The organism is Pyramidobacter sp. CG50-2 (assembly GCF_003612005.1).
Taxonomy (GTDB): domain Bacteria; phylum Synergistota; class Synergistia; order Synergistales; family Dethiosulfovibrionaceae; genus Pyramidobacter.
Genome location: NZ_RAWT01000002.1, coordinates 1 through 57,671, shown reverse-complemented (window position 1 = coordinate 57,671; position 57,671 = coordinate 1). Strand labels below are relative to the sequence as shown.

The window sequence follows — 57,671 nt, the reverse complement described above, 5'->3', positions numbered from 1 at the left end:
GCTAGCTTCTCACCAGACCGGCGCCGGCTTTGGCGCCGCTGTGAAAGCGCTCCACCAGACGGCGGTACACATAGGGCGGCACGAGGTTGCGCACTTCGCCGCCGAGCTGGAACACGTCCTTGATGGTATGGCTGGAAAGAAACGAATATTTGGCGTCGGTGACGATGAACAGCGTTTCGATCTCCGGCGCCAGCTGACGGTTCATCAGCGCCATCTGAAACTCGTACTCGAAGTCGGACAGCGCCCGCAGACCGCGGATGACGATACTGCTTTTGCGCTGGCGCAGAAAATCCACCAGCAGCCCGGAGAAGGAATTCACCGTGACGTTGGAAAGGTGTTTGAGAGCCTCGCGAGCCATGTCGACCCGTTCGTCGATCGCGAAGGCTCCTTTTTTGTCGGGATTGATCAACACGGAGACCTCGACCTCGTCGAATAGCGCCGCCGCGCGTTCGGCGATGAACACGTGGCCGTTCGTGATCGGATCGAAGGAACCGGGATAGACCGCCTTATGCCTGTACATCGGAGACCTCCTTCAGTTTGAGGAAATCGAGCACCGAAACGCCGTAGCGCCGCTCGTCCGCCAGCTCCCAGGGCGAATCATCCAGGTCGAGCGGCTCGCGCCCGGCGCGCTCGAGGATCACCGTGCCGCCGGGCTTCAACAGTCCGGCATGAGCGCCGAGGAGCCGCGGCAGCTCGCTCATCCACTTCATCTCATAGGGCGGATCGGCGAAGATCACGTCGAAGCTCAGCCCGCGCTTTTCCAGCCAATTCAGCGCCCTGCGCACGTCCATGCAGAGGGCGGTATGATTTTCCGCGCCCAGCGCGCGGCGGATCTCCGCCGCCCGGTCGCGCAGCAGCTCCACCGTGACGATCGACGCGCCGCGGGCGCGCGCCTCCTTCGCCACCCGCCCGGTGCCGGAGAACAGATCGAGAAAGCTCATGCCCGACAGCGGCCCGAGGATACTGAACAGCGCCCCCAGCGTCTTGCCGGCGGTCGGCCTGACCTCTTTCACTGTTCCCGGATCCTCCGCGCCGCATCCGCGACGGCGAAGCGCACCGCCGGCGTCAGAAACGGGGCGAAGACGCCGTCCAGCTTGACCAGCGTACACTCCGGCTTACTGACGATTTTGACGTAGAACTTCTGCTCGTAGCCGGAGTCGGTGCAGATCGTCTCCTCCAGCAGCGTGCCGTCGGCGGCGCAAAAACCGCCGCGGAAAGCCCAGTGCGAATCCTCGCCATGGCGCCCCTGCGCGCTGCCCGTCCGGCCGGTCACCGTCCGGTCGAGAAGTTCAAGATCGACCGGCACCGCCGGCGCGATTCTTACGTGCATGTCCTCCACGCTCCCTTCCACCATTCGCGGCACGCTCCAGGGCGCCGTTTTCTCGATGTAAAGATGATGAATGTCCTTGCCCATGTCCAGCCATTTGCGCTCGTACTTGGTGGTGATGCCGCGCCGGAAATTGAGGCGGCGCTCGGCCAGCTTCAGCGCCGCGTGCGAGCCGAGGATCCGTTCGACCTCGTCGGCGTACCAGCCTTCGTCGGTGGCCATCTCAAAGACGCCGCCGATCTTCAGCACCGAGGCCAACAGAGCGGAAAAACCTTCCGAGGTGACGCGGCGGCGCGCATGGCGCTCCTTCGGCCAGGGGCAGGGAAAACTCATGTAGATGCGCTCCACCGAGTTATCGGCGAAACACTCGCGCACGAGGAAGCGCGCGTCGCCGCACAGCAGGCGCACGTTCCCCAGCTTCAGGCGCGCGACGCGCGACAGCGCTTTTTCGAGGCACATGTGGGAAACTTCCACGCCGTAAACCAGCGCTTCCGGGCGTTTCTGCGCGAGGTCGACGAGAAAATCGCCGTTGCCGAAGCCGATCTCGATCAGCCGCGGCGCGCCCTCGCGCTCGGCCGGCAGGCGGCATTCCGGCGTCGGTCTGAGGACCACGTCTCCACGATTCAAAATTCTTCCCTCCAATGCCTTTTTCACGCAGGGGCAAAATCCATGACTCTCCCTGCGTTTTGCAGGCGCGGAATTCTCGTTTTTTTCTGAAAGACGGCCCATTATAACAAAAAAATCCGCGCCGCGTGAACGGTCCGTCCGCCGCCGTTTTCGAGGGCGAAAAGACGTTCCACGTGGAACATTTCCTATTTTTTCTTGGCGCCGCCGCGTTCGCGGCGATATCTTTCAGGAAATACGACGATCGCGCGCGAAACCGCGCGGGCAAAAAAGGCCGGGCTTCTTTTTCATCGACAAAAAAAGAAGTCCGGCCTCCCCGTTCAAAAATCGGTCACACGCGGCCCTTCACGCCGACGGCTGCGGCGGTCAGAGCCTGCATGAGCTCGTCGTTTTCGTATTCCTCGAGACGTCCCGCGTCGCCGAGCTCGGTCAGCTTCTGATCGACGGGAATGCGCGCCAACGTCTTGAGGCTGAAAAGCTTCTCGATCTCCTCGCGGTGCGACGAGCCGAAAAGGTCCCAGCGCTCGCCGCAGTGCGGGCACACCGCGTAGGACATGTTCTCCACCAGGCCGAGCAGCGGCACGTTCATCATCTTGCCGAGATTGATCTGCTTCTGCACGATCATCGTCGACAGCCCCTGCGGCATGGTCACGGCCAGGATGCCGTCGACCTGGATGCTTTGCATGACCGTCAGCGGCGCGTCGGCGGTCCCCGGCGGCAGATCGATGACGGCGAAGTCGAGCCCGCCCCAAGCGCCGTCTTCCCAGAACTGCTTGATGGTGCCGCTGATCAGCGGACCGCGCCAGACGACGGGCGCGCCGTCGTCCTTGAGCAGCAGATTGACGGAAAGCACTTTGATGCCATTGGCCGTGGCAGGCATTTGGATCTTGTTGTTCTCCACGTACGGCGGCCGATCGATGCCCAGCAGTTTCGGGATCGAAGGACCGGTGACGTCGGCGTCGAGCACGCCGACGCGGTAGCCGGCGCGGTTCAGCGCCACCGCCAGCAGCGCCGACACGGTGCTTTTGCCGACGCCGCCCTTGCCGCTGCCGACGGCGATGATGCGACCGACGCCCTGCCGCGTCGGGCCGGGGATCTTATTGCAGTTTCCGGCCGACGAGCAGCTGCTGCACGAACCATTACACGTCTCGTTCATAACACAAGCCTCCCCAAATAAAAACTCAACGGCCCCATCATACCACTTTTACGCCGTTTTATCCGAGAATCAGCTCGCCAGCCGTGGAAACGAGCGTCGTTTTGACCAGCGTCACCGCCGGACGCACGCCGCTGCCGCGGATCGCGTTGGTCAGCACGCGCGCCGCCAGCACGCCCAGTTCTCTGACCGGCACGCGCAGGCAGTTGGCGCGCAGCAGACGCGCCAGCCGTTCGTCGCCGCAGAGCAGGTCGGGGCGTTCGCCGTCGGGCGAATTCTTCGCCCCGTCCCAGATCACGAACGGTTCGCCGTCGCCCATTTCCGTTTCCAGTTCCGCCAGGAACTCCATCACGGCCGCCGGGCCGCCGCGATAGCGCACGGGATGACGCCCCGCCAGCGCGCGGACCCGCGCCGAGACGCTCTCGCGCTCCAGCGCCACGCTGAATTGGCCTGCGCACGCCGACGGTCCGATGCAGACCACGGGGATTTCCAACGCGCCGAGCTCCCGCGCCTGCGCGCCGAACCAGATTAATCCGTCGGCCTTGCGCCCTTCGACGCGACGCAGCACGTTGGCGGCCAGCGAGGCGCTGCCGCCCTCAAAAAGGAGCAGCTCCATCTTGCAGCGCGACAGCACGCCGGATACCGCGCTCAGGAACTCGCCCGTCCACGGCGCGTCCATGCGTTCCAGCACCACGCCGATGACGCCGGTGCGTTTGCTGGAAAGTCCGCTGGCCACCGCGTCCAGTTCGTAGCCCAGTTTTTTTGCCGCTTTCCAGACGCGACCGCGCGTCTCCGCGGAAATGCGCCGGTCGCCCCTCAGCGCGCGGCTGACGGTGCCTTTGTTGACGCCCGCCTCGAGCGCCACGTCGGCCATCGTGACCCGAGCCATGACGGGCGCCTCAGATCTCGATGATGCTGCCGCCGATGAACTCGCGCAGCAGCGAATTGCTGGGCACCAGACGGGGATCCATGGCCGGAACGAAGCGCAGCATGCGCAGCAGCCGCATCGCCTCGCCGCGCTGGGGCGATTCCTCGCCGACGGAGCGCAGCAAGTTTTCGGCATAAGGTTTCATCACCGGCAGCTCGTAGATCAGCGACGAGTTGAACATCACGTCGGCGTTCTTCTGATAGGGGAAGATATATCTTGCCGCGCCGCGTACCACCGAGGGCCAGCGGTTCAGCGTCGCCTCGGGCGAGTTGCCGCGGGTGCGGTTGTCGCGGATCAAGCGCCGCAGCAGGCGCAGGTCGGTCGTACTGGTGCGGGAATGCTGGTCGAGGCAGAGGCTGGTCAGCGGCGAGAGGAACACGCCGTAGCGCGCCTGCGGAGGGATCGCCGCCAGCACTTTGTCGTTGAGCCCGTGGAGTCCCTCGAGGATCAGCACGTCGTCCTTTTCCAGTTTCAGTTCGGCTCCGGCCATGCGACGCCCCTCGTAAAAGTCGAAGCGCGGCAGCCGTACCGTTTTTCCCGTCAGCAGCGCATGGATGTGCTCGTTCAACAGCTCGGTGTCCACCGCCTCGACCGCCTCGAAGTCGCGCTTGCCGTCCTCGTCGAGCGGGCACTCGTCGCGGTCCACGAAGTAGTCGTCCAGCGAGATCGCCACGGGGCGCCGGCCGGCCACTTCCAGCTGGATGCGCAGCTTGTGCGACGTGGTCGTCTTGCCGGAGCCCGACGGGCCGGCGATGGTGATGACGCGGCGCTCGGGGACGCTCAAAAAATCCTGCGTCACCTCGGCGACCTTCTGGGCGTGAAGCGCTTCGGACATGAGGATCAGTTCCTTGCCGCCGTCGCGCGCCACCGCTTCGCAGATCTCCACGAGATTGACGACGTGGAGTTTGCGCATCCAGTCGGCGTAGTCGAGAAATACCGTGGAAAGCTTGTGCGAAGGCCGGTATTCGGGCAGCCCGCCGCGGCTCAGCGCGACCGGGAAGCGCAGCACGACGCCCGGCGTCAGTTTCGAAAGCTTGTAAGGACGAAGATAGCCGGTGGAAGGAACCATCGGCGAATAGAAGTGGTCGCGCTCGCCGTCGCAGCAGGCCATCTCCACGGGCAGATCGGACCACATATGAGCCAGCAGTTTCGCCTTGTCGGGGCGCTCGTGTTCTTCGAAAAAACGCCGCGCTTCGTCGATCGGCGTCATCTCGGCGCGGATGGGCAAATCGGCGGCGATGATCCGTTCCATCTCCGCGGCGATGGCGCTGACCTTGTCCGCGGGGATTTCCTCGTCTTCGCCGTTAAGCCGTTCCCCCGGACGGGGCATAAGCTCCCAGAACGTGCCTTCGGAAATGGAATGGGTGACGCGCAGCCCGCGCCCCAGCACGCGACGGGCGGCAATGGTCAGCACGAAGCTCAGCGAGCTCTGAAAGACGCTCACGCCCTCCGCCGAGGCCAAGTCGACCCAGCTGATCCGGGCGTCCTTGTCCACGATCCAGTTCAGCGGACGCAGATAATGATTGACGTGCCACGCCACCACCGGCACGCCGCTTTGCGAGCCGCCCAAGCGGCGCAACAGTTCCTCGCCGCTTGTCGGCGCGTCGCACGGCACGCTCTTTCCGTCGGGGAAAAACACGTTAAACATCTCCCAGCCTCCTCACAGACAGGTCTGCGCGGCGAAATCGTACCGCGCGCATTTTGCCTTTTATTATACCGTGTCATACAATAATCGGCGCAGCGCGAGTGAGAAATCTTCGTGCAAAGGAGGCGAACACCCATGGCCGACGGTTTCGAAAGCGACCGCAGCGAAGCCTATTTCAACGGCGGCATGAAGCCGCGCCCGGCGCCGCGACGCATCGGGGCGGCCGAGAAAAAACGCGGCGGGAAAACGGCCGCGGCGAAACGAAAGGATCCCCGCTCCGGAGGATAAAAATTTCCTCCGGAGCGGGGATCCTTTTTCGATCCGCGGCTCAGCAGTTGATGATGAAGTGTTCGGGTTCGTAAAAGGTCTGGAAGTCGGTGAGGTTGTTCTCGCGGGCGATGTTTTCCACCTCGTCCTCGCTCTCCACGCTGAAAACGTCCACGCCCTCGTCGGTGTAATTGACGAGCAGGCAGCCGTAGCCTTCCTTGACGCCGTCCTTGAAAGCCTGGAGGTACAGTTCCAGCTCGATCAGGTCCTCGAAGAAGATCTCGCTGGACAGTTCGCCCTCGCTCTCCGCGCCTTCCTCGTCCTCCGTCAGCGCCTGAAGATAGGAAGCGATGCGTTCGTTCATCGTCTGTTCGAACTCGGGGGCGATGTCGAGCTGCATCTCGTTCTCGTTCAGCTCCCTGAAACTGCCGGCCGGCTTCCCTTCAAGCCACAGCTCGCCGGAATACAGAAGGCTCTCGTCGTTGTCCCGCTCGGCCAGATTGTGGATTTCCACCCCGTTGATCGACGCGTGCTCGATGTCTTTCATTTTAGAAGGTCTCCTTCCCGGAACTTTCATTCCTCGGAATGCTGTCACTCATTTTACCCGAATCGGAGCGTAACCGCCAGCCTCCTTTTCGCGGAGCCACCTTTTTTTAGACTCATAACAGGAAACGGATCACCAGCGGCAGCGTCAGCACCGACAGCATCGTGCTGACCATGACGGCGCGGGCCGTATAATCGCCGTCCATGCCCATGGCTTCGGCCATTGGAAACGTGTTCATGGCCACCGGCATGGCCATGACGAGGATGCAGGTTTTCACCATCTCGGGCTGAGACGGGAAAAATCTAAAACCCAGCGCGAGGATCAGCGGCGAAATGATCAGACGTACGATCATGTCGGGCCAGACCTGAAGCAGATCGCGCCGCAGCTCGCCGGGCTTGAGCTTCATGCCCAGCGTTATCAGCGCCAGCCCGGTGCCGAGGTCGCCGAGAATCTTCAGCGACAGGTCGAGCCAGCGCGGCAGAGGCAGGCCGACGCCCACATTCCAAAGCGCTCCCAACACGATGCTGAGCACCACGGGATTACGGCTCAGCGAGCGGAAAACGCGCCGCAGGGAATCCTTTCTCAGCCCGCCGTGAAGCACGATCAGACCGCTGACGGCAGAAAAAATTTCAAAACCCGCCACGGAAAGCGCCATGAAGCGCCCGTAATATTCGAGCGCGCCTTCGCCCCAGAGCATGACCACAGCCGGCATGCCCATAAACATGTTGTTCGAGCGGATCGCCATCATCACCGAGGCAGCTTTGCGCCGCGCGTCGCCGCGCCGAAAACGCTCGCTCAGCCAGGCGCAGAAGATCATGCCCAAGTAGCCGCCGTACAGCGCAAGGACGAAATTGACGTCGCCAAGATCGCGGGCGCTGACCGACAGCGTGATGCGGAAAACCAGGCAGGGCGCGGCCACATAAAAAACAACGCGCCCCATCTGCGAGCCGCCCTCGTCGTTCAAGATCCCCACGCGCTTCAACCCCCACCCCGTCATGATGCAGCACATGATGGGCAGGATCAACAGAAAACCGCCAAGCATGACCTCAGCACCTCCGCCGGAAAATGTTTTTCGTTATAAATTTTCCGGCGGAAAAAGGGAACCCCGCTTCGATCCGATTGTCGAAGCTTCCCCGAGACGATATAATGGACTTGAAATATGAGACGGCATTCCCGATCAGACCATCCAGAAAGAAGGAAAAATCCATCATGATCCCGGTTCCTTCCCGCATTTTTCGCGAGTACGACATCCGCGGCGAAGCCGAGAGCGAACTGACCGACGAAAACGTGCGGGCGGTCGCGCGCGCCTACGGCACGTATTTGAAACGCGCCGGTATCCTCAAAGCCACCGTAGGCGGCGACGTACGCCTGTCCACCGAGCGGATCCGCGCCGCCGCCATCGAAGGCCTGCGCTCCTGCGGCGTCGACGTCGTCGACCTCGGCACGGTGACCACGCCCATGCTCTACTGGAGCTTCTTCCGCTTCGGCGTCGACGGCGGCGTCATGATCACCGGCAGCCACAATCCGAAGGACATGAACGGCCTCAAGCTGGGGTTCAAAAAAGCCACGCTGTTCGGCGAAGAAATTCAGAAGATCCGCCGCATGGCGCAGACGGGCGACTTCGACCTCGCCGCCGCGCCGGGAGCGCTGGAAAAAGCCGACATCGCCGACGAATACGTCGCCATGCTGACGGAGAAAGTGCGTCTGCCGCGGCCGATGAAGATCGTCATCGACCCCGCCAACGGCACGGCGGCGCTGTTCGCCGGCAGATTCTTCAAAGCCCTCGGCTGCGACGTCACCGCCCTGTACGACACGCCCGACGGCACCTTTCCCAACCACCATCCCGACCCTCAGAAGAAGGAGAACATGCGGGACTTGGCGCGCACAGTCGTGGAGGTCGGCGCCGAGGCCGGCTTCGGCTTCGACGGCGACGCCGACCGCATCGGCGTCGTCGACAACGAAGGCAGGATCGTCGGCGGCGACATTCTCATGGCCCTGTTCTGGCGCGAGATCCTGCCCAAACATCCCGGCGCCACCGCCATCATCGAAGTGAAATGCTCCAAAGCGCTCGAAGAAGAAGTGCGCCGCCTCGGCGGCAAACCCTATTATTACAAAGCCGGCCATTCGCTGATCAAGGCCGAGATGAAGCGCATCGGCGCGCCCTTCGCCGGCGAATATTCGGGACACATGTTCTTCGCCGACGAATATTACGGCTACGACGATTCCTTCTACGCCGCCGCCCGGCTGCTGCGCCTCGTCGCCGCCGGCCGCGAGACGCTGGCGCAGATGCGCGCCTCGATCCCCGCCTACTGCCACACCGAGGAGATGCGCATCGACTGTCCCGACGAGCGCAAGTTCGAGGTGATGAAGCAGATCACCGCGCAGGCGCTCAAAGACCACGACGCCATCACCGTCGACGGCGTGCGCATCCTCTACGACGGCGGCTGGGGGCTGATCCGCGCCTCCAACACCCAGCCCGTGCTGGCCGTCAGGTGCGAAGGCACGACGCCCGAGAAGCGCGACCAGATCGCCGCCGACATCCGCGCCCGCATCCTTCGCGCCGGACTGCCCGACTTCCAATGGAAAATGTAAGGAGACTGTCATGACCGATCCCGTTGAAAAAGTGCAAAAGGCTCTCGACGAACTTCACTACGAAGGGAGCATCATCCACAGCGACGCCACCATCTTCACCGTCGAAGACGCTTCCAAAGCGATCGGCGTCACGCCGGGCGAGATCCTCAAGAGCCTGATCTTCATGGTCGACGGACAGCCCTGGCTCGTGCTCATGTCCGGTCCGAACAAAGTCCATTCGGGCAAGATCAAGCGGCTCAGCCAGGGACATCGCGTCACTATGGCTTCGCCCGACTACGTTTTCGAGAACTTCGGTTTCAGAATCGGCGGCGTGCCGCCCCTCGGCTATCCGCGGACGCTGCCCGCGCTGCTGGACGAGGATTTGTGGAATTTTTCCATTGTCTGGGCTGCGGCCGGCACCGACCACGCTTTCTTTCCCATCGCCCCGGAAACGCTGCGAGAATACACCCAGGGACAGAAAGCGGCCGTCAAGAAAGAGCCCCCTCAGCCGTGATCTTCCGCCCCTTCTTCCATCCTGACGATGAAAGAACAGAAAGGAGCTTCCCATGAAAACTCCGGCACTCAAGATCTATCGCGAACGTCCCATTATGGGCTGCGGCTGAAGCACCGCCATCTACACCGAGAACGAGCTGAAACATTTTCCCGGTGCAGCCAACCGCGTCGCGGTTGGGCAGCTTTACATGAAGCTCAAAGAAGAGTATGGTCCCCGCCTCGACATCAACTTCTACGACCCGCGCTGTTTCGTATTTCTCTTCGACACGCTGCGCTATCGCCTGCGCGGCGACGAAGTCACCTGGGTGCTGAACGGCAAGGTGATCTTCCGCGGCATTCCCGAGTGGGAAAACCTGAAAGACGCTATCGACGGCGTCCTTCCAGCCTCGTAGATACAAGACGAGACCGTCCCGGCCTGCAGCGGGCCGAGACGGTCTCTTTTTTCGTATCCGCGTGAAAACGAACTCGATGCCGATTTTACTTAAAAAATTTAATTGGGACTCACCATCAGTCGTGATAGCGCAGATCGATGCGCAGGATCCGCCGCGGACGGCCTGCCGCGGCCTGCGGCTCCTTTCCCAGCACGGTCAGATAGCGAAACTCCTCCAGCTTCTGCAGCAGCCTGTTCATGCTGCGCAGCGACAGCGAGCAGTAACGCGCCAGTTCGGACGAAGTGACCGTGTCGGTCCGGTATTGCAGAAGGGCCTGCTCGATCTTGCTCAGCGATCTGATCCCGATCCCGGTCTGCACGGAGATCTGGCGCAGATTTTCGTTGAACAGCCCTTTCGCGTCGGGATCGCCCGACAGCGAGATCGGGCCGAAAAAATGCCCTCTCTCGTCAAGACCGTAACAGCAAGATGCCGGGCTTCTTCGGCTTCTCTGCTGCGCCTTGTCGGCCGCGTAACGGGCCTCCCGGACCGTATACCCGATGCCGATGCCCGCCGAAATCTTCTCCAGACAGGGATTTTGAAAGGGCATGTGCAGCAGACTGAGACCGGTGAAGTTCCCCGTCTCGGCCATCAGCGTCCTCAGATCGCACGCCACGTAATAGTCAGCCATGTCCGTCTGAAACACGGCGCCGCCGAGATGCTGCGCAAAATAGCAGACGGACTCGCCGATCTGCGCCTGCAGTCTCAGCGTCTGCAGCTCGCTGTACATGTGCATCTCGCGGCTCAGCTGGAATTCCGGCCGGATCACGACCACCGCGGGAAGGTTTCTTTCGGCAACGGTGATCTGATGTCTCAGCAGCAAAAACTGGAGCTTCTGCTGCAGAAGAGAAAAATTCGGACCGGTCTTGATCGAAGGGATCCCCATCGCCCGAAGTTTTTCGTAGATCTTCTCCAGTCCCGTCACGCACAGATCCGCCCTGCCGGTGCGGTAATTTTCCGCGTGATATTGAACGACCTGCTGAAAATAATCTTCGGCCATGATGTCAAAGCGGGTATTGTAAAGCCGCACGCTTTCTTCGGTCCCCTTCAGCTCTTCGCGTATCTCTTCGATGATCTCATCGTCAAAACCGTCCATGCTGACGTTCTGGATCCTGTTTTTGTATTTCAGTCCCGCCTTGACGAGCGCGCACATGGTCGACAGCATGTTGCGCGGCATAAAATCCCACGGGACCGCGGGTTGGAGCAGAGACGTCGCGTACAGATAAGGCGTCTGTCCCGTGAAAAGCAGAGCGTCGCATTTCCTCTCGTTTTCTTCGATCAGTTTTATCGCCTCGTGAAAATCCCGATACGCCAGAGGCATCAGCTGTACGGAAAACCGAGCCGATCTTTTCTGCAGGATTCTCAGACTTGTCTCGGGGCCAATCACGCCAATGATCATCATCGTTCCCTCGCGATAGAGAAATCTTGCCCGTTCCGCATGGTTCGGACATGCCGCTTCATTGTACGCGGCCATTGCATTAAGGTCAAATTAAGGTCGTTTTATAGCATCCAAGACGCCCATATAATGAAATAAACAGTGAATTTATTTTTACAAACGGATTCATTGCGCTTCATTCCCGAAAAGGAGGTTCTCTTCATGTATTGGGCTCTTCTCGTCGTGTTCGGCATCTTCGCGCTGGGAGATTACCTTGGCGTCGTCTCGAAGGCTCGCCTCTCCTCCGTGTTCGTCGCCCTGATGTGCTTTCTGGTGCTGTTTCTGAGCGGCGTTCTGCCTCAGGATCTAATCAAGATCGCCGGACTCACCGATTTGGCTAAAATGGCAACGCCGTTTCTCGTTTTCTCCATGGGCTCGTCCATCAACCTGTCGCAGATGCGCAGGGAATGGAAAGTCGTCGTCATGTCGCTGGCGGCGATGCTGGTCGCCGTCGTCTCCGTACTTGCCGTCGCGCCGCTGATCGGCATGCAGAGCGCTCTGGTGTGCATTCCTATCGTCAACGGCGGCATCGTCGCCACGCAGATCATGACCGCCGCCGCTCTCGAAAAAGGATTCGGCCTGGCCGCCGCGCTCGGCACGCTGGTATTCGCCGTGCAGAAATTCGTCGGCACCATCCCCGCCTCGCACTTCGGCCTCAAGGAAGCGAAGCTGCTGGTCAGCGACTACCGCGAGAAAAAGGCCCAGGGCATCGATCTTTTAAAGGCCGCTCAGCCGCAGACCCGCGAGGAAACGGACGCTCAACCGAAGAAAGTTCCGTTCTGCGTCCAGTACGACAAATATTACACCGTCTACATGACGCTCGGCATCGCAGCCGCAGTCGCCTACGTCAGCAGCCTGATCGCCAGGGTCACGGGCATCGCCGCTTCGATCTGGTGCCTGCTTTTCGGCATGCTGCTCAATCAGCTGCATCTGATCCCTTCGCGTATCCTCGACCGGGGAAAGTCGAGCGGGCTGTTCATGACGGCGACGTTTTGCAGTTTGATCCCCGCCCTGGCGAAGATCAAGCTCTCCGACATGGGCAGCATGGCCGTCAGTCTGGCGCTGGTATTCGGTGCGGTGCTGATCGGTACTTTCCTGCTGCTCTACGTCCTGCCGCTGTGGAAGTTCATCGGCTCGCGCAACATGGTGGTCGGCATCGCCATGTCGCAGCTGCTGGGATTCCCCGCCACGTTCCTGATCGTCAACGAAGTGGCGACGGCCGTCGCGCGGAACGACGACGAGAAAAACTACGTCGTCGAGAAGCTGACGCCGGCCTTCGTCGTGTCGGGCTTCGTCTCCGTGACGACGTTCTCGATCATCATGGCGGGGATTTTCGCCTCTTTCCTGCATCTGTTCCCGGCGCCGTAAATCCGGCCACGAAAAACACGAACGAAACCGACGGATCTGTTTTATAATAGCGGCGGCCTCGAAAAAACGCTCTGCACCGTCAGGCGCCGTGCGAGTCCGCCCACAACTCAAGGAAAGCCGGAGGGAAAAATCATGAAATTCGACATGCTGAATTATCGTTATCCGTCTCGCCGCAGCGTCATTTACGGGCGCAAAGGCATGGTCTGCACCTCTCAGCCGCTGGCCGCCCAGGCCGGACTGGACATTCTGAAAAAGGGAGGCAACGCCGTCGACGCCATGATCGCCACGGCGATCTGCATGACCGTATTGGAGCCCACGGGAAACGGGCTCGGTTCGGACGCGTTCGACCTCGTCTGGTTCGGCGGCAGACTTTACGGGCTCAACGGCAGCGGCGGCGCCGCGAAGCTTCAGACCCTCGAGAAGATGAAGGCCAAAGGCTACGATTCCATGCCGCAGCGCGGCTGGGACTCCGTCACGGTGCCCGGCGCCGTATCGGCCTGGAGCGAACTGCACCAACGTTTCGGACGCTTGCCCTTCAAAGACCTGTTCGCCGCCGCCATCGACTACGCCGAAAACGGCTATCCCGTCCACCCCATCGTCGGCCGTCTTTGGAACGATGCGGCCAAAGTCTTCATGCCGTTCAAGGACAAGCCGGAATTCCGTCCGTTCTTCGAAACGTTCCTCAAAAACGGCGCCCCGGCCATCGGCAGCCTGGTCAAGCTCCCCGATCACGCCAGGACCCTGCGCGAACTTGCCGAGACGAACTGCGAGAGCTTTTACCGCGGCCGGATCGCCGCGGCGTTCGACGCGTTCTCGAAAGAGACGGGCGGCCTCCTGCGCGCCGAGGACCTGGCGGCGTACCGGGCCGAATGGGTCGAACCGATCACGACCAACTACAAAGGCTACGAAGTCTGCGAAATTCCGCCCAACGGTCACGGCATCGTCGCGCTGATGACGCTGAACATACTGCAGAAGCTGGACACTTCTCTGGGGCGCGACGCCGAGCCGACGGTCCACAAACAGCTGGAAGCGATGAAGCTGGCTTTCACCGACGGACAGACTTATATCGCCGATCCGCGCTTCATGAAGATGAAGACGGATTTTCTGCTCAGCGACGCCTATGCCGCGGGACGCAGCGGCGAAATCGGCGCAGAGGCGCTGCTGCCGAAACCCATCGATCCGCAGTGCGGCGGCACGGTTTACATGTGCGCCGCCGACAGCGAGGGCAACATGATCTCGCACATCCAGAGCAACTTCCGCGGCTTCGGCAGCGGCATCGTCATCCCCGGCTACGGCATCGCGCTGAACGACCGCGGCAACGGCTTCAAGCTCGACCCGCGGTCCGACGACTGCATTGCCCCGGGCAAGAAGCCCTATCACACCATCATTCCCGGATTCCTGATGAAGGACGGCCGGGCCGTCGGTCCCTTCGGCGTCATGGGCGGCTTCATGCAACCCCAGGGCCATGTGCAGGTGCTGATGAACATGATCGATTACGGCCTCAATCCCCAGGAAGCTCTCGACGCGCCGCGCTGGCAGTGGATCGGCGGCAGGAAGGTGGAACTGGAAGCCGGCTTTGACCCCGCCGTGGCCGAAGGGCTGAGCAAACGCGGTCACGAAGTGACCGTCACCAGCGACTTTCTCAGCTTCGGACGCGGTCAGATGATCCTGCGCGGCGACGACGGCGTGCTCATCGGCGCCACCGAGCCGCGCACCGACGGCTGCGTCGCCGCCTGGTAAAACGGGTCGCCCTTCTCCGCTCAGAAACACACAAACGCCAAGCGGCCGGGAACTGATGCATTCATTTGAATCATCAGATCCCGGCCGCTTGGTTTGTCCTGCGGAGAATACCGTCGGTCACGCAACCGACCCTTTTCGTTTTGTGAGTTTTCAGCGTTTGTTTTTGATCGTCTTGGGATTGCCCTTGCCGTTCCGCCACAGGATCACGGACCAGTAGAAGCGGCTCATTTCGCGGAAATCGCGCGGCTTGACGCCGAGGATGCTCTCCAGCTTTTCAAGGCGGTAATCCACCGTGGTGCGATGCACGTGCAGCAGCTCGGCGGCGCGCACGACGCTGAAGCCGCTTTCGCACCAGGCCGCGATCGTCTCCTGCAGTTCCTCGCCGTCAGTCCGCACGAAAAGCGGCGCCAGTTCGCGCTCCACCATGCTGTCGAGCAGGCGGGGCTCGGAACAGAGCAGCAGTTCCTCGACGCGAAAATCGGTGATGATGTGGACTTTGTCGCGCGGGAGCAGTTTGCTGCCGACGCCCAAGGCGACCTGCGCCTCGCGATACGACGAGACTAGGCCGGGAATGCCGTCCTGCACGCTGCCGATGCCGACCGCGGCGGAAAAACCGCGGCGCTTGAGCTGGTCGGTCAGCTGCAGGCACTGCTCGCGCACCGCCACGTAGAACTTGTCGCGATTGAACTCGCGCCCGCGCATGGCGCTGCGGAAGACCACGTAGCGGTGCGGGCCGACGCTGCCGGAAACGTCGCCGGGAGCGTTGAAGATCTGGCGGATGTCCATCAGCGTGCGGTCGCGTTCGGGATAGTCGCCGTCCTCGCTGCTCTGCGACGACGTGTCGATCTCGATCACCGAATAGGCCAGCGTCTTGTCGTAGCCCATCAGCGCCGCCTTGGTCTCGATCACCTGCGGATCGTTGATGCCGGGGCGGAACAGGGCGATGTCGGCCACCAACGCCTGCAGGTTGCGCTCGCGTTCCAGCAGTTCGCGCGTGATCATGCGCTCTTTCAGGTACAGCTCAGCCTGGCTTTTGACGAGCTGAGCGAACGGCTTGACCTTTTCGGGATCGCCCGTGATAGCGATCGTGCCGATCACATGCTGCTCAGTATCGAGGATCGGATAGGTGACGCCGGGCTTGACGCCTTTCAGACGGCGGGCGTCCTCTTCCGTTTCCCAGCGGGACTGCCCCGTGCGCCCGACAATGGCGCACGCCTCGTTCAGCGTGCCGATACCGCGGTCGAGGTCGCTGCAGCCGATCGTGATTCCGTCGGTATCGGTGATGACGACGTCGTATCCGATGACGCGGGAAATGTTTTCCGCAAGTTCCTGAGCAATAGGTCTAAGCATGTGTCTCCTCCCGGACATTGTGTAATTGCGGCGTATCTGCCTGATTTTGACGGGAATTAAGGCAAGTTTTTTTCGCCGACAAGTTTATCAGAGATCTTTCGTAACGAAATTTTATTTCGTTACGAAAAAACTTTTAAGTCATATAGACGCATTCCAACATGTATTATAATACCACTTTCGGCATTTTTGTGGAGCTCATTTTCATTTATTCGTCTCAAGATTTTGAGATTTTTATGAACAAAAATGTAGGGCGATCCGCGTCGTCCCGTCATATTTTCGGCAACTTGCCTGATTTCATCGGATGAATCACGCCCAAACAGCAGAAACGGCTCGCCACAAATCATCGAAAAAGATACTACAGCACAAACGGATCTTCCATTAAAACACGCTCAATATGACGACAACGGCCGGTTTTACGCCCCTCTTCACAGGTACAACAGCGATGCTCCACGTCCACGGCAAATTCTTCGCCGTTTTCCTCCACGAGCCATACCTTTGCTCCGACCCGCCGAAGTTCGGGGCCGCCGGCCTTTCCCGCCGACAGCCCTCGGGCTGCGGCGAAATTATCAGCCTGCTTTTCAAGAATCGGCTCGCCGGGATCCAAAGGCACGCTCTCGATGAATTCGCCCTTGTCCAGCGCCACGTTGGACAGGCGGTCAGCTTCGGCGTTCCGGGCCCTCGGCACCCAGCGGCAGCGCGCTTGCAGAGCGCGCATACGCTCGATGATCGGCTCGGCCAGCGCTTTCAGGCGGGGTTCTTTGATCTTCCACTGCCCCGTTACCTGCGATATCACCAGTTTGCTGTCGCCGCAGATTTCCGCGTTCTTCAGACCGCGGCGTTCAAGCTCGTCAAGCAGCAGACTCAGCGCCATATACTCCGCCTCGTTGTTGGTCTTCATGCCCAACGGCAGCGCACGGCGCCAGATCACCCGTTCGCCGTCGTAAATCACCATGCCGGCACCGGCGTCGCCAGGATTGCCCCGCGAGGCGCCGTCAAAATGGCCTCGAATCATCAGGCTCTCGCCTCCTTGTTCGTTTGTGCGCGTAGCGGCGGATGACGCCACAGCGTCGCGTAGATCACGGGAAAAGTTCCTATCGCGAAACAACCGATAGCCGCCAGCACTCCATCCAGTCCCATACGTTCCGAAAGAGCGCCAATCAGCAACGGCAGCAGAATCGGCGGCAGATCATTCGCCAGGAGGTACAACGACGATCCCTTGGGAAGCAGCCGCGGCGGAAACACGTCCGGTACCAGCGCGCTGATGGCGGGATAATCGACGCCGTGGCTCAGTCCGAAAAGCATGCCCGCCGCCACGAACCAAGGGATCTGTTTCGACGAGGCGGCCAGCAAAAGCGAAAGCGCCTCACCCACAGCCCAGAAACAGAAGGAGGTTCGTCGATCGAAAGACGTCAGCAGCCAGGCGCAGAGAGTCACGCGCACGAGTACGCTGACCGGCGTCAACGCCCACGTGAACCATGTTCCCCTGAAGCCGAGCCCGCGCATCAGGTTCGGTACGTACTGAATCGCCGCCGTAGCCGTCAGCGAAACCGTAAAAATCGAAGCGAGCAGCGCCCACGTCTCCCGGCGCCTTATCAGTTCGCCCCAGCTTCCCCACGCCACGCCCATGACCGCCTGCCCCGTGGCCCCTTTTCCGGCGCGAGGCATGCGTAGGGCATAAAGCGCCAGCGCTGTCAAAATAGCGGAGGAAAGCATCATGAACAGACGGATGAAACCGCGGTCAATCAGGAATTCGGACAACGGCACTACGACAAACTGCGGAAGAATGGAGCCAAGGCAGAGATAACCGAAAATCCGGCCGCGTTCCGCCGCGGGGATAACCAGCCCCTGATACGCCGTGATCGCCACATACACCACGCTGTAAGCCATGCCGACAAGAAAACGCGCCAGCATCAGCGCGCAAAAATTCCGCGACAGATACCCCAGCCCTGCGGCGGCCCCCAAAAGCGCCGCCCCCGTCACGGCCCCGCGGACGCCGACGCGCTCCACCATCCAGCCCCCGAGAGGACGGGCACAGGTCGCACCAACGTAAAAGACGCTCATGACCACGCCCATCCGCCACGAACCGAAATCCATCTGCAGCAGCAGCGACGGCAGCACGTAGCTGGCAGAAACCAGGCTATGGGCGCAAAACGTCAGCGTGAAAATACTGTGAAAATAAGAGGGCAGCCTCATACGCTCTCTCTCCCGGACGAGAAAAATGCCTGCGCGCCCGTGGCGGCAGGATAACCTGCAGACCGTCGCCGCCCTTCAGAAACGGCGACGTCGCACGTTGACATTGTACACCTCGAATCGCATAAAAACCTTTTTCTCCATGATACCAAACAAATCGTTTCCAACGGAAGGGAAGACATCCCATGAAAGCGCACAGCAAACTTCTGTGCTTTGGCGCCGCGCTGTCTTGTCCTACCGTCGGCCGCCTTTTCTACGGGGAAAGACGGCGTTCCCGACCATGGCTCCGGAAACGGATTGACAGTCCACAAAAAATCCTCTCGTTCGCGAACGAGAGGATTTTTTGTGCAGATTGTAGAACTCAGTGAGACAACAGCGTCAGCATGACGGCCGCGGCGACGGCCGTGCCGATGACGCCGGCCACGTTGGGCCCCATGGCGTGCATCAGCAGGAAATGGCCGGGGTTCTCCTTCTGGCAGACCACCTGAACGACGCGGGCCGCCATGGGAACGGCGGATACGCCGGCAGCGCCGATCATCGGGTTGATCTTGCCGCCGCTGAGGATCTTGAGAAGCTGGCCGAAGCCGCAGCCGCCGGCCGTGCTGGCCATGAAGGCGACCAGTCCGAGGACGATGATCTTGATCGTGCCGAGAGTCAGGAACTTATCGGCTTCCATCGTGGCGCCGACGGTCAGCGACAGGAAGATCGTGGTGGTGTTCATGATCGCGTTCTGAGCCGTGTCGCTGAGACGGTCGGCACAGCCGCATTCGCGAATCAGGTTACCGAACATGAGGATACCGACGAGAGGCACCGACATGGGCAGGATCAGCCCGGTGACGACGGTGACGACGATGGGGAACATGATCCTTTCGAGCTTGCTGACGGGACGAAGCTTGTCCATCGTGATGGCACGGTCGGCTTTGCTGGTGCACAGCTTGATGATCGGAGGCTGGATCAGGGGCACCAGCGACATGTAGCTGTATGAAGCCACGGCCACGGCGCCGAGAATCTGCGGCGCCAGTTTCGAACACAGATAAATGCTGGTCGGCCCGTCGGCGCCGCCGATAATGGCGATCGAAGCGGCTTCCTGCACGTTGAAGCCCAGCATCATGGCTCCGAACAGCGCGATGAAAACGCCCAGCTGGGCGGCGGCCCCGAGGAGGAACGTGATGGGGTTGGCCAGAAGCGGGGTAAAGTCGGTCATGGCGCCGATGCCCATGAAGATGATGACGGGATAGATCTCCTTGACCGTGCCGAAAGACATGTAATACAGGAACCCGCCGGCCTGGGTCTCGTTGCCCAGCGCATCGAGCACGGGCCCGGAGGTGATGCCCGACAGAGGCAGGTTGGCCAGAAGGCAGCCGAACGCGATGGGGATCAGCAGCAACGGTTCAAAGCCGCGGCCAATGGCCAAGTACAGCAAGGCAAACGCCACCAGCAACATGACAATGTTGCCGCCCGTCAGTCCCGCAAAGCCGGATTCGCCGACAATGCGGGCAAACGCTTCAGAAACAACGCTCATAATTTTTTCCTCCTTGGGAAAATCGTAAGATGATGCGGTTCGAGCCGCTTTAAACCGTTTTACGCCCTCCGCAAGCCTTTACTTGCGGCCGGTGCTGACGATACGCATCGCGTAAATCACGCCGGTCAGTCCCGCGAGCACGAGAAACACCACGCTGAACGCGATCGCCGAGAGAGCCGTAGCCCCGCTCATGCCGTCAAAGACCATTCCGTTCACCTCCAAAAGAATAAACTATTGGATACCAATAAATACAAGCTATTAAAAAACTTCAACATAGACACGATGCGAATAAGAATAACGGAAAAAAGGTTCAGCGTCAAGACAAAAAAGGCTAAGAGAAGTTAAACGCCAGCAGAAAAATTTCACAAATTTTCAAGTCCCGATAAAAGATGCTTAGGCCGGCGCCGGCGTTCTCGTTCTGCGCTGCGGCCTCAAAAACAAAAAAGGCGGCCCCCCGGAAAAACGAGGCGCCGTCTTTTCGTCATGAACGGCGACGCCATACAATGCGTCGCCTCGAATTTATACTATTTCTTGATAAAAAGCATTACCATGGTTTACTGGGCGCTGCCTCGACGATTTTCGCCGGCTATTTTGCGCCGTCATCCGTCCCCCACTCCACCAACACCGTTCCCCACGATAAGCCAACGCCGAAACCGGACAACAGGACCTTCATGCCCGCTTTCAGCCGCCCCTGCTCCGCGCATTCCCCCAGCGCGATCGGAATCGTCGAAGAGACCGTGTTCCCCTTGTCTTCAAGGTTGATCACGAACTTGTCCTCGGGGAACCGCATTTCGTCGCGCGCTTGCTCCAGCAGAAGCCGGGACGCTTGATGGAAAACGATCAGGTCAAGATCCTCTTTTCTGATGCCGGCGCGCTCCAGGCAACGCTGCACCGAACCGGGAACTTCTCTCAAGGAGAACTCGAGCACCTTGCGGCCGTCCATGAGCACATTTTCCTGGCTGTGCGCGTTGCCGAAGCGGTTCACCCGCTCTGCGGCCGTGCTTTCCGAACGGGGCAGCGCCGTCTCCCCCGCTTCGATGATGATATCACGAAGCCCCGAGCCGTCGGTCCCGAGATCGAAACCGGTGACGCGATCGCGCCCGCTGACTTCCAGGAGCGTCGCCGTATAGCCGTCGCCGAAAATGGTGCGGATCGCCTTGTCCTGCTTGTTGACATAGCGCGTCACCTGATCGCCGGTGATCAGCAGCACGCGGTCGGCAATTCCGGCAGCGATACAGCCCTTGGCGATGGAGAGGCCGTACACGTAACCGGAACAGCCCAGTTCGTAGTCCACGGCGCCGCAGCTTTTCCGCAGCCCCAGCTTGTGATGAACCACGCACGCAGTGGCGGGCGCGATGTAATCGCGGGCCTCGCAGCAGACCACCAGCATGTCGATGCTGTCGCGGGAAACTGCCGGATGTTCGGCAAAGAACTTCTCGCCCGCCAAGGCCAGATAGTGGGACACCGGCTTGTCGGCGTCGGCAATATGGCGCCTGACGATGCCGGTTTTCTTATAAATTTTTTCGGGCGTCCACGTGCCGAATTCCCTGACCAGATCCTCGTTGGTCTCGAACCGTTCCGGCAGGCACCAGGAAATCCCTCCGATTGACATACCTCTGTTCATACGCTCACTTCCTCCTCTATCATAAAACGTTTCCGCCGCACAGACTTTATGACTTGGTTTTAATGGCTAGTAATAAATTTTAACTGATGCGGGGGCATTTCGCAACGCCATCTTAATTACATAATCCAACCGAGACTCTTTCGTCGGCACGGATCCCCAGTTTCGTACCGCGGCACAAAGAGAAACATTTTCATTGACAGGGCACGACAATTCTGCTACCGTTCTGGCCATACGAATTCGCCGTTTTTCCCGCGGCGTTTCCAATTTCGAGAAAAGAGGCGTCCTACGGTGGAATCACGGATAGAAGGACAGGCAGAAGAAAAGAAGCTCGGGCTTTTTTCGATCTTCATGATGATCTTCAAGATCAGCGCCTTTACGCTCGGCGGCGGCGCCGTGCTCATCGGCCTGATCCAGGAAGCGGTGAACCGCACGGGAGTCGTCCCCGAAGAAAAAACGGCCGACATGCTGGCGCTTTCGCTGGCCGCCCCCGGCGCGATGGGCATCAGCATGTCCTACCAGGCGGGGCTGGCGCTCGGCGGCCCCGCCGGCGCGGCGGCGGCCGTGTTTGGCATGGCGCTGCCGCCCTTCATCGCTATTCTCGTGCTCTCCAGCTGGCTGCTGGCGCACATGGGCTCGGGCTACATTTCCGCGTTCTTCAGCGGCGCCACGGCCGCCCTGGTGGTCGTGCTCGGGGCCATCGTCTGGAAGCTGGGCAAGAAGAACGCTCTCGTCAGCGTCAAGGACACGGTCATCTGCCTGCTGGTCGCCGCCGCGGTGCTGGTCTTCAAGGTCTCCGCGGTGTGGGGACTGATCGGCGGCACGATCGTCACGCTGATCGTCAACCTGCTTCTCGAGAAAGAAGGGGAAAAGGCATGACGGATCTGATCGTCCTGTTTTTCATCTTCGCCAAGGTCAGTCTGCTCACCTTTGGCGGCGGCCTGGCGTCGCTGCCGTTCCTTTACGAGGTCTTCGTCACCGAAAGAGCCTGGCTGACAGCCGGCGTGTTCAGCGAGACCGTCGCGCTCGCGCAGATGACGCCCGGCCCCATCATTCTCAATTCGGCCACGCTCCTGGGATACCGTTTTGCCGGTCTCGCCGGCTCCATCACCGGCACGGTGGCCGTCGTCGTCGCGCCGCTGCTGGTGGTGATGGCGCTGGTGTGGATCTTCGAGAACGCTTCCGGCACGGCGCGTCTCTGGGTCGACCGCATCCGCGTCGCCATGCGCCCCGTCGTGGTAGGGCTGCTGGCCGTGGCGCTGTGGACGGTGGCGCTGCCCGTGCTCCATCGCCGCGAGCTCTGGGCCTTTGCGGGACTGAGCGCCGCGCTCTACTTCGCCGTGCCGTTCCTGCGCAAGTATCCGCAGATTCTGCTGTTCGGCATGGCGCTGCTGGCCGTCGTCCTTTACGCCCTCGGCATGACGTCGCTCGCCGCGGCGTAACCTTTCGAAAAACTGCTCTCGCTTGAGAGACACGTGACGCGCGCTTAAAAACGTCCCGCTGAAAAGGCCGTTCGCACGCCGGGAAATCGTCCCGGTGCGCGAACGGCCTTTTGTCCTTTCGGTGTCTCCTCACGCCATCCGCTTTCGCGAAAGAGACGTAAACGATTTTACAATCTCTTTACGTGCCCAATATTTTCCCCTGACAAAGCGGCGTTATCCTCGAGGCACAAAATCGAAAGGAAAGAGGAGATAAAAAATGAGTGGAAAGAAAGTGGCGGCAGTTGTTCTGGCTATGAGCGTAAGCTGCGCGGCGGCGTTTGCCGCAACGAAAAGCGAGATCAGCGTCATTTCCCGCGAAGAAGGATCCGGCACGCGAGGAGCGTTCATCGAGCTCTTCGGCGTGCAGCAGAAAGACGCCGGCGGCAAAAAGGTCGACATGACGACCGACAACGCCGACATCACCAACAGCACCTCGGTCATGATGACGATGGTGGCCGGCAATCCCAGCGCCATCGGCTACGCGTCGATGGGCTCGCTCAAAAAAGCGGATGTAAAAGCTCTGGCTATCGGCGGCGCGGCGGCTACGGTCGAAAATATCCGCACGGGCGATTACAAGATCGCGCGTCCGTTCAACGTCGCTGCGAAAGGACAGCTCCGCCCCGCCGCGCAAGCTTTCCTCAACTTCATCATGAGCGCTCAGGGGCAGAAAGTCGTCGCCGATAACGGCTATATCGCCGTCAATGAAAAAGCGGTTCCTTTCGCCGCCAAGCGCGTTGTGGGCAAGGTGGTCGTCGCCGGTTCGTCCAGCATCACGCCAATCATGGAAAAGCTCAAGGAAGCCTATCTGCTTGTGAACCCCGCCGCCGAGATCGAAGTGCAGATGAGCGACTCCACGACCGGCATGACCTCGGCCATCTCCGGCATCTGCGACCTCGGCATGGCTTCGCGCGGCCTCAAGGAAAGCGAGCTGAAAGCCGGCCTGACTCCGATCGTGATCGCTATGGACGGCATCGCCGTGATCGTCAACAAGGCCAACGAGCTGGAGGGGCTGACCGTGGAACAGGTTCGCGATATCTATACGGGCAAAACCGAAAACTGGGAAGCTTTGAAATAAAACGATGACTCAGGCCAAAGAGAACGCTGCGAAGTGGATTTTCGCCGCGGCGGCGACGGCGTCGGTAATCGCCGTAGCGCTGATCTGCGTCTTCCTCTTCGCGGGCGGCATTCCCGGAATAATGAAGATCGGCGTCTGGGAGTTCCTTTCGGGAACTCGCTGGCGGCCGGGAAACGATATCTACGGAATCCTGCCCATGATTCTCGGATCGCTGTACGTCACCGCGGGAGCACTGCTTATCGGCGCTCCCGCCGGTTTATTGACGGCCGTCTATCTGTCGCGTTTCGCCTCGCCGCGCATGACGCGCATCCTGCGTCCGGCCGTCTCGCTGCTGGCGGGAATCCCGTCGGTCGTGTACGGATTCTGGGGCGTAACGACGATCGTACCGCTGATCCGCCGGTATTTCGGCGGCAGCGGTTCAAGTTTGCTGGCGGCGGCGCTGCTTCTGGGCATCATGATCCTGCCGACGATTATCGCCGTCAGCGAGGCGGCCCTGAACGCCGTGCCCCAGAGTTATTACGAGGGAGCGCTGGCGCTCGGGGCCACCCACGAACGCGCCGTGTTCAGCGTCGTGCTTCGCGCCGCCCGTTCCGGCGTGATCGCGGCGATGATCCTCGGCGTCGGACGCGCCGTCGGCGAGGCTATGGCAGTCATGATGGTCGCCGGCAACCGCGCCGTGATCCCCACAAGCCTGTTCCGCGGCGTACGCACGCTGACGAGCAACATCGTCATGGAAATGGGTTACGCCGCCGACCTGCACCGCGAGGCGCTGATCGCGACGGGTGTCGTGCTTTTCGCGTTCATTCTGACCATCAATCTCACCTTTTCCCTGCTGCGAAGGAGGTCGCAGGCGTGACAACAAACCGCTTGAAATCGCTGCTGACGAAATGCCTCGTTTACGCCGCCTCGCTCTTTACCGTCGCCGTGCTGCTGGTCATCGTCGCGGATATCCTGCGCCACGGCGTTCCACACCTGACACCGGATCTTTTCGCATGGAAGTACGATTCCGTCAACGTTTCGTTGACGCCGGCGCTGATCAACACGCTGTCAATGACGCTGCTGGCGCTTCTCGCCGCCGTTCCGGCCGGTCTTGGAGCCGCTATCTACCTGGCGGAGTACGCCGCGCGCGGGCGCTTTTTCGTGAAAGCGGTTCGCATCACGGCGGAAACGCTGTCGGGCATCCCCTCCATTATTTACGGGCTGTTCGGGCTGCTCTTTTTCGTCACGGCCTGCCGCATGGGCATCTCGCTGCTGGCGGGAGCGATGACGCTGGCGATGATGATTCTGCCGCTGGTCATGCGCACGGCGGAAGAAGCGCTGCGGGCCGTGCCCGACAGTTATCGCGAGGCCAGCTTCGGTCTCGGCGCGGGACGTCTGCGCACGGTGTTTTGCGTCGTGCTTCCGTCGGCTGTTCCCGGAATTCTCGCCGGCGTTATTCTCAGCATCGGACGCATCGTCGGCGAGACGGCGGCGCTGATTTACACGGCGGGTACAGTCGCCGAGGTTGCCTGCAGCGTTTTCGATTCGTCGCGCACGCTCGCCGTACACATGTACACGTTGTCCAGCGAAGGTTTGTACATGAACCAGACTTATGCCACCGCCGTTATGCTGCTGATCATCACCGCCGGCATCAACGCACTGTCCTCTTTTGCAGCAAGGAGATTCGTCCATGGCTCGGTTTGACGTCGAAAATCTCAATCTGCATTATGATAAATTCCACGCGCTGAAAAACGTTTCCCTTTCCATTCCCGAACGTCGGATCACGGCGTTCATCGGCCCTTCCGGCTGCGGCAAGAGCACGCTGATGAAAACTTTAAACCGTATGAACGATCTGGTTGAAGGCTGCCGAATCACCGGCAAAGTGCTTCTCGACGGCGAGGATATTTACGATACAATGGAGACGACGACGCTGCGCAAGCGCGTGGGCATGGTCTTTCAAAAGCCCAACCCTTTTCCGATGAGCGTTTTCGACAACGTCGCCTACGGGCCGCGCACTCACGGCGTTCGCAGCCGCGCCCGCCTCGAAGCCGTGGTCGAGAAATCCCTCCGCGACGCCGCCATCTGGGACGAACTGAAAGACCGTCTCAGATCCAGCGCGCTTGGCCTTTCCGGCGGCCAGCAGCAGCGCCTCTGCATCGCCCGGGCTTTGGCGGTGGAACCGGAGGTGCTGCTGATGGACGAGTCCACCAGCGCCCTCGACCCGCTTTCCACAGCCAGGATCGAAGATCTCGTCACGACGCTAAAGGAAAAATACACGATCGTCATGGTGACGCACAACATGCAGCAGGCGGCGCGCGTCTCGGACACAACGGCGTTTTTCCTGCTCGGAGAGATCGTCGAGTACGACGAGACCGATCGCCTCTTTTCCAATCCTCGGGACAAGCGGACCGAAGATTACATTACGGGAAGGTTTGGTTAAAATGAGAAGCCGATTTGACAAGCAGCTGAACCAGCTCAACAACAATCTGCTGGAAATGGGAGCCCTGACGGAACAGGCGATCGAAAGCGCCGTCCGGGCGCTGTCCGAGCAGGACGAGAACGCCGCCAGAGGGGCGATTGAGCTTGAACGGGAAATCGATTCTCAGGAGCGCGCCGTCGAGTCGCTCTGTCTCAAACTCCTGCTCGAACAGCAGCCCGTCGCCGGAGATCTGCGTCTGATCTCCGCGGCGCTGAAAATGATCACCGATCTGGAACGCATCGGCGACCAGGCGGCGGATATCGCGGAAATCATCCTGCGCCTGCGCGGGCAGAGTTACATCAAACCGCTGATTCATTTGCCGCAGATGGCCGCCAGGACCATCGAAATGGTTACCGGCAGCATCGACGCCCTCGTGCAGAAAGATCTCGAAAAAACGAAGAGCATCTTCGAGCTCGACGATCTGGTCGACGAACTTTTCCGCATCGTCAAGAACGAGCTGGTGGAACTGATCCGCAAAGACGCCTCCTGCAGCGAGCAGGCCATCGACCTGCTCATGATCGCCAAGTATTTCGAGCGGATCGGCGACCACGCGCAAAACATCGCCGAATGGGTGGAGTTCTCCCTCACGGGCGTCCATAAAAACGGAGAGAAAGAATGATCTATTACGTTGAAGATGATTCGGGCATCCGCGAACTGGTGGTCTACACGCTCAACCAGACGGGGCTCGAAGCCCGCGGCTTTGCGGAAAGTCAGGCGTTCTACGCCGCCTGCGCCGAACGGAAGCCCGATCTGATCCTGCTCGACATCATGCTGCCGCGCGAGGACGGCCTGAGCATCCTCAAACGCATCCGTCAGGACGCTTCGCTGAAAAGCGTCCCGACGGTCATGGTCACCGCCAAAGGTTCCGAATACGATAAGGTGCGGGGACTCGACCTGGGCGCCGACGATTACATCGCCAAACCTTTCGGCATGATGGAGCTGGTGGCGCGGGTCAAAGCCCGCCTCCGTGCGGCAGGCGGAGAAAAGGACGCATCCGTCCTCAGCTGCGGCGCGCTGAAACTGGACAGCCGGCGCCACGAAGTTACGGCCGGCGGCCGCCCGGTCGCGCTGACGTTGAAAGAATTCACCCTGCTGGAACTGCTGATGCGGCATCCCGGCGTGGCCTTCACGCGCGAACAGCTTCTGGAACGCAACTGGGATTACAGTTACGAGGGCGGCACGCGCACCGTGGACGTGCACGTCCAGACGCTGCGCGGCAAACTCGGCGACTGCGCTGCGCTGATCCAGACGGTGCGCGGCGTGGGATACAAACTGGGAGGTTGACGAATGCAGCGGCGAATTTTCTGGAGCATTTTTCTCACCGCGCTGGCCGCAGTCTTCATCGTCGGGCTGTTTACGGCCCGGGCCTCCTACAAAAGCATCGACGCGCGCGCGGCCGAAGAGCTCCGCGCCGAAGCCCGATCCGCGGCCGCGACGCTGCCGCTTCTGCGCAACGCCGAAGAATATCTGAGCGCGTTGCCCGACAGCCGCCGCGTCACGCTCATCTCCGCCGACGGGCAGGTCCTTTACGACAATCACGCGCCCAGCGGCGCAATGGAAAATCACCGCGCCCGCCCCGAGGTACAGGAAGCGCTTCGCAGCGGCCGCGGCGAAAGCTATCGCTATTCAAACACGCTCACGGAAAAAACGCATTACTGCGCCGTCCGCTTGGACGACGGGCGTATTCTGCGCGTCGCCGTCACCCGCAGCACGATCGCCGGACTGGCGCGCCGTCTCATGCTGCCGCTTTCTCTCGCCGCAGCCCTGACCGCGCTGCTGGCGCTGTTTCTTTCGCGCGCTCTGGCCCGCGGCATCACCGCTCCGATCAGCCGGCTCAACCTCGCCGAGCCGCTGGAAAACGACGCTTACGACGAGCTGACGCCGCTTCTGCTCCGCCTTGAAAATCAGAACGAGACGCTGCGCAATCAGCTTGACGAACTGGAAAACCAACGCCGCGAACTGGCCGCCATCACGGAAAACATGCGCGAAGGGCTGCTCCACATCGACAAAGAAGGAACGGTGCTGGCCATCAATCGTAGCGCCGCGAGAATTTTCGCGGTCGATCCCGCTCAATACGTCGGTCAGAACATCCTCCTCGTCAGCCGCAGCGCCGAACTGCACAGCGTCGTTCAGGCCGCGCAGGCGGGGCGCAGCGGCGAAGCGCTGCTCGAGGTCAACGGCCGCGTTTATCGTCTTCTCTCCACGCCCGTGACCGTCGCCGGCGAACAAAAACAAGCGGGCATGGTCGTGCTGCTGCTCGACGTCACGGCCCGCCAGCAGGCGGAACGACAGCGCCGGGAATTCACCGCCAACGTGTCGCACGAACTGCGCACGCCGCTCACATCCATCGCCGGTTACTCCGAAATCATGGCCTCGGGACTCGCCAAACCGGAAGACCTGCGCGGCTTCGCCGAAAAAATCCACGGCGAAGCCAGCCGCCTGATCGCGCTGGTCAACGACATCATGGAGCTGTCGAAGCTCGACGAGAAAGCGGCTCTGCCGCCCCGAGAAAACGTCGACCTCTTCGAGCTCTGCGAAAAAATTTTGTCGCGACTCGCCCCTTCGGCCGAAGCGCGAAACGTGCTGATCGAACTGACAGGCTGTCATGCCTGCGTTTGGGGCATTCGTCCCCTGCTCGACGAGATGGCGTTCAACCTGATCGAAAACGCCGTCAAGTACAACAGAGAGGGAGGCTCCGTTCTCGTCGACGTTGCCGAAGGGAACGAAAACGTCGCGCTGACCGTGCAGGACACGGGCATCGGCATCCCGCCGGAACATCAGGACCGCGTCTTCGAGCGTTTCTACCGCGTGGACAAGAGCCACAGCAAGGAAACCGGCGGCACCGGCCTGGGGCTGGCCATCGTCAAACACGCCGCCGCGGTTCACGGCGCGTCCGTGGAGCTGACCAGCACGCCCGGTTCGGGCAGCCGTTTCACCGTGATTTTCGACAAAGAATTTCACGGGTTCGCCTAGGAAAAAGCGAATGGGGAAGCCGGAGCGTCCGGCTTCTCCATTCGCTTTTTTATAAAACGGCGCGTTCCATGCCGCGGCGCACGGCTTCCCACAGCGCCAGAGTCCGTTCGTCCCGCAGCGGCGGGGCGGGCAGCTCGGCGCGCGCGAAGACTTTCATGAAGATCTCGCTGTCGCCGTCCGGCCTCCAGCGGCGCGCGACGCCGCAGCGGAAAAATCCGAGGGCGCGCAGCCTCTCGCGATCTTCCGCGCTCGGCGGCGGCATAAAAAGCTCCAACGTTTTGCCTTCGCGGCACAGCCGTTCGAGAGCGTCGAACAGTCCGCGCCCGACGCGGGCGGCGTCGATCCTTTGTGTCAGCGCGCCGTCTGCCGCCGCATACGCCGCGGTCAGCGAGCCGTTTTCGTTCAGTCCGCCGCGAACGGGCTCCAACTCTTTGAACAAAAAGGTCTGGGCGGCGCGCGCCTCCGCGGCCGGTTCCGCCGCCGTCAGCGCGAATCCGCCCCCGGCCAGCAACCGGTTGGACGGACTGTTCGCTTCGATCTGGGCGTAAACGGCGTCGGCCAGATCCCGTTCGAACAGCAGCCGTTCGCCCAGTTCCTCCATGGCGCGCGCCAGCCCCAGCCCGCGCGCTTCGGGCGCGACCATGCGGCGGTAGGTGCGGAACAGCCGACGGTTGGAACTTCCTTCGGCGCGGAATCCCGTCATGCCCGCAAGGCGTCCGCCCCGGCGCGCCGCGACGAGGAACAGACCGTCGTCGACCATGCGCGCGATCGCCGACGGCTCGTAAAAGCGCCAGTCATAGTTTTCTCCGTACACCGACCGTACCAGAGCGGGGATCTCGCGCTCGTCGCCCGCCCGGAACGGCATGATCTCCGTTTCGCCGCGCGTCATCCTCATCCGGCCGCTCCCTTTCTTTTTTACGGCTCCGTCGCCAGTCTTTTCACGACCAGCGAGTTCCAGTTCAGCAGCGTCAGAAGCCGTTTCGCCGCGGCGGCGGTCTGCTCCTCCGAGCCGCCGCGCAGTACGATCTCGGCGTCGGAAGTGATCCCCGCGCGTTTGAGCCGCGCGGCGGCCTCGGAGCTTTCGAGCTGCGCCGGCGTCAGAAAGACTTCGTAAGCCGCCGTCTGTCCGCCCCCCGGAGACGCGCCGCGCAAATCCACGACGAAGAAGTCTTTCCGTCCGGCGCGCTCCGCCACGTACCGCGCCGTGACCGTTTCGACGTTTTCCATTTTCCGCATTTTCACGGCGTGGTCGGCGCGCCACCCGAAGCCCATGAAAACGCCCGCGACGGCCATCAGGAACACGCTCTTTCTCATGGTGCGCTCATCCCTTCGCAAAAACTGGGTTTATTGTACAGAAAAGAGCGCGCGTGCGCAAACCGTTTTCGCCGTAAAATTTCCGCAAAAAAAGATCGTTCGGAACGGGCTCGATTCCGAACGATCGTTTCTATTCAACGGTGACGCTCTTTGCCAGGTTGCGCGGCTGATCGATGTCGCAGCCGCGCAGCAGCGCGGATTCGTAAGCGAAGATCTGCAGCGGCAGAACCGTCAGGAAAGGCGTCAATTCGGCTTCGGTCGCCGGCACCTTGATCGTCCCCGCCACATCGTTCACGTCGGGGACGTTTTCCGTGGTGACGATGATCACCGGCGCCTTTCTGGCGCGCGTTTCCTCCACGTTGGAAAGCGTCTTTTCCAGCAGCTCGTCCGCCGGGGCGACGACGACGACCGGGAGTTCTTCATCGAGCAGAGCGATGGGACCGTGTTTCATCTCCCCGGCGGCATACGCCTCCGCATGAACGTAGGAGATCTCTTTCAGCTTCAAAGCGCCTTCCATGGCCACCGGATACGAGACGCCTCTTCCCAGGAACAGAAAATCCCGCGCTGTGCCGAACTTGCGGGCCAAAGAGCGGATGACGTCTTTCAAAAGTAGCGTCTGTTCGACCTTGTACGGCAGATCCTTCATCGCTTCGGCGAGGCGCTCTTCGTCCGCGCCGGGCAGTTCGCCGCGAAGTTTGGCCAGATACAGCCCGGCCAAAATCAGCACCGCCATCTGCGCCGTGAACGTCTTCGTCGCCGCCACGCCGATTTCGATGCCGGCGTTCAGACGGATCACGTCGTCCACTTCGCGCGCGATCGACGAATTGGGCGCGTTGGTCGCGGCGACGGTGTAGGCGCCCAACGCCTTTACATGCCGAAGCGCCTCGAGCGTGTCGAGCGTTTCTCCCGACTGGGACACGAAAACCGCCATGGTATCCCCGCCGGCTCTAAGCGGCCGGTAACGGTATTCGGAAGCGATGTCGACGCGGATGTCGACCTTCAGATATTTCTCCAACACCCGCTGCGCGACGGTCGCGGCATAGAAGGACGTGCCGCAGGCGACGAGATCCAGCCGCTTGAATGCCCTGGCTTTTTCAGGCGTGATCCCCCATTCGCCGCTGAGGTCGATCAGGTCGCTTGCGGTGCGGCCAAAAAGCGCGCGACGCAGGACGGAGCCCTGCTCGTTGATTTCTTTCAACATGAAATGCGGGTAACCGGCTTTGTCGATCATCGCCGCGTCCACGTCTACGGAAACAGTGCGGCGCTGATGCGCAACGCCGTCAAGATCCCAGAACTCGGCGCCCGACGCGCTCAGACGACAGATCTCGCCTTCGTTCAAAAAGATCACTTTGTCCGCATGCTCGACGATCGCCGGCACGTCCGACGCGCAATACGCTTCGCCGTTTCCCAGCGCGACGACCAGCGGCGCGCCTTTTCTCACGCAGTAGAGCTCGTTCGGACGGTCGCCGAAAACAAGCACAAAGGCAAACGCTCCGCGGCACTTCTTGAAAAGCCGGCACAGAGCTTTGACAGGCTCTCCGTCATAGAGCCGGGCAAGAAGCTGCGCCGCAACTTCCGTATCCGTCTCCGAGCTGAAGTGCACGTTCCGGGCGACGAGTTCGTCGCGAAGTTCCTTGTAGTTTTCGATGATTCCATTATGGACGAGAACCACCGAATGCTTTTCATCGGTATGAGGATGGGCGTTCGCCGTCGTCACGCCGCCATGAGTGGCCCAACGGGTATGCCCGATGCCCACGTTTCCCTTCAGCCCGTCGGCGCCGACAAGTTCTTTGAGCTTCGCCACCTTGCCCACGGTTTTGACCGTCTTGAAGACGCCCTTCTCGCAGACGGCAATTCCCGCAGAGTCGTAGCCGCGATATTCAAGGCGCTCTAGCCCTTGAACGATAATCTCGCAGGCATTCTTGCCGCCGACATAACCAACAATTCCACACATACTGAGCAACCTCCTCAGCATTGAAGGGCCTCTGCCGTTTGTATCCGGGTCACCCCGGGGTTTTGTGACAGAGGTTCATGGCTCCCCTTCGCCCGCCACGAAAGCATCCGCCGAATGGTTCGATCGCTTTCGTCCTCGTCGACTGTCGCCGCTGAATGAGAAACGGTTCAGTCCTGGCGCTTCCGCTCGTACGCTCCTCCCGGCGTTTATCTTATCACAAAAATGGGGAGGATTGAACCGTACGGTTCAGTCCTCCCCATGCGACGAGCGCGGCGAACTCTAAAGAGCGCGGATCATCGCGCCGAACTTCTTCGACAGCGACGCGAGCGTACCGCGGTCCTTGCATTCCACCAGCAGACGGATCAGCGGTTCCGTCCCCGAAGAACGCAAAAATACGCGGCCGTTCGTCCCCAACTCGCGATTCGTCTGTTCGATGGCATTTCTCAAGTCCGCGTCCTGCATAACCTTATCCCGGTCCGAGACGGTGATGTTCGTCAATTCCTGCGGGAACGGATCGAAACGTTCCGCCAGCGTTTCAGGCACTTCCCCCAACTCGCGGCACGCGCGCAGGAAAGCGAAGCCCGTGCAGAGTCCGTCGCCCGTCCTCACGTAATGGTCGATGATCACGTGCCCGGATTGTTCGCCGCCCAGTCCGGAAGCCGTGCTTTTCATCATGTCAAGGACATACCGGTCGCCCACGGCACAGCGGAAAACCTGAATTCCCTCCTTGCGCAGGTGATTTTCCAGAATGCCGTTGCTCATCACCGTCGCGACGACGCCGCTGCCGAGAATGCCTTCTCGCTGCAGCCAGCGCGCCAGGACCCAGAGCACGATGTCGCCGTTGATGACCGCGCCCCGCCGGTCGACCAGCAGGACGCGATCGGCGTCTCCGTCGTAAGCGATGCCGACGTCGGCGTCATTTGCCCGCACCGCCTCGGTCAAAGCCTCCAAATGCATGACGCCGTTTTTCTCGTTGATGTTCAGTCCGTCGGGTTCGGCGCCAATCAGCACGCTCTCGCACTCAAGCTTTTGCGCGATCAGCGGAATGACTGTCGAAGCGGCGCCGTTGGCGCAGTCGAAGACGACTTTCATGCCGGCAAGGCGATCGCTGTCGAGGACCTGGAGCACGCGGTCGGCGTACATGATCGCAAAGCCTTCTTCCGAAGCCATCTCGCCGATGGAAGCTCCGGACGGACGCCAGTCGTCGATCAGGTCGTCCCCAAGATAGTCCTCAATCTCCAGCTCTTCGCTGTCGCGCAGCTTTTGTCCCTCGCCGCTGAGAAATTTGATGCCGTTGTATTCCGGCGGATTATGGGAAGCGCTGATGACCGCTCCGCCCTGCGCCTTGAAGAAAAGGACGCCGTAGCTTACGGCCGGCGTCGGGATGACGCCCAGCAAAATAACCTCGGCTCCCGCCGACATCATCCCCGCCACAAGCGCCGATTCCAGCATTCTGCCCGAACGCCGCGTGTCGCGCCCGACCACGATCTTGGGACGCGGCGTGCCGCGCTGAATCAAAAACAGGACATACGCCCTCCCCAGACGGAGCGCCATTTCCGGAGTCATAGATCCCCTGTTGGCAATGTCGCGCACCCCATCGGTGCCGAACAGACAGCGGCAACGCGGCGCCGATGTGCTTTTAACATCCATTCGTTTTTCCTCCCTCGGAGCAGATTATTGAGACTGCCGCGTCACCTTTACGGTTAACGGTTCGACGCCGACCGATTCGACTCCGGCGATTTCTTTTCGCTTCAGATGGACCGGCAGGCGCATCGACGGAGCGACGATATTGGAAACGTCGACGAACGCCGTCAGTTCAAGATCTTCCAGCGTCAAGTCCTGCAAAACGCCGGCGGTTCCCTCGACATACACGGTCACCGTCGCCGGCTCAACGGCCCAGCGCGCATCAGCGGACGCTCCCGTCACCGAAACGGGGATCTCTTCATAGTCGCGGGTATCGTTCAGCGTTTTCACCTCCACGTTCACCGTCACGGCCGGAGAAGAAAGCAGCGACAGGCCGGCGGGGACCTCCGCGATCTTCGTCTGTATGGAAGCGCTCTTGGAAAGTCGCGCCAGGTTGATCGGCTCTGTATAAAGCTTGGCAACTTGAGCGAACGCTTCCGCCCTCCCTTCGACGAGAATGGCCTCGGGAACCGCTTTCGCGGAAAGGAGGCGAAGGCTTGGCGGCAGGGTGCCGCGAGTCCTCACTTCCACGGGGAGTTCTTTGCGCGGTATTCCCTGATAGTAGGTTGCGGACACGGTCACGTCGGCAGGCGAGAAATCCAGCGCCACCCCGCTGGGGGATCTGAGCGGGATGCGCCAGGCGCCGCCGCGGAAAAGTTCCTCCAACGTCGGCCGCACGGAAATTTCGTAGATCGAGGAGAGCTGATCTTCGCGTCCATGAGCCATCACCACGCCTGGATCCGCTGCGGCGCCGTCCATGACGTATCCTTCCGGCATGTTCTCCGGGGGCAGGATCTTGACCTTGAGCTCTTTGTCGATCATGCGCGCCAGCTCGATTTCGACGTCCTTGGGAACGATCTGCGCCACGTTCATACGAGACGGCGCTTTGAAATGAATGGGCACGGTATGACGCCCGGCGCTCAGATCTTTCAGATCGACTTCGGAGGTGAGCTGGGAGTTTTGCAGGACGTTCATCGCCCGACGCTCGCCGTTCAACGTGACGACAACCGTCCTCACGGAAGGGAAAAGCGCGAGGTCCGCAGGGGGGTTCAAAAAATCGAGGCGCACTTCATACGTCTTGGCAATTTCCTCGTTGCGATTGCCGACGACGTAGAACCACAAAACAAACGAGAGGATCAACGAAACAACCACCAGGAAACTTCTGGAAGAAAGCCAATCGTCAAGACGGACACGCTGATTCTTTTTCATCGCCAATCACCTAATCGTTGCCGCCAAAAGAGCGCAGCTCTTCCTTGAGACTTTCCAGAACGCCCTGCTGCTCCTGATCCTGCCCGGAAAAATAGTGGACAAGATATTTTTTCAGCTGCGACTCTTTCAAATTTCTCGAGATTCTTCCGCCGATCGCCAGCGAGATCTCGCCGCGTTCCTCGGAAACGATCAACGACACCGCGTCGGAGACTTCGGTCACGCCGATCGCGGCGCGATGCCGCGTTCCCAGCCAGCGGGACAGATCCGCATTTTCCGTGAGAGGCAGATAGCACCCGGCGGAAATGATCTGCTCCGTGTCGATGATCGTGGCCCCGTCATGAAGCGGGTTGTTCGGCCAGAAAATGGCGATGATCAGCTCTTGAGTGATATCCGCGTTGAGGAGCACGGCGTTCCGCCAGTAATCCTTCAGCCCCGTTCCCCTCTGCAGGACGATCAGCGCGCCGATTTTATGCGCGCAGCAATACATCAGCGCCTTCGAGACTTCGTCGGCGACGACTTCAGCCCGTTTCAACGCTTTGCTCCGCCGCCACATGCTGCCGCGGCCAAGCTCTTCGAGGATGCGACGCAGTTCGGGCTGAAAAATGATCGGCACGATGATGAGCAGCGCGCTGAATCCTTGGGTCAAGATCCATGAAAAAGTATCCAGATTGAGCCAGCGCGCGGCAAAAGAGAGAACAACAAGCAGGAAAAGGCCCTTGACCAGCTGTATCGCTCGTGTCCCGACCAGAAGACTGAGCGTCTTATAAATAATATAGGTTACCAGTGCTATATCGATGACATCCTGCCATCTGAAAAATTTCAGCACGCCTACGGACAAGAACAACACTCCTTTTCCGGCTCATTTTTGTGATATTTTTGGAAGAACCGCTAAATCATATCACACAACCCGTCGCAAAAACATCGCCCCTTCGCTCAAAATCACGCGCCGGTCCGTGCGCCGGTATTGACGACGCCCTTATAGACAAGTCCCGCTTTGGTGTCGACCGTCACAACCATTCCCGTCCGGAGCGACGCAACGGCCCCCTTGGCGCCGACGATGCAGGGCAACCCCAGCTCCAGAGAAACGATCGCCGCATGGCTGGTGAGACCGCCCTCTTCCGTCACCACGGCCGAGACTTTATCAAGATATTTGACGTAGTCTTTTGTCGTGCTGCCGGTGACCAGAACATCTCCATTCTGAATTCCCACCAGATCCTCGACCTTTTTAACGACGAGAACCCGTCCGGTGACGACGCCCGGCAACACCGGCAGCCCTCTGGCCACAATCTGGCCGATCGTATAAACGCGCAGCATGTTCGTCGTCCCGGAAACGCCCAGCGGCATTCCGGCAGTGATCACAAGCATATCGCCCTCTTCGGCGTAGCCCCGCTGCACGACGGTCCGCACGGCGTCCTTGATCGTTTGCTCCTCGGTGCCCCCTTCCGGGCACATGACAGGGAAAACTCCCCAATACAGGCACATTTCCCGGCAGCTTTTTTCCGACGGCGTCACAGCCAGAATCGGACATTCCGGGCGGTATTTGCTGACCATGGCCGCGGTCGAACCGCTGCGCGTCAGCGACACGATCGCGCGCGCCCTCAACTTCCGCGCCAATTCGACGGCCGCCATGCTCACGCCGTCGGGCACGCTGTTCTCCAGCGTCGGAACGGCAAAGGGCCTCTGCCAGCGAACGAGGCCTTCCTCCGCCCGGTGGACGATCCGCGCCATCGTCTCAACCGCGCGGACCGGATATTTTCCGGCCGCGGATTCACCGGACAGCATCACCGCGTCCGCGCCGTCGAGAACGGCGTTGGCGACGTCGTTCGCCTCTGCCCGCGTGGGACGCGGATTGCGGATCATCGAGTCCAGCATTTGCGTGGCCACGATCGTCAGCTTTCCTCGGCTGCGGCAGATGTCGATGATCTGTTTCTGAACCAAAGGCACGTCTTCCGTAGGGATCTCCACGCCTAAATCGCCGCGCGCCACCATCATGCCATTGACGACGTCGGCGATCTCCTCGAGGCGCTCGACCGCTTTTCGGCTCTCGATTTTCGCGATCAGCTTGATATCGCCGCCGGCTTCTTCGACGACACGACGTACCGCCAAGACGTCGTCGCGATTTCGCACGAAGGAGACGGCAATAAAATCGACGTCATTCTCCACGCCCCAGAGAATGTCTTCTTTATCCTTGTCGGAAAGCGTCGGCAGGCTGATCTCCGCATCGGGAACGTTGATTCCCTTTCGGTTCGACAGCAGGCCGCCGACGATCACCCTGCAGATGAGCACGTCTCCGCGGATCTCGATAATTTTAAGATGGATCGTGCCGTCGTCGATAAAGACGTCCTGCCCCACCGCACATTCGCGCGCCAGGGTCGGATGGCTCACGCCGACCCATTTGTCGCAGCCGCGGCTGCCGTCATCGGGACGCAGTTCAAAGAGCTGTCCCTGCTGAAGCGCTACCGGCTGATCGTTTTCGAGCAGCGTTGTGCGGATCTCCGGGCCTTTGGTGTCGAGCATGACCGCTATGGACGTTTTTTTCTCCGCGGCGATATCCCGCACCAAACGAAGCGCTTCCAGATGGCTCTCATGCGTTCCATGGCTGAAATTCAGCCGTGCCACGTTCATGCCGGCATCCACGATGCCGCCAAGAGTTTCCCTGTTGAGACTTGCAGGGCCAAGGGTACAGACGATTTTGACTTTATGCTCCATAGACTGGCTTCTCCTCTCTGTCGCCGAGAAATGAAGCGCTGATCCGCGCTTCCCCTCTTCCAAAGAGCGAGGCAAGATCGTCCTCAAGCGCTCTGGACAAGGTCACTCTTACATTCGGCAGCGCGATGGCCGCGGTTTCGACGTCGTTATCGACCTTGAGAATAACCGTCTGCCTCCCGCGATGTTCTTTCAGCATCGTCAGGAACCTTTTCTGCGGGATCTCCTTCAGAGCATCCAGCGACAGGCAGATTTCCACATAATCGTGGTCTGAAGCGTCATGCTCAAGTGGTTGAACGTCCGTCGCGATGATCGATCTTTCACCGCGGTCGTCCAGCCGCCCGGTGACAAGGTAAGGCTTGCCTTCGAACAACGTCGGCTTTACTTCAAGCCACGACTTTCCGTTGCGCGCCTTGGGGAAACAGATCACCTTGATTTCGTCCTCGCCGTCGTCGATGCTGAAGATTCCCATGGCGTCTCCCCGCTTCGTCATTTTTTCCTGCCATCCCGACAGAAGTCCTGCAAAGGTCGGCGTCGTGGTGTCGCTTTTCCAATAAGGAAGGTCGGCGATATGGGCGTTCGTCTTTTGTGCTGCCAGAGGGCGGAATCCATCGAAAGGGTGTCCCGAGATATACATGCCCAACGCTTCTTTTTCCATTTCCAGCTTCTCGGTCACGTTCAGATCGTCAACTTCAGCGAGCTCCGGCTGATCTTCGGACGTCATATCACCGAAGAGCGACCCCTGATCGCCCTGCGAATCCCGCCTCGAAGCGACTTCGAACAGGTTATCCAGCGACGTCAAAAGCTGCTTCCGGTTCGAGTTCAGGCTGTCGAAGGCGCCGGCCTTGATCAGACTTTCGATGACGGCTTTGCCGACGCTGTGTTTGTCGACGCGAACGATGAAATCCCAAAAGCCCTTAAAAGGGCCGCCTTCTTCTCTAGCTTTGAAAATCGAGCTCAAAGCCGCTTCCCCGACTTTTGTCACGCCGCCAAGGCCGAAGCGAATTTCATTCTTCGTCGCCGTAAAATCCGCATAAGACTGATTGATATCCGGCGCCAGAACGTCGATGCCCGAGGCGCGGACCTCGCGCACGTACCCGGCCATGACTTCCTTTTTCGCGCCGATCTTGCTGGACAGATACGCCGCCATAAACTCTTTGGGGTAATGTACTTTCAGCCATGCCGTCTGATAGGTGACGAGGGCATAGGCGGCGCTGTGAGACTTGTTGAATCCGTAACCGGCGAATTTCTCGATAATATCGAAGATCTCCGCGGCCTTCTCGGCATCGATGCCGTTCTTGGCCGCGCCGTTGATGAAGATGCTGCGGTGCTCGTCCATGACGGATTTTTTCTTCTTGCCCATGGCGCGGCGCAGCAGGTCTGCGCCTCCCAGCGTATAGCCCGCGAGCGTCGAAGCGCATTTCATGACCTGCTCCTGATAAAGCACGACCCCGTATGTTTCGTTGAGAACCGGTTCGAGCATCGGATGCAAGTAATGGACTTCTTCGCCGTGCTTGCAGTTTACGTACTGATCGACCATGCCGCTTTCCAGAGGGCCGGGACGATACAGCGCCAAAATGGCGACGAGATCGGCAAAGCGGTCGGGCCGCATCTTTTTGATCAGGCGGCGCATCCCCGACGATTCAAGCTGAAATATGCCCAACGTATCCGCGTTTTGCAGCAGCCGATAGACTTCGGGGTCGTCGAGCGGCAGACGGTTCAGATCGCCGAGCGTCGTGCCGTTGCGCTTGACGTTGGCAACCGCCTCTTCAAGGATCGACAACGTCTGCAGGCCGAGAAAATCCATTTTGACAAGGCCGAGACTGGCAACGGGATCCATGGAAAACTGGGTCGCGACCTGCCCTTCTTCGATCTGACGCACCGGAACGAGATCCGTCAATGGCTTGGGGGTGATGACCACTCCCGCCGCATGCTGAGAGCAGTGACGCGCCAGCCCTTCCATGCTGCTCGCGGAAGCCAGCAGCTTCGATATTTGCGGATCGCTCTTTTCAAGATCCTGCAGGTCCGGCGTCTGTTCCACGGCTTCCTTTATGCTCTTGGCGCCGTCAGGCACCAGATTGGCGACCTTGTTGACGTCCGCATAAGGCATTCCCATGGCGCGCCCGACATCCTTGATGGCCTGCTTGGATTTCATGCGGCCGAAAGTGATGATCTGCGAAACGTTTTCCACGCCATATTTATCAACCACGTACTTGATCAGCCGATCGCGCCCTTTGTCGGAAACGTCGGTATCGATGTCGGGCATGGAGACTCGTTCTGGATTGAGAAACCGTTCGAAAATCAGGCCAAACTTGAGCGGATCCAGTTCGGTGATCTTCATGGCGTAGGCCACCAGAGACCCGGCCGCAGAGCCGCGTCCGGGGCCGATCGGGATGCCGTGGGATTTGCAGGCGCCGATCACATCCGCGATGATCAGAAAGTAGCCGGGAAATCTCATCTGCTTGATGATTCCCAACTCATAACTCAGACGATTTTCGTATTCATCGGGAATCGCTTCGACCCCAAGGCGCTCTTTCAAGCCTTCCCGCGCTTTCTTTCCAAGGTACGTGTCGAGCGTCATCCCTGCCGGGATTTCGAACTTGGGCAGTAAATAATCCCCGGTGTTCAGGGCAAAATCGAAGTTGCACCGCTCCGCGATCCGCAGCGTATTCTCCAGGGAGTCGGGAGCTTCGCTGCCGAAATACCCCCACATCTCCTGCGCGGATCTGAAATAGAAGTCATTCACCTTGAAGGACATGCGCCCAGGATCCGTGATGACCTTTTTCGTGCCGACGCACAGCAGCAGTTCGTGCCAGTCGTAATCGCCGCTGTCCAAATAATGGGCGTCGTTCGTCGCAATCAACGGGAAATTGCTCTTTCGCGCCATCTCGATGATCAGTTTGTTGACCGCCACCTGCTCAGGGAGTTGATTGGGCATGATCTCCAGAAAGAAATTCTCCGGCCCGAAAATATCACGGTACATCTGGGCGCGTTCCAGCGCCCCTTTTTCGTTCCCTTCAAGCAAAAAACGGGGAATTTCGCCGGCCAGACAGGCGGAGGAACAGATCAACCCCCTGCTGTATTGGGCCAGCAGCTGATGGTCAACGCGCGGCTTGTAGTAAAAACCTCTCGTATTGGCGATCGACACAAGTTTGATCAGGTTGTGATAGCCTTCATCGTTCTCGGCAAGCAGCAGGAGGTGGTTGTACTTTTTTTCTTTATTGTCGATGCCATCGGGGCTGACATACATTTCACAGCCGATGATCGGCTTGACGCCCGCGCTTTTGCACTGTTGATAAAATTCGACGGCTCCATACATCACGCCGTGATCGGTCATGGCCACCGCCGGCATTCCCCACTCGGCGCAGCGCTTGGCCAGGTCGGCGCAGCGTATGGCGCCATCGAGAAGGCTATATTCGGTATGTACGTGCAGATGAACAAAATTCTTCTCTGCGGGCATAAAGATCTCCTTTCATGTCATGCAAACACGTTCGAACGCCCGGCTTCCCGCTTCTCAGGAATCATTCCCGTCGGGGGCGTCGTCGGTCTTTTCGTTGGGACGACAGTACAGCAGATCTCCATCCATGAAAGTTCCCCGCAGATACTCCGCAAGCGTACTGTTCCTCGAAGGAGAAGGGGCTGCTTTGTCGGGACGAGAGTCTTTTTTCTCGAGACGCTCCGAAGCGGCCGTTTCCGCGTCATGGCGCAGAAAATCCGCATACGGCGAGTCCTTCCCGGGCTGATCCTCCGCGAGCGCCAGCTGCAGAGGCGCATTCTCGGGGACAGAACCCGCATCGAGATGATCGAAACGCTCGACGCGGCTTCCACATTGGAGTTTTATGGACTGAATCGCCAGATCGTCCAGCCGCAGGACCGACTGAGCCGCTTTGGCCATGCGCTCGCTGTTCAGCGTCTCGTATGCCTGAACGTCGTCTTCGTTCAGGAGGACGCCCAATTCCCGTCTCTCCCGGTCATACACGATATCCGCAAGACATAACGGCACCGCGACGTTGGGGTGTTTTTCCACGGCGGAAAGAAGAGCGTCTTTCACGTTATTGTGAAGAGGGACCGGACTGCCGATGCTCTCCGCAGGAGGGGCCTCCGCCGCAGAAGGGGAACCGCCGCTCTCCGCGTCGGCGGCTTTTTCGCAAGACGGTATCCCTGTTTCAGGGGCGGTCTGGATCTTCTGCGCCGCCGAGGCCGCGCTCTCCGACGGACCGTTCCGTGCCGGAGCGAACGCGGGAACGACCGTATCGTGCGCGTCGCTTCGAAGCCGCGCCGCGCGTCCCCCAGAAGAGACCGCCGTCTCCGACGAGACAGTCTTTCCATCCGGCGGCACTTCAGAGGCGGCGCTCTTCAGAGTCCAGCTGACCAACAGCCCGCACAGAACATCGATCGAAAGTCCGCGTCGGACCTGAGGCAAGAGAGAAGCAATCCGCGCCATTAATTCTTCAAGGTGCGGCAAAGGCAGAAAATCTTTCTCCTGCGCCAGCCACTGACGCTCTTCTTCCGAAAGCGCCAAGGCGCGCAGGATCTTCTCGCCCCAGCGCTTTTGCAGCCACAAATTCCGTACGCACACAAACAACACCGACAGGAAGCGTTCAGGCTCCGCGCCCGAACGGAAGAGTCCTTCCAAAACGGGGAGCGAATTCTCCGGCGTCGCATGACTGCCGGACAGCCATTGACGGATCGAGGACGAACTGCCGCCCCCCAAAAGTTTATCCACCGTCTCCCGCGTCACGCTGCCGGAGCCTAAAGCGATCGCCTGCTCCATCAGGGACAGCGCATCGCGCATGCCGCCTTCCGAATTACGGGCGATCTCCCACAGCGCTTCATCCCGGGCATCGAGATTCTCCGCTTCCGCAACCTGCTGCAAACGATTGACGATCTGTTCCAACGTCATGCCGTGGAACGGGATATGCTGACAGCGGGAACGGATCGTCACGGGCACTTTGTGAGGGGCCGTCGTTGCCAGAACGAATATCACGCGTTCAGGGGGTTCTTCGAGCGTCTTCAGAAGCGCGTTGAATGCGCTGATCGACAGCATGTGGACTTCGTCGATGATGTAAACTTTATACGGGCAAGTAAACGACGCCAGAGCGACGTGTTCTTTGAGATTGCGAATCTCGTCGACGCTGTTGTTGGAAGCGCCGTCTATCTCAATGACGTCAAGACAGCTCCCCTCGCGGATGGCCCGGCACGTTTCGCATTCATTGCAAGGCTCGGCCCCCGTTCTGTGCGGGCAGTTTGCCGCCTTTGCAAAGAGACGCGCCACGGTGGTTTTTCCACAGCCTCTCGGGCCGGAAAAAAGATAGGCATGACCTATCGCGCCGCTTTCGATAGCGCGTGTGATCACGCCGATTGCCGCGGACTGGCCGACGACGTCGGAGAACTTTTGCGGTCTGTACCGCCGATAGAGGGATATATACACTTTCCTACCTCCAGAATGGGCCACGTTATATGAGTACTTTACAAGACATCTGTACGATCGCTCCCCATTCGCCTTACAGATTGTAATTCGCCATCGGATGCTTCTTTCTCGCTTCCGTCAAGGCCTTTACGAGCTGTAAACGAACGTGCCCCAAAGAATCTGCTCCTTCGGGCAAGGGTTCCCGTAAAACGCAGCTCACCCCGATATAGACCGCCGACGGACGGCCGCCAGCTTCGTCGACGCGAATATCATAGACGGGGGTCTCCATTTGCAGAGCCCGCCGCAGAACCATCCGCGCCTCCTCAAAGAGCTGCCTGGATTCGGAAGAGGCCGGGGCCTGCACGATCACCGTATCGTCGACTCTCAGCACAAGCCTGTTCTCCTCCTCGCTGAGCCGAGGGATCAGCAGTTTGAGGACGTTTTTGCGCTGGATTTTATGTCCTCTGCTTTCGACAGCGCCGGCGATGTAACGGATACGCTCCGATATCTTGGGATGGTCGCGATAAACGCCGGGATCGACCCAGGGCTGTTTCAGCTCTTCCGCGGCAAGACTTTCCATGACCGTGACGCCGGCGGACAGGTCATATCCCGCATTTTCGGAGATGGTTACCGCGCCGAGGTCAGCTTCCTGTTCAAGATCCCGGCTGTAAGCGTTCGAAACGGCGACGGCCGCCACATTGGAAAGGACCATCGCGGCGCCCGCCCCCCGCGAAGCGACGGCGATCGCCAGAGCCGCAAGCGAGAGCTTCTGGTTCCGCTCCATTTGGATGATCCCATGTTTCCCGTCGGCATGACTCAACTCATGAGCCATGACGAAAGCGAGCTCTGCATCGGACCTGACGAAATCTATCAGCCCCGTCGTGACATAGATATTGCCGCCGGGGATACAGAACGCATTCGGCGATTTTTCTTTCACGACATGGACGTTGTATGGAAGCGGGCGTTTCACCCAGGGCGTCAAACGATTAAAAATGCCTCTCACGCGAGCCGTCACAAGAGGATCTTCGACAAATTCCATGTTTTTGGCAATCTCTTCGGCAACCCGCTCGCCAATGGCAACTTCCCGCTTCACGGAAGCTTCGATCCCCGACTCCTTTTTCTTGCGCGCAGAGGCCGGCTCCGTGCAGCCGCAGACAAGCAGGCCGCACAGCAAAAAAACGAATATGCAGAAACGTTGGCTTTTTCTGTGGCTGAACACGGATCATCCCTCTTTTCTTTCAACGTTCTCCATGCCGGTCTCCGCAGGAGCTCCCCACAGGAGGATTTGCTTCGCTTCGAAACCCTGCGCCGCCGATGTCTTTAATCGATGCCGAGCCTTAATCCAGCTTTTCCAGCGTCACTTTATCAAGATACGATTCTATCGACGCACGCCCTTTCACGTTTCTGTCCACGTGGGTAGAGCTCTCAATCGCGCAAGCCATGGCGAAGCGAATCGAATCTTCCGTATCCATCCCTTCGGCATCCGCGATCACCATCCCGGTGACGAGAGCATCCCGCGCTGTAAACAGAAAGGCCTGGGTCTTGTCCCGCGTCATCTTCGCAAGATACGTTCCATGAGAAGTGGCAAAGACATCGCCGTAAACCTGATACGAGACCACGCTCCAGGGGATCCCCATCTCATGCACTTTGTGCGCGGCCTCGACGTAAGCCTCAAGAGAGTCCACCGGCCGGCCGGCCAGATGCTCGATCTGCGTATCGGGAACTTTCGCCATGCGGGGCTGCGTCTCCAGAGCCATCAGAAACGGAGAACCATAGGCGTCAATGTACACCGGCAAGCCCGCTTCCTTGGCCATCAGCGAAAGTTCCTTGTAGGTTTCTTTCGGCATTCCCGCCGGGAGGGAGCCGCCGATAACGACCGCTGACGCTCTGTTGATCATGCGCTTGTAATTCATGAGAAACCTTTTGCGCGCCTCGTCGTCGACCAGAGGGCCTTTTTCGTAAATGCTCGTCCCCTCATCGGGATTTTTCAGGGAAAGATAAACATTCGTACGCGTCTCTCCCTGGATATGCACAAAGTTCGTCGTTACATTTGCCCGGCGCAGCGCGTCGCGAATGTATTCGCCGTTGAAACCGGCCAGGAACCCCATTGCCACGGCACTGTAACCCAATTGCGTCAGCATCAGAGCAACGTTGATGCCTCGCCCCCCCGGCATCCTGAGGGTAGAATTCGCCCGCGACCAGCTGCCTAAAACAATCTCGTCAAGCAGATATTCTTCATCCACCGAAGGGTTCAGCGTTACAGTCACTATCATCGTAATTCCTCCATCTGACAGGCCCAACCAAGAATTTTACACAGACGTTCGATCGACAAGGGGAAACAATATCTCCGGAAAAAAATCGCTTCACGGTAAATCATACCACGTTTTATGGACGCTGAAACAACTTGGCAGTTTTCTTCAACAGGACCAGCCCTTACGAAAAATCAGAGAATGACATCCCCAACCCCCGCGACAGAGAAAATCAAAAGGCGGAACAAATAATACTATTTCTCGATTAAAATGCCGAATACAGAGACGCTGCGGAGGAGATTCACAAAGCGAGCTGCGCAGACCGCACGATGGTCGAGGCAGTCCGATCGGTTGGACTGTCTCGGGGCCCCTCGTAATTCGGTCTTTCGCCCGAGAAAGAGCATGAGACAGACTCTTTTCGTTCACAAAAAAAATCTTCCTCCGAAGAGGAAGATTTTTTTCGTACCGTTTAAATTCTAAATTGCATCAGGCGCTTTGTTTTTCGCTGGAATGCATGGTCCTGATTCCCGCGATGGACATGGCGATCCCCAGAACGATGAGGATAACCGCCAAGCAGGAAAGCAGATAGTTGGGCTGAGCGACCGCGAACCGCTCCTTCACCTCGATGATCAGCGAGAAGACCGTCGTTACAAGCATGAACCAGAAGGGAGCATACACGAAAGTATGCTTCTTTTTGAGGCCAAGCTTGACCCAGGCCGCGATGCTCAGAAGGCTCAGAGCGGCGACCATTTGGTTGGCGGCGCCGAAAATCGGCCAGATCGCCAGCCACGCCGCGATCACCTTGCCGCTCACATCGTGAGTCTTGGTGTAGACCAGGCAAAGAGCGAGGACGATAACGAAAACCGTCGCAGGATACATGCTGACTTTGCCGCCGGTAATCTCCTGGACTTGATAGCGGGCCAGACGAGTCGCCGTATCAAGAGAAGTCAGCAGGAAGCTGTTGATGGCAATGGCGCCCAAACGGGCACCGAACGTGGCGTCAAGTCCCACAAGCGTCGAGAACTTACCGAACCCCAACGAGAAAATCTGCACGGGAGAAAGTCCCTTTGCGCCTTCAAGGCCAAGCACCATCAGCGTACCGATGGAGATGACGGCCACCAGACCTTCGATCAGCATGGCGCCGTAGCCGACAAGAACGGCATCCTTCTCCTTGCGAAGCTGCTTGGACGTCGTGCCGCTGCCGACGAGGCTATGGAAACCGGAAATGGCGCCGCAGGCAACCAGGACGAACATGGCAGGCCACATGGCGCTGGAAGAGAAACCGAAGTAGCGGACGTTGGCAGCCACTACGGAAACGGTCTTGGAATCAAGCGCACTGCCGGCGAACATGCCGTACGCGCCGATGGCCACGGCAAAATACAGGAAGTAAGAGGCAAGGTAATCGCGGGGCTGAAGGAGCATCCACACCGGCAGGATGGAAGCAAAGAAAATATAAACGCCGAGGAACGCGTTCCAGAAGTTGATGTCATGGGCAAAAACGGTGTTGATCAGCCAAGGGGCCGTCTCGGCGTTCACCTTGACGCAGCCGCCGACGATCAAAGCGAGCATGACGATCGTGACAACCCAGAGAGGAACATGCCAGCGATAAATCATGAAGCCGGCGATAATCGCCAATATGATATAAAGAGAGCTGACAAACGCAACGACAGGATCAGCCGCAAACGTGCCGGCGGACATGACCAGGAAGACGGCGACGACAAGGATCAGCGTGAGGATGGTAAAACTCAGGAAAAGGAATTTCCCCGTTTTGCCGATCCATTTTTCAACGACCGCGCCGATCGACTGGCCGTCGTGGCGAAGAGAAGCAACCAGGGCGCCCATGTCGTGAGGTCCGCCGAGGAAGGTCGAACCGATGACGCACCATAAAATCGTAGGCAGCCAGCCAAACTTCATGGCTGCGGCGATGGGCCCCGTGATGGGTCCAGCGCCGGCAATCGAAGCAAAGTGGTGCCCCAGCAAGACGGCCGGATGGGCAGGACAATAGTCGATCCCATCTTCGAACTTGACAGCAGGAGTCTCGTTCGTGTCGGAAAGGCCGTACACATTCGCCATAAAGCGCCCATAAACGATGTAGCCGATGATAAATATGACAGCAGAAATACCAAACATCATTGGGAACAGCATATAAAACACACCTCCATACAATTTTTGCGCCCTTTCGTCTTGGGCGTTTTTCTATCGTGAACCGAGAGGACCTGCTTCCCCACCGGCACTCACCCCATGAGATTCCGTCGCCCCTGTGTTTTATCCCGGTGATTCCCCCTTATGAGCCAAGGCATATTTGTGCGCCGCGTCGATGAGCTGGGTAAGATCGGTCAGTCTTTTCAATGAATCTCCCAGAGGGGTATACTGATAGACCTCGACAAAGCCGTTGAATCCCATTCGGAACGATTTGCTTCTTGAAGTGGTATTCCCTTCTGGGCGGACAAAAATATAGCGTTGAAGCATCAAGCCTTTTTGGTGCCTGGCATTTTTAAACAGACACTCAAGGTCCCCATCCTCATATTTCCAGATAATATAATCATCAGCTTTATACCGCCCCACCTCGCCCAGCAGCCCCGCTTTTATGAAATCGACCCGACGATAAACTCCCGACGCGCTGCCACTTTGCCATGGTACAAAACGCCAGTCGTCCCAATAAATTTTTCCACCCGTTAAGTAGGACATATCGATCATCTCGGGCACTCTCCTGCACGATATGGTATCCATTCGACTGCATACAGCGTATTTTATCCATCTAACTTTTCAAATCTTACCACAAAAGCAAAACGCCGTATACAAGCAACTTTTCTCTTTTGGGGGTTGCAAAAATTGCACAGAGCATTTATAATCTCATACGTTGCAAACAAAAAGGGCGATTAGCTCAGTGGAAGAGCGCTTCCTTCACACGGAAGAGGTCACAGGTTCGAACCCTGTATCGCCCACCATATGGAACCAGCAAATCCGTGAGACGAATCGTCTTGCGGATTTTTTTATTCTCCGAGCCGCTGTTATCGCGGCTTCAGTATAGCATATTAATACATAAAAATCGACATGCCGGACCGCGCAAAAGTTTTAATATTCCGTGCGCCTCATGTGCTGCCCATAAAACGAACGAATTGGGCTCTCTCCTTACTTTATTATACTGGGGCAAGATTCTCCAGATCCGCGCCAACCCCTACAACATCATCGACCGGCACCGAAAAAATCGTGCTTTTCTCCGGAGATTTCTCCGCCAGGGTTCTGCTGACGGCGGACATGATCTTCGCTTTCTCTTCGCGTTGGACCAGTATCGTCAAGATTTCCATCTCATCATACAGCTTCAGCCCAAAAAAACTTTCCGTAGTTTCGTCGCCCACAGCGCGGGCCTTCATCACGGTCCCCCCGCGCGCGCCAGCGTTCCGAGCGGATTTCATGATCGAATCGACGAAACCATCTTCTGTGCTGACAATGATCAATTCATATTTGTTTTCGTTAGTCTTATACATGACGCGCTCCTCGTTTTTTTTCTCACGAACGGCTGACAGGTAACGACGCGGTATTCCCCGGTTCACGGATGAAAGCGGGATGGTAAAAAGGATCCCTCGCCCGGCGTTGCGAAGCTGCATGGCGTCCGAGATCTGGGTGATGAGGGCGGGGATCCAGGAGCGCGGGGTCAAGCTGAACACAACGACTTTTTCCTTTTCGCCGATGCCCAGGATGTCCAAGATCTCGGTGCTCGCCGTTCCCCTCCCCCAGCAGGAAAGCGTCAGGGAAACGTTTTTTCCTTTGAAGAAATTTGTGGCCTGGACCGCTTTGGTTCGGTCAACGATCGTGACCATGAGTTCCATTACGGGCAATTTCTCAGTCATTATAGGCAAGCTCCTCTGGAGTGTACTCGATAATAACGAAGTTGTCGTAGACCTTACTGACCGGCGGCTGTTTGGCAGCGGCCTTCAGACGCATGTTATACAGCACGCCAAGAATCTGGATCGAAATGAGCGGCGTCATCGCCACCATGGCAACGACGCCAAACGCGTCCGTCAGGATGGAACCGCCCGCGCCTTCGCACGCGCCCATGGCCAAAGGCAGAAGAAACGTCGCCGTCATGGGACCGCTGGCAACGCCGCCGGAGTCGAAGGCGATCCCGGTAAAAATAGGGGGAACGAAAAAAGTCAAAACGAGCGCCAGCGCGTAACCCGGAATGATGATCCAGTAAATGGACAGTCCCGTAATCGCGCGCAACATCGCAAACGCAACGGAGCAGGCCACGCCGCAGGCCAAACTGACATGCATGGCTCGTTGCGAGATGGTGCCGCCGGTAATCTCTTCGACCTGCTTGTTCAGAACGTGGACGGCCGGCTCCGCGTCGACCACATAATAACCGATAATCAGTCCGAGGGGCAACAGCAGCCATCTGTACTCGGACATGGCCAGCGACTTGCCGATGAAGTGTCCGGCCGGCATGAAGCCGACGTTGACGCCGGTAAGGAAAAGCACGAGCCCGATAAACGTATAGGCGACCCCCACGACGATGCGGATCAGAGAGCCACGGCGAAAAAGGGCAAAGATCCCTTGAAAAACGACAAAAAAAGCGACAACGGGCGTCAAGGCGAGCGAGACCTCTTTCAAATAAGCGGGAATTCTCACAAAGAAGCTTTCGGCAATGTCGATCGAAGTCATCTTGTCCATCGGCACAATCGTTTGGGATGCCGCCGTTGTCTGGGGATCATAGATCATCCCCAGGAGCATCACCGTCAAGATGGGGCCGACGCTGCAGAGAGACACGAGACCGAAGCTGTCCTCCTGAGACGATTCATCGTGGCGCATCGACGCCATGCCGACGCCGAGAGAGATGATAAACGGGACGGTGATCGGTCCCGTCGTGACGCCGCCGGCGTCAAAAGCGACGGGGATAAACGACTGCGGCGTAAAGTACGCGAGAAGGAAAACCACCCCATACAGAAACAACAAAACGTGAGCGAGATCGATCTTCAACAGAGGGCGAAGCATCGCGATGACAAGAAAAACGCCGACACCGCCGGCAACCGTGATGATCAGCGTAAAATCCGAAACCGCCGGCACCTGCCCGGCCAATACCTGCAGATCCGGCTCGGCGATCGTCGTGATCAGACCGAGCAAAAAACAGACGGGCACGGCAAAGGAGAGTTTGCGCAGCAGAGTGATCTGCTTTCCGACGCCCTCCCCCATCGGCATCATGGCCATGTCCGCGCCGAGAGAAAAAAATCCCATCCCCACGATCAAAAGCACCGCGCCGACAAGAAAAAGCATCAGTATCTCCGCAGGCATGGGGACGATCAATGCGCTCAGAGCGACGACCAAGAGAGAAATAGGCGTAACCGACTTGAGCGCCTCGCCGACCTTCCCCTTCAACTTATTCAATGCCTTCAGCCTCCCTGAAACGCTACCGCACACGGCAGCTTTGTATTTTTGACAAAAGTGTTCCTTTTAAAAACTCGAACCTTGTGGCGTTCCGAGAGAGCCGCAAAGCGACACACACAGTATAACAAAAAAACCTCGCCGCAAGCGAGGTTTCTCGAGAAATTCAATCAACTGACAGTCAAATGGTGGGCCCACCAGGGTTCGAACCTGGAACCTCCCGGTTATGAGCCGGCAGCTCTACCCTTGAGCTATGGGCCCTCTTCAGATCATGCAGCCAGACGACGAACGTTATTCAACCGCAATACACGAAACCGGACAGCTTTTCACAGCCTGTTCCACCGCTGCATTGCCTTCCTGGCGAATGACTTTCGCCACGCCGCGCTCCTCGTCGAGAGAAAAAACGTCCGGCGCGATTTGCACGCAGACGCCGCAGCCAATGCACTTCTCCGTATCTAGGGTCACAAACATGAGCCAGTCCCCTTCCCACGACGCACAATTATAACCAGCGCCACGACATGAGTCAACCCATCATCCACCCGGAGTTCAGAAGAGCGAAACGCGCTCTTCGCCATGCAAAGAGAGCCTCAGCAAAGCTTTATATTCGCCGACGGCTTTTTCCTCCGGCTCGTCCACGGCGATAAACACGCCCATACCGACCAATTCCGCGCGAAATTCATGCACGACCTGAACCATTCCGGCAGCAGTGCTGCCGCCGTGCATGAAGTCGTCGATCAGAAGCACTTTGTCGCCGGGCGAAAGGACTTTCGTCCCCATATACATTGAGCGGACTTCGCCGCTCTGCGTCGGATAATGCACGCAGACGGCCGGCCCATCGCTGGCGCGGTTTCGAAAGCGGCACACCGCCAGAGGCACGCCCAAAGCCCTGGCCGTCGCCAGTCCAAGGGGGATCCCTTTCACCTCCGAGGTCATGATCAGAGAGGGATGAAGATCTTTGAAATCCGAAGCGAAAGCCAATCCCAAGACATCCGTATAAACCGGATTGAAGAGGATGTCCGCATAATAGATCAGCCCTCCCGGCAGCAAACGACTGGGAGCGGAAAGGATTTTCGCGACGTTCTTCAAAAACTCTTCGCGGCGTTCCGAGGACAACGCGGGGACGAGAAAAGCCCCGCCGGTACGGCCGCGATCTACGACCAGACGGCCGTACCCTTCCCGCGTCAGGGCGTCGTTCACCATGGACACGTCGTCGCTGATCACCGTCTTCGAAACTCCGAACTCATTGGCCAGACCGGTCAGTGAAATCTGACATGACGGGGAAGAAAGAAATTTGGAAGTTATACGAATAAGCCGTTCCGTACGCTGACCTTTCATGTCGTGTCACACCTTTTCTTTTTCGATCGATTCAAAAAACAAGCACGTCCTCCACCCAGGGCAACGCGGTGCTGAAACCGCGAAAGTCGTTCTTATTCCACAAGGCAAAGGCAGAGCTGCCGCTGCCGCTGATTCCCCAGGCGATGGCCCCGCTCCGATAAAAATCGGCAAAAAGCGCTCGATATTCGCCGCGTTCCCTTAAAAGCAGATCGGAAAAATCGTTCGGCAGCAGGCCGCAGAACTCTCCGCGCACAAGCCGGTCAAAAACTTGACGCGCTTCCGAGCACGCCCGCTCGCTCGTGCTTTTCCATCCGTCATGAAAATATTCGTCCAGTCTGGCAAACATATCGGCCGTCACACAACGCCACGTCGGTATGGCGACGACGACTCGCCATTGGGCTGGGGAGGCCTGCAGCGGCGAGAGTTTTTCCCCCGCCCCCCGCGCAAGCGCCGCAGAAACCCGGCTGAGCAGAAACGGAACGTCGGCGCCGATCTCCGCAGCGAATCGTCCCACGGGATACCCCGCCGACGCCAGATAATCCAAAAGCGCGGCGGCGTCGCCGCTGCCGCCGCCCAGCCCCGTTCCCGGCGGCACTCTTTTCTCGAGGCACATGTCCAGCGGCGGTACGGCGATGCCCGCAGCACGGATCCTGTCCAGCGCTTTCAAAAGAATATTGCGTCCCTGGATGCCTGACTTTGTCCGGCTAAAAATTACCCTTACATTATCCTCTACATCCTCATTAATTGTCAAGCAATCAACCGGCCCGATTTTGAAAAAGACGGAGCACAGGTCATGATAACCGGATTGCAGCCTGCCCACAACTCGCAAAGACAGATTTATCTTGGCCCAGCAGTTCCGAAATTCCACCTCGATCAGCCTCCTGCACGCTGCGACAAAAAAAGAGGCCGGAGCCTCTTTTTGAAATAATCAACGCCTCTTCATTCCGGAGAAGACTCTGCTTTTTAGTCTTTTTTCAAGAGAATTCTCTTTTCGCCGACACGCCGCGTGATCCCTCTTCCGTCCATGTACTCAAGGACAGGCAGGACGAACTTGCGGCTGCTGCCCGTCAAATCCCGCACTTGCGCCAGCGTGAACCCTCCCTCGATCCGGCTCAGCCGGGCCAGAAGCGGATTGAGAATCTCGACCGCGAGGACAAACGTCCCTTCAAGAACGACGACTTCATTGTTCTTTTTCAGCTGATCCAGCAGTTTTCTAAAATCTCCGGCCGTCATGTTCAGGTTTTTCGGCAAAGCCTCGATTTCCGGCAGCTGAAAACCGCACCTGGAACAATGATCCAGCAGTTTTTTCCGCGCCTCGCTGTACGCAGAGTCGTCGACGGCTGCAAACTTCGGCAGCGCCAGCACGTCTCCGTCAACTCTGAACCGGCTCTGCTCGACGGCCTTTTCCAGGATCAGGCGGCCGATTTTCCGTTCCGACTCAGAGAAGACCTGATTGATCAGCGATTCCGGCGCGATCCCGCGCTGGTGCGGATAAGCGGCATGGAACGCCTTCGCTGCGGCACGAAGTTTTTCCACGGCGTTCCGATAGCTTTCCGCCGAAAAGATCATGCCGTCGCCGACGTGGAGACGCACCAATTTGCCGCCGCTTTCCAGCTTCTCGAGGACCGCGGCAAGGTCCTGACGGCGCTCTTGCGCCTGCACCATGAGTTCGCTCATGGAAAGGCTCCCCTCGAAGTTCACGATCGCGCCGACCCGTTCCTCGCGGGTCAACGTCCCGCTGAGCGCGACCAGACGGTCGCGTTCCGATTCGCGGCGTTTCCTGCCCGAGGGGCGGCTCGCATAGGGGACGAGCACTTCTCCGCCGCCGATCGTCCGCAGCGGGCTGTAAAAGCGGATCACAAAGCGCTGCCCCAGCGAAGCGACCACCGGCTCTTCCAGAACCAGCTGAACGGGGGCGGTCTGACCGGGACGGAGATTTTTTTCGTCGAGCAGGGAAACTCTGGCCAGGACGTCGGACGTGCCGATGTGAAGCCGGACGCGCTGCCAATGTTCCAGAGGTTCGGGAACGAAGCCGAGCAGTTTGAGCATCACGTCAAGACACGATGTCGCTTTGTAGACGCCGTCCGCGCAGACGACGTCGCCGTGCCGGATCTCATTCAGATCGAGATCGTTCAGGCACATGGCGACGCGCTGTCCGGCATAGGCGGACTCGACGGTTTTCCCGTGGACCTGCACCGAGCGCACGCGCGATCTCCGCCCGGAAGGATAGACTTCGATCTCCTCGCCGGGAGCAATGCTCCCTTTGTAGGCCGTACCGGTGACGACCGTGCCGAATCCCGCCACGGGAAACGCTCGGTCGATCGGCATGAAGTAAGCGCCGCTGCGCTCCCGCGGCTTTACCTGATCCACCAGACGCTCCAGCGCGCGCCGTAATTCGTCGATGCCGGCGCCGGTCACCGAAGAGACGCTCACGACCGGGCAGCCCTCGAGGAACGTGCCGGCCGTCAGAGTGCGGACGTCCTCTTCGACGAGTGCGAGCATCTCTTCGTCGACCAGATCCTTTTTCGTGATGGCGACGATGCCGTGCTGAACGCCAAGCAGGCACAGGATGTCCAGATGTTCCCGCGTCTGCGGCATCACGCCTTCGTCCGCAGCGACGACCAGCATGACCGCGTCGACGCCGGAAGCTCCCGACACCATCTGCCGGATGAAACGGTCATGACCGGGAACGTCGATCAGGCTGATCACGCGCTCGCTGGGCAGGACCAGCGGCGCGAATCCCAGTTCGATCGTGATGCCGCGTTTTTTCTCTTCGCCCAAACGATCGCAGTCGATTCCCGTCAGAGCTTTGACCAACTGCGTTTTGCCATGGTCGATGTGCCCCGCGGTTCCGACCACGAGCGAAATTTCGCACCGGCTCATCGTTCCGTCACCAGAGCTTCTCTCAGCGAATTCATCAAGACGCTCTCGTTCTCGGCCGGGAGCGTGCGCATATGGAGCAAAAGCTCATTGCTGCGCGCTCCGGCGACGACGGGCAGAGTACAGCGGCGCAGGCGTTCCTGCAGAATGCCGGCGTTTAAATTCTCGTTGGCCGGAAGCAGCGAAACCGCCCAGCCCGGCAGCGGACGTTCCGGATAAGCGCCGCCGCCGACCGCGTCTTCGACCGGCACGACTTTCGTCTGCAGACAGAAATCGGCCAGTTCGGCATCGATCCTTTTTTTCAACCGGACGGCGCGGGCTTTCAGTTCGTCCGCGGGAACGGCGATCATGCCGAGCGAAGGAATCTTTTTCCAATCGCCGCGAAGATAGAGGCGAAGCGTCGCTTCCATGGCCGCCAGCGTCATTTTGTCGCAGCGCAGAGCGCGCAGCAGCGGGTATTTGCGGATCCGGTCGACGATCTCTTTCTTGCCGACGATGGCGCCAATCTGCGGACCGCCGAGAAGCTTGTCGCCCGAAAAAGTGACGACATCGACGCCGGCTTTCAGACACTCGTTCACGGTCGGCTCGCCCTCGAGCCCCAGCGTCTGAGCGTCCACAAGAATGCCGCTTCCCAGATCCTCCACCATCATCAGTCCCTTAGCGTGGGCCAGTTCGGCCAGATCCTCCCGAAGCGGCAGGGACACGTACCCCGTGATGCGGAAATTCGACGGATGGACTTTGAGCAGCATCGCCGTCTCTTCGCCGATCGCGTTTTCGTAATCCTTCAGATGAGTGCGGTTCGTGCAGCCGACCTCCACCAGGCGGGTCCCGGCGAAACTCATGATGTCGGGGATGCGGAACGAGCCGCCGATCTCCACCAGCTCCCCGCGGGACACGACCGCTTCCTTTTTGCCGGCCAGCGCGGCGAGCACCAGCAGCACCGCGCCCGCGTTGTTGTTCACGACGAGCGCGGCTTCGGCTCCCGTCAGCTGGCAAAGGAGCCATTCCACGTGGAAATTTCTCTGCCCGCGCGCGCCGCTTTCGAGATTGTACTCGAGCGTGCTGTACCCGCAGGCGGCGGCGCGCGCCGCCTCGGCCGCTTCGGCGGAAAGGCAGGAGCGTCCGAGATTCGTGTGCACCACGACGCCGGTGCAATTCAGCACGGGACGCAAACTGGGACGCAGCCGGCGTTTCAACTCCTGACGCAGTTCCGCAAAAAAAACGTCGTCGTCAAAATTCAGCACCTCTCTGTCGAGGATCATGTCGCGCCAGCGTTCCAGAGCGTCGCGGCACAGACGCTTGAGACTGTCGCGGTCGATAATGCCGCCGAATTCGCCCAAGCGGCCGTCGGTGAGGATTTTTTCCATGGAAGGGAGTGAACGCATCAACTCCTGGACGGACTCGACCTTACGCTGCTTCTTAACCAATATGAACACGCTCCCACAGTAAATTTCGAGTAGCATTTTCAACCTTGAATGCTATAATCATTATTGTTGTCATTTATTATCTCACGAATATCGGAATTGGAGGAAAAAAGATGATTCAAATCGATGCCAGAGGCAAAGCCTGCCCCGAACCCGTGATCATGACCAAGAACGCCGTCGCCGACAATCCTGACGCCGTCGCCGTGCGCGTGGACAACGTCCCGGCCACGCAGAACGTCTCGCGCTTCTTCGAAAGCAGGGGCTACAAAGCCGTTGTCAGCGGAGAAGGCACAGATTTCACCGTGACCGGCACCCGCGACGGTTCGCTGCCGGCCCCCGCAGCCTGCGGCGGCGATCTCGTGCCGTCGGCCAAGCTGAAGAACGCCGTTTTCATCGCTCACAGCAGGATCGGCGGCGACGATCCGGAGCTTGGCGAAGTGCTGATGAAAGCCTTCCTCGGCACGCTGGTGCAGTACGACGAAAACGAACGCCCGTCAGTCATCGCCCTGATGAACGAGGGCGTCACGCTTGCGGAGCGGGGCACGTCCAGCGCCGAAACGCTTCGCGATTATGTGGCGCGGGGCGGCACGGTGCTTGTCTGCGGGACCTGCCTGAAGCACTTCGGCCTGATGGAAAAAGTCGGAGTCGGGATCGTCTCCAACATGTTCGAGATCGTTTCCACTTTGCTTGCCTGCAATACTCTTTCTCTATAAATTCCCAACTGCAAATCTAGGGCTTGTTTAAAAAACGTCAAAGTTGCCTAAATCGATCCAATCGCTTAAACTTTTCTCATGGAAGAGAGAAGATATGAACTGACCTCCAGCGAGTGGAATCGAACCAAGAGAATGCTGCCGCCCGAACACCCGAAATCAGGTCAACGTGGACGCCCGGCAAAATACGATAACCGCAGGATCA

The 57,671-nt window shown here is 59.2% G+C and carries 52 protein-coding genes and 2 tRNA genes (1 of these 54 running past the window's edge); 18 read left to right on the top strand and 36 right to left on the bottom strand.

What is annotated here, in order from left to right; genetic code table 11:
• Positions 1-5 carry the 3' end of a tRNA(Met) cytidine acetate ligase gene (locus D7D26_RS00755; protein ID WP_120371643.1) on the top strand. 1,207 nt of this gene lie to the left of the window's left edge, so only the last 5 of its 1,212 coding nucleotides appear in the window; its start codon lies beyond the left edge, outside the window; it ends in the stop codon at positions 3-5.
• On the opposite strand, the gene coaD is transcribed toward D7D26_RS00755, so the two are convergent.
• From coaD to D7D26_RS00725, 6 genes are all read right to left on the bottom strand, one after another.
• A complete protein-coding gene (coaD, locus tag D7D26_RS00750) occupies positions 2-520 on the bottom strand; it encodes a pantetheine-phosphate adenylyltransferase (protein WP_078015109.1) in 519 nt (172 codons plus the stop codon). The two genes, D7D26_RS00755 and coaD, sit on opposite strands and share 4 nt — an antisense overlap.
• The gene (locus tag D7D26_RS00745) at positions 507-1,013 is read right to left on the bottom strand and encodes an RsmD family RNA methyltransferase (protein ID WP_078015110.1); all 507 of its coding nucleotides are present in this window, start codon (positions 1,011-1,013) and stop codon (positions 507-509) included. The genes coaD and D7D26_RS00745 overlap by 14 nt, the downstream gene beginning before the upstream one ends.
• Positions 1,010-1,954 carry a tRNA (guanosine(46)-N7)-methyltransferase TrmB gene (gene trmB, locus D7D26_RS00740; protein WP_120371642.1) on the bottom strand — a complete coding sequence of 315 codons (945 nt, stop codon included), beginning with the start codon at positions 1,952-1,954 and terminating at the stop codon, positions 1,010-1,012. Before trmB ends, D7D26_RS00745 begins: the two co-directional genes overlap by 4 nt.
• A 328-nt stretch (positions 1,955-2,282) precedes the next feature.
• A complete protein-coding gene (locus tag D7D26_RS00735; RefSeq protein WP_120371641.1) occupies positions 2,283-3,107 on the bottom strand; it encodes an Mrp/NBP35 family ATP-binding protein in 825 nt (274 codons plus the stop codon).
• A 58-nt stretch (positions 3,108-3,165) separates the two neighbouring features.
• A complete protein-coding gene (locus D7D26_RS00730; RefSeq protein WP_120371640.1) occupies positions 3,166-3,993 on the bottom strand; it encodes a LacI family DNA-binding transcriptional regulator in 828 nt (275 codons plus the stop codon).
• A gap of 10 nt (positions 3,994-4,003) precedes the next feature.
• Entirely contained in the window at positions 4,004-5,680 is a 1,677-nt protein-coding gene (locus D7D26_RS00725; protein ID WP_120371639.1) for a nucleoside kinase, read from the bottom strand.
• Positions 5,681-5,812: 132 nt separating this feature from the next.
• Between D7D26_RS00725 and D7D26_RS12215 the strand changes: the two genes are divergently transcribed.
• Positions 5,813-5,965, top strand: coding sequence for a hypothetical protein (locus D7D26_RS12215; RefSeq protein WP_158606209.1), 153 nt, complete (start codon positions 5,813-5,815; stop codon positions 5,963-5,965).
• A gap of 40 nt (positions 5,966-6,005) precedes the next feature.
• Here the strand turns inward: D7D26_RS12215 and D7D26_RS00720 are convergent, their stop codons facing one another.
• Complete coding sequence (locus D7D26_RS00720) at positions 6,006-6,491, bottom strand: hypothetical protein (RefSeq protein WP_120371638.1); 486 nt, start codon at positions 6,489-6,491, stop codon at positions 6,006-6,008.
• A gap of 112 nt (positions 6,492-6,603) precedes the next feature.
• Positions 6,604-7,530, bottom strand: a complete 927-nt coding sequence (locus D7D26_RS00715; protein WP_078015115.1) for an AEC family transporter — start codon at positions 7,528-7,530, stop codon at positions 6,604-6,606.
• A gap of 167 nt (positions 7,531-7,697) precedes the next feature.
• Between D7D26_RS00715 and D7D26_RS00710 the strand changes: the two genes are divergently transcribed.
• From D7D26_RS00710 to D7D26_RS00700, 3 genes are all read left to right on the top strand, one after another.
• Positions 7,698-9,080, top strand: coding sequence for a phosphomannomutase/phosphoglucomutase (locus D7D26_RS00710; RefSeq protein ID WP_120371637.1), 1,383 nt, complete (start codon positions 7,698-7,700; stop codon positions 9,078-9,080).
• Positions 9,081-9,090: 10 nt separating this feature from the next.
• Positions 9,091-9,573 (top strand): YbaK/EbsC family protein, encoded by a 483-nt coding sequence (locus tag D7D26_RS00705; protein ID WP_078015117.1) that lies wholly within the window; start codon positions 9,091-9,093, stop codon positions 9,571-9,573.
• 187 nt (positions 9,574-9,760) lie between these two features.
• A complete protein-coding gene (locus tag D7D26_RS00700; protein WP_078015189.1) occupies positions 9,761-9,964 on the top strand; it encodes a hypothetical protein in 204 nt (67 codons plus the stop codon).
• 115 nt (positions 9,965-10,079) lie between these two features.
• Here D7D26_RS00700 and D7D26_RS00695 read toward each other — a convergent pair whose 3' ends face one another.
• Positions 10,080-11,399, bottom strand: a complete 1,320-nt coding sequence (locus D7D26_RS00695; protein WP_147413016.1) for a hypothetical protein — start codon at positions 11,397-11,399, stop codon at positions 10,080-10,082.
• A 198-nt stretch (positions 11,400-11,597) separates the two neighbouring features.
• On the opposite strand from D7D26_RS00695, the gene D7D26_RS00690 reads away from it, so the two are divergent.
• Entirely contained in the window at positions 11,598-12,803 is a 1,206-nt protein-coding gene (locus D7D26_RS00690; protein WP_120371635.1) for a hypothetical protein, read from the top strand.
• A gap of 132 nt (positions 12,804-12,935) precedes the next feature.
• Positions 12,936-14,543, top strand: coding sequence for a gamma-glutamyltransferase family protein (locus tag D7D26_RS00685; RefSeq protein WP_120371634.1), 1,608 nt, complete (start codon positions 12,936-12,938; stop codon positions 14,541-14,543).
• 150 nt (positions 14,544-14,693) lie between these two features.
• On the opposite strand, the gene D7D26_RS00680 is transcribed toward D7D26_RS00685, so the two are convergent.
• The 6 genes from D7D26_RS00680 to D7D26_RS00660 all read right to left on the bottom strand — a co-directional run bounded on the left by D7D26_RS00680 (position 14,694) and on the right by D7D26_RS00660 (position 21,229).
• Positions 14,694-15,893: a CdaR family transcriptional regulator gene (locus tag D7D26_RS00680; RefSeq protein ID WP_078015121.1), complete on the bottom strand. Its 1,200-nt coding sequence runs from the start codon at positions 15,891-15,893 to the stop codon at positions 14,694-14,696.
• A gap of 355 nt (positions 15,894-16,248) precedes the next feature.
• Positions 16,249-16,905, bottom strand: a complete 657-nt coding sequence (locus D7D26_RS00675; protein WP_078015122.1) for a ribonuclease HI family protein — start codon at positions 16,903-16,905, stop codon at positions 16,249-16,251.
• Positions 16,905-18,086, bottom strand: coding sequence for an MFS transporter (locus D7D26_RS00670; RefSeq protein WP_120371633.1), 1,182 nt, complete (start codon positions 18,084-18,086; stop codon positions 16,905-16,907). Before D7D26_RS00670 ends, D7D26_RS00675 begins: the two co-directional genes overlap by 1 nt.
• 358 nt (positions 18,087-18,444) lie before the next feature.
• Positions 18,445-19,605, bottom strand: a complete 1,161-nt coding sequence (locus D7D26_RS00665; RefSeq protein WP_078015124.1) for a sodium ion-translocating decarboxylase subunit beta — start codon at positions 19,603-19,605, stop codon at positions 18,445-18,447.
• Positions 19,606-19,683: 78 nt separating this feature from the next.
• Positions 19,684-19,812 carry a hypothetical protein gene (locus tag D7D26_RS12710; protein ID WP_255415953.1) on the bottom strand — a complete coding sequence of 43 codons (129 nt, stop codon included), beginning with the start codon at positions 19,810-19,812 and terminating at the stop codon, positions 19,684-19,686.
• A gap of 379 nt (positions 19,813-20,191) precedes the next feature.
• On the bottom strand, positions 20,192-21,229 hold the full coding sequence (locus D7D26_RS00660) for a 3-oxoacyl-ACP synthase III family protein (protein WP_120371632.1): 1,038 nt from the start codon (positions 21,227-21,229) through the stop codon (positions 20,192-20,194).
• 288 nt (positions 21,230-21,517) lie between these two features.
• On the opposite strand from D7D26_RS00660, the gene D7D26_RS00655 reads away from it, so the two are divergent.
• The 9 genes from D7D26_RS00655 to D7D26_RS00615 all read left to right on the top strand — a co-directional run bounded on the left by D7D26_RS00655 (position 21,518) and on the right by D7D26_RS00615 (position 29,213).
• Positions 21,518-22,105, top strand: a complete 588-nt coding sequence (locus tag D7D26_RS00655) for a chromate transporter (protein WP_078015126.1) — start codon at positions 21,518-21,520, stop codon at positions 22,103-22,105.
• The gene (locus D7D26_RS00650; RefSeq protein WP_199674628.1) at positions 22,102-22,668 is read left to right on the top strand and encodes a chromate transporter; all 567 of its coding nucleotides are present in this window, start codon (positions 22,102-22,104) and stop codon (positions 22,666-22,668) included. Before D7D26_RS00655 ends, D7D26_RS00650 begins: the two co-directional genes overlap by 4 nt.
• A 256-nt stretch (positions 22,669-22,924) precedes the next feature.
• A complete protein-coding gene (locus tag D7D26_RS00645; protein WP_078015127.1) occupies positions 22,925-23,782 on the top strand; it encodes a substrate-binding domain-containing protein in 858 nt (285 codons plus the stop codon).
• A gap of 4 nt (positions 23,783-23,786) precedes the next feature.
• Complete coding sequence (gene pstC, locus D7D26_RS00640; protein WP_120371631.1) at positions 23,787-24,638, top strand: phosphate ABC transporter permease subunit PstC; 852 nt, start codon at positions 23,787-23,789, stop codon at positions 24,636-24,638.
• The gene (pstA, locus tag D7D26_RS00635; RefSeq protein WP_199674626.1) at positions 24,635-25,465 is read left to right on the top strand and encodes a phosphate ABC transporter permease PstA; all 831 of its coding nucleotides are present in this window, start codon (positions 24,635-24,637) and stop codon (positions 25,463-25,465) included. The genes pstC and pstA overlap by 4 nt, the downstream gene beginning before the upstream one ends.
• The gene (gene pstB / locus D7D26_RS00630) at positions 25,452-26,201 is read left to right on the top strand and encodes a phosphate ABC transporter ATP-binding protein PstB (RefSeq protein ID WP_078015129.1); all 750 of its coding nucleotides are present in this window, start codon (positions 25,452-25,454) and stop codon (positions 26,199-26,201) included. Before pstA ends, pstB begins: the two co-directional genes overlap by 14 nt.
• 1 nt (position 26,202) lies before the next feature.
• Positions 26,203-26,859, top strand: a complete 657-nt coding sequence (phoU, locus tag D7D26_RS00625) for a phosphate signaling complex protein PhoU (protein WP_120371630.1) — start codon at positions 26,203-26,205, stop codon at positions 26,857-26,859.
• A complete protein-coding gene (locus D7D26_RS00620) occupies positions 26,856-27,524 on the top strand; it encodes a winged helix-turn-helix domain-containing protein (RefSeq protein WP_078015131.1) in 669 nt (222 codons plus the stop codon). The genes phoU and D7D26_RS00620 overlap by 4 nt, the downstream gene beginning before the upstream one ends.
• Positions 27,525-27,527: 3 nt before the next feature.
• Entirely contained in the window at positions 27,528-29,213 is a 1,686-nt protein-coding gene (locus D7D26_RS00615) for a sensor histidine kinase (protein ID WP_120371629.1), read from the top strand.
• 49 nt (positions 29,214-29,262) lie between these two features.
• Here D7D26_RS00615 and D7D26_RS00610 read toward each other — a convergent pair whose 3' ends face one another.
• From D7D26_RS00610 to D7D26_RS00550, 13 genes are all read right to left on the bottom strand, one after another.
• On the bottom strand, positions 29,263-30,102 hold the full coding sequence (locus tag D7D26_RS00610; RefSeq protein WP_233543414.1) for a GNAT family N-acetyltransferase: 840 nt from the start codon (positions 30,100-30,102) through the stop codon (positions 29,263-29,265).
• 26 nt (positions 30,103-30,128) lie between these two features.
• Positions 30,129-30,527 (bottom strand): hypothetical protein, encoded by a 399-nt coding sequence (locus tag D7D26_RS00605; RefSeq protein ID WP_120371627.1) that lies wholly within the window; start codon positions 30,525-30,527, stop codon positions 30,129-30,131.
• A 130-nt stretch (positions 30,528-30,657) separates the two neighbouring features.
• The gene (glmS, locus tag D7D26_RS00600) at positions 30,658-32,481 is read right to left on the bottom strand and encodes a glutamine--fructose-6-phosphate transaminase (isomerizing) (RefSeq protein WP_120371626.1); all 1,824 of its coding nucleotides are present in this window, start codon (positions 32,479-32,481) and stop codon (positions 30,658-30,660) included.
• A gap of 279 nt (positions 32,482-32,760) precedes the next feature.
• The gene (gene glmM / locus D7D26_RS00595; protein ID WP_078015136.1) at positions 32,761-34,131 is read right to left on the bottom strand and encodes a phosphoglucosamine mutase; all 1,371 of its coding nucleotides are present in this window, start codon (positions 34,129-34,131) and stop codon (positions 32,761-32,763) included.
• 24 nt (positions 34,132-34,155) lie between these two features.
• Positions 34,156-35,373 carry a CdaR family protein gene (locus D7D26_RS00590; RefSeq protein ID WP_143521666.1) on the bottom strand — a complete coding sequence of 406 codons (1,218 nt, stop codon included), beginning with the start codon at positions 35,371-35,373 and terminating at the stop codon, positions 34,156-34,158.
• A 10-nt stretch (positions 35,374-35,383) separates the two neighbouring features.
• On the bottom strand, positions 35,384-36,211 hold the full coding sequence (gene cdaA / locus D7D26_RS00585; protein ID WP_078015138.1) for a diadenylate cyclase CdaA: 828 nt from the start codon (positions 36,209-36,211) through the stop codon (positions 35,384-35,386).
• Between the two features lie 101 nt (positions 36,212-36,312).
• Positions 36,313-38,082 (bottom strand): pyruvate kinase, encoded by a 1,770-nt coding sequence (pyk, locus tag D7D26_RS00580; RefSeq protein WP_120371625.1) that lies wholly within the window; start codon positions 38,080-38,082, stop codon positions 36,313-36,315.
• Positions 38,072-41,539: a DNA polymerase III subunit alpha gene (gene dnaE / locus D7D26_RS00575; protein ID WP_120371624.1), complete on the bottom strand. Its 3,468-nt coding sequence runs from the start codon at positions 41,537-41,539 to the stop codon at positions 38,072-38,074. Before dnaE ends, pyk begins: the two co-directional genes overlap by 11 nt.
• Before the next feature lie 54 nt (positions 41,540-41,593).
• Complete coding sequence (gene dnaX / locus D7D26_RS00570) at positions 41,594-43,510, bottom strand: DNA polymerase III subunit gamma/tau (RefSeq protein WP_120371623.1); 1,917 nt, start codon at positions 43,508-43,510, stop codon at positions 41,594-41,596.
• A 73-nt stretch (positions 43,511-43,583) separates the two neighbouring features.
• Positions 43,584-44,528, bottom strand: a complete 945-nt coding sequence (locus tag D7D26_RS00565) for a M48 family metallopeptidase (RefSeq protein ID WP_233543418.1) — start codon at positions 44,526-44,528, stop codon at positions 43,584-43,586.
• Positions 44,529-44,826: 298 nt separating this feature from the next.
• Positions 44,827-45,762 carry a 1-phosphofructokinase family hexose kinase gene (locus D7D26_RS00560; RefSeq protein ID WP_120371621.1) on the bottom strand — a complete coding sequence of 312 codons (936 nt, stop codon included), beginning with the start codon at positions 45,760-45,762 and terminating at the stop codon, positions 44,827-44,829.
• A gap of 462 nt (positions 45,763-46,224) precedes the next feature.
• Positions 46,225-47,883: a carbon starvation CstA family protein gene (locus D7D26_RS00555; protein WP_120371620.1), complete on the bottom strand. Its 1,659-nt coding sequence runs from the start codon at positions 47,881-47,883 to the stop codon at positions 46,225-46,227.
• A gap of 120 nt (positions 47,884-48,003) precedes the next feature.
• Positions 48,004-48,435, bottom strand: a complete 432-nt coding sequence (locus D7D26_RS00550; RefSeq protein WP_078015155.1) for a hypothetical protein — start codon at positions 48,433-48,435, stop codon at positions 48,004-48,006.
• A gap of 176 nt (positions 48,436-48,611) precedes the next feature.
• Between D7D26_RS00550 and D7D26_RS00545 the strand changes: the two genes are divergently transcribed.
• A tRNA-Val gene (locus D7D26_RS00545) sits at positions 48,612-48,686 on the top strand.
• A 192-nt stretch (positions 48,687-48,878) separates the two neighbouring features.
• Here D7D26_RS00545 and D7D26_RS00540 read toward each other — a convergent pair.
• From D7D26_RS00540 to selA, 8 genes are all read right to left on the bottom strand, one after another.
• Positions 48,879-49,589, bottom strand: coding sequence for a hypothetical protein (locus tag D7D26_RS00540; protein ID WP_120371619.1), 711 nt, complete (start codon positions 49,587-49,589; stop codon positions 48,879-48,881).
• On the bottom strand, positions 49,582-51,120 hold the full coding sequence (locus D7D26_RS00535; protein ID WP_233543412.1) for a DUF1538 domain-containing protein: 1,539 nt from the start codon (positions 51,118-51,120) through the stop codon (positions 49,582-49,584). The genes D7D26_RS00540 and D7D26_RS00535 overlap by 8 nt, the downstream gene beginning before the upstream one ends.
• A gap of 183 nt (positions 51,121-51,303) precedes the next feature.
• Positions 51,304-51,378 (bottom strand) — tRNA-Ile (locus D7D26_RS00530).
• Between the two features lie 30 nt (positions 51,379-51,408).
• A complete protein-coding gene (locus D7D26_RS00525) occupies positions 51,409-51,588 on the bottom strand; it encodes a ferredoxin (protein WP_078015158.1) in 180 nt (59 codons plus the stop codon).
• 75 nt (positions 51,589-51,663) lie between these two features.
• Entirely contained in the window at positions 51,664-52,452 is a 789-nt protein-coding gene (locus tag D7D26_RS00520; protein ID WP_078015159.1) for a phosphoribosyltransferase family protein, read from the bottom strand.
• A gap of 31 nt (positions 52,453-52,483) precedes the next feature.
• Complete coding sequence (locus D7D26_RS00515) at positions 52,484-53,119, bottom strand: GHMP family kinase ATP-binding protein (protein ID WP_120371617.1); 636 nt, start codon at positions 53,117-53,119, stop codon at positions 52,484-52,486.
• A 296-nt stretch (positions 53,120-53,415) separates the two neighbouring features.
• Positions 53,416-55,335, bottom strand: a complete 1,920-nt coding sequence (selB, locus tag D7D26_RS00510) for a selenocysteine-specific translation elongation factor (protein WP_120371616.1) — start codon at positions 55,333-55,335, stop codon at positions 53,416-53,418.
• The gene (gene selA / locus D7D26_RS00505) at positions 55,332-56,717 is read right to left on the bottom strand and encodes an L-seryl-tRNA(Sec) selenium transferase (protein ID WP_120371615.1); all 1,386 of its coding nucleotides are present in this window, start codon (positions 56,715-56,717) and stop codon (positions 55,332-55,334) included. Before selA ends, selB begins: the two co-directional genes overlap by 4 nt.
• A 152-nt stretch (positions 56,718-56,869) precedes the next feature.
• Between selA and yedF the strand changes: the two genes are divergently transcribed.
• Positions 56,870-57,469 (top strand): sulfurtransferase-like selenium metabolism protein YedF, encoded by a 600-nt coding sequence (gene yedF / locus D7D26_RS00500; protein ID WP_120371614.1) that lies wholly within the window; start codon positions 56,870-56,872, stop codon positions 57,467-57,469.
• Positions 57,470-57,671: the final 202 nt, after the last annotated feature.

Bases quoted from the DNA above. Each gene is read 5' to 3' on its own strand.
- D7D26_RS00715 (WP_078015115.1), bottom strand. From the start codon at position 7,530: ATGCTTGGCGGTTTTCTGTTGATCCTGCCCATCATGTGCTGCATCATG.
- D7D26_RS00705 (WP_078015117.1), top strand. From the start codon at position 9,091: ATGACCGATCCCGTTGAAAAAGTGCAAAAGGCTCTCGACGAACTTCAC.
- D7D26_RS00520 (WP_078015159.1), bottom strand. From the start codon at position 52,452: ATGAAAGGTCAGCGTACGGAACGGCTTATTCGTATAACTTCCAAATTT.
- dnaE (WP_120371624.1), bottom strand. From the start codon at position 41,539: ATGCCCGCAGAGAAGAATTTTGTTCATCTGCACGTACATACCGAATAT.
- D7D26_RS00685 (WP_120371634.1), top strand. From the start codon at position 12,936: ATGAAATTCGACATGCTGAATTATCGTTATCCGTCTCGCCGCAGCGTC.
- D7D26_RS00590 (WP_143521666.1), bottom strand. From the start codon at position 35,373: ATGAAAAAGAATCAGCGTGTCCGTCTTGACGATTGGCTTTCTTCCAGA.
- D7D26_RS00620 (WP_078015131.1), top strand. From the start codon at position 26,856: ATGATCTATTACGTTGAAGATGATTCGGGCATCCGCGAACTGGTGGTC.
- D7D26_RS00720 (WP_120371638.1), bottom strand. From the start codon at position 6,491: ATGAAAGACATCGAGCACGCGTCGATCAACGGGGTGGAAATCCACAAT.
- D7D26_RS00605 (WP_120371627.1), bottom strand. From the start codon at position 30,527: ATGAGAAAGAGCGTGTTCCTGATGGCCGTCGCGGGCGTTTTCATGGGC.
- D7D26_RS00665 (WP_078015124.1), bottom strand. From the start codon at position 19,605: ATGAGCGTTGTTTCTGAAGCGTTTGCCCGCATTGTCGGCGAATCCGGC.
- D7D26_RS00645 (WP_078015127.1), top strand. From the start codon at position 22,925: ATGAGTGGAAAGAAAGTGGCGGCAGTTGTTCTGGCTATGAGCGTAAGC.
- D7D26_RS12215 (WP_158606209.1), top strand. From the start codon at position 5,813: ATGGCCGACGGTTTCGAAAGCGACCGCAGCGAAGCCTATTTCAACGGC.
- pstB (WP_078015129.1), top strand. From the start codon at position 25,452: ATGGCTCGGTTTGACGTCGAAAATCTCAATCTGCATTATGATAAATTC.
- D7D26_RS00565 (WP_233543418.1), bottom strand. From the start codon at position 44,528: ATGGAATTTGTCGAAGATCCTCTTGTGACGGCTCGCGTGAGAGGCATT.
- glmM (WP_078015136.1), bottom strand. From the start codon at position 34,131: ATGGATGTTAAAAGCACATCGGCGCCGCGTTGCCGCTGTCTGTTCGGC.
- D7D26_RS00675 (WP_078015122.1), bottom strand. From the start codon at position 16,905: ATGATTCGAGGCCATTTTGACGGCGCCTCGCGGGGCAATCCTGGCGAC.
- D7D26_RS00540 (WP_120371619.1), bottom strand. From the start codon at position 49,589: ATGACTGAGAAATTGCCCGTAATGGAACTCATGGTCACGATCGTTGAC.
- D7D26_RS00730 (WP_120371640.1), bottom strand. From the start codon at position 3,993: ATGGCTCGGGTCACGATGGCCGACGTGGCGCTCGAGGCGGGCGTCAAC.
- D7D26_RS00525 (WP_078015158.1), bottom strand. From the start codon at position 51,588: ATGTTTGTGACCCTAGATACGGAGAAGTGCATTGGCTGCGGCGTCTGC.
- D7D26_RS00700 (WP_078015189.1), top strand. From the start codon at position 9,761: ATGAAGCTCAAAGAAGAGTATGGTCCCCGCCTCGACATCAACTTCTAC.
- D7D26_RS00710 (WP_120371637.1), top strand. From the start codon at position 7,698: ATGATCCCGGTTCCTTCCCGCATTTTTCGCGAGTACGACATCCGCGGC.
- yedF (WP_120371614.1), top strand. From the start codon at position 56,870: ATGATTCAAATCGATGCCAGAGGCAAAGCCTGCCCCGAACCCGTGATC.
- glmS (WP_120371626.1), bottom strand. From the start codon at position 32,481: ATGTGTGGAATTGTTGGTTATGTCGGCGGCAAGAATGCCTGCGAGATT.
- D7D26_RS00695 (WP_147413016.1), bottom strand. From the start codon at position 11,399: ATGATCATTGGCGTGATTGGCCCCGAGACAAGTCTGAGAATCCTGCAG.
- D7D26_RS00550 (WP_078015155.1), bottom strand. From the start codon at position 48,435: ATGATCGATATGTCCTACTTAACGGGTGGAAAAATTTATTGGGACGAC.
- D7D26_RS00735 (WP_120371641.1), bottom strand. From the start codon at position 3,107: ATGAACGAGACGTGTAATGGTTCGTGCAGCAGCTGCTCGTCGGCCGGA.
- D7D26_RS00560 (WP_120371621.1), bottom strand. From the start codon at position 45,762: ATGATAGTGACTGTAACGCTGAACCCTTCGGTGGATGAAGAATATCTG.
- phoU (WP_120371630.1), top strand. From the start codon at position 26,203: ATGAGAAGCCGATTTGACAAGCAGCTGAACCAGCTCAACAACAATCTG.
- coaD (WP_078015109.1), bottom strand. From the start codon at position 520: ATGTACAGGCATAAGGCGGTCTATCCCGGTTCCTTCGATCCGATCACG.
- pyk (WP_120371625.1), bottom strand. From the start codon at position 38,082: ATGGAGCATAAAGTCAAAATCGTCTGTACCCTTGGCCCTGCAAGTCTC.
- D7D26_RS00610 (WP_233543414.1), bottom strand. From the start codon at position 30,102: ATGACGCGCGGCGAAACGGAGATCATGCCGTTCCGGGCGGGCGACGAG.
- D7D26_RS00725 (WP_120371639.1), bottom strand. From the start codon at position 5,680: ATGTTTAACGTGTTTTTCCCCGACGGAAAGAGCGTGCCGTGCGACGCG.
- D7D26_RS00660 (WP_120371632.1), bottom strand. From the start codon at position 21,229: ATGAACAGAGGTATGTCAATCGGAGGGATTTCCTGGTGCCTGCCGGAA.
- D7D26_RS00690 (WP_120371635.1), top strand. From the start codon at position 11,598: ATGTATTGGGCTCTTCTCGTCGTGTTCGGCATCTTCGCGCTGGGAGAT.
- D7D26_RS00615 (WP_120371629.1), top strand. From the start codon at position 27,528: ATGCAGCGGCGAATTTTCTGGAGCATTTTTCTCACCGCGCTGGCCGCA.
- D7D26_RS00555 (WP_120371620.1), bottom strand. From the start codon at position 47,883: ATGCTGTTCCCAATGATGTTTGGTATTTCTGCTGTCATATTTATCATC.
- D7D26_RS00650 (WP_199674628.1), top strand. From the start codon at position 22,102: ATGACGGATCTGATCGTCCTGTTTTTCATCTTCGCCAAGGTCAGTCTG.
- selB (WP_120371616.1), bottom strand. From the start codon at position 55,335: ATGAGCCGGTGCGAAATTTCGCTCGTGGTCGGAACCGCGGGGCACATC.
- selA (WP_120371615.1), bottom strand. From the start codon at position 56,717: ATGCGTTCACTCCCTTCCATGGAAAAAATCCTCACCGACGGCCGCTTG.
- D7D26_RS00680 (WP_078015121.1), bottom strand. From the start codon at position 15,893: ATGCTTAGACCTATTGCTCAGGAACTTGCGGAAAACATTTCCCGCGTC.
- pstC (WP_120371631.1), top strand. From the start codon at position 23,787: ATGACTCAGGCCAAAGAGAACGCTGCGAAGTGGATTTTCGCCGCGGCG.
- D7D26_RS00670 (WP_120371633.1), bottom strand. From the start codon at position 18,086: ATGAGGCTGCCCTCTTATTTTCACAGTATTTTCACGCTGACGTTTTGC.
- D7D26_RS12710 (WP_255415953.1), bottom strand. From the start codon at position 19,812: ATGGTCTTTGACGGCATGAGCGGGGCTACGGCTCTCTCGGCGATCGCG.